The sequence below is a fragment of the uncultured Parasphingorhabdus sp. genome, from assembly GCF_963975735.1.
Taxonomy (GTDB): Bacteria; Pseudomonadota; Alphaproteobacteria; order Sphingomonadales; family Sphingomonadaceae; genus Parasphingorhabdus.
On record NZ_CAXBIA010000004.1, the window covers coordinates 112,933 to 170,101 of the forward strand.

The window sequence follows — 57,169 nt, forward strand, 5'->3', positions numbered from 1 at the left end:
GAGTATGAACAATTGTCGGGAAATGAATTTTCTCAGCAACAAGACGATTATATCGAACTTAGCGCCAGTGCGAGGGCAAGAATAATCAAAAAGGCTCATGACCTCGAATGCTGTTTGGTTGAGATTCATACTCATCCAGGAAACTGGCCAGCACAATTTTCCTACGCCGACAAATGCGGCTTGGAAGAAACAGTGCCCAACATTTTCTGGCGACTTAAGAACCGACCTTATCTGGCCTTGGTGCTTGCCAACACAGGATTTGACGCTTTGGTTTGGTTGAAAGATCCGATGAGGCCTATTGGATTGAAGAAGCTGGTATCCGGTGACCGGACATACATTCCGACAAACAGGACAATAAAATCATGGATATGATGGAACTTGAGCTGCGACATGATCGCAATGCTCGTCTTTTCGGCGCAACCGGACAAAAGCGACTGTATCAGCAGTCTGTCGTTTTGGCCGGCACCGGAGGTCTTGGAAGTGCTGTGGCTCAGCATCTGGCTCTATTGGGTATCAAGAAAATCGTACCGATCGACGACGAGGGATTGAGTGAAACAAATCGCAATCGGTTCGTCGGCGCGCACCACTCTGATCCTGCGCCCGGAACAAGAAAAGTCTCCATCATCGAACGACTAGTGAAGGATATCGATCCCTCAATTGCTGTTGATCCCGTATTCGACAACTTTGTTTCTCCTGCCGGATTTAACGCAATTAGGACGGCGAGTTGGGTTTTTGGTTGCTTTGATGAGGATGGCCCTAGGTCGATACTCAATGATTTATGTGTTGCCTACAATGTACCCCTGATTGATCTGGCGTCGGACGTCCCCGAGGAAGGCATCTATGGCGGACGAGTAACTGTGGTAGCAGCTGGACTTGGCTGCCTGCATTGTCGCGAAATTTTGGACGAAGATGATATTAGACGATTTCTGACCACAGACGAGCAACTGGAGGTGGAGGATAAAGTCTATGGGATAGAAAATAAACATCTTGAAAAAAAGGGACCGGCTGTTTCACCTATAAATGGCGTCATTGCTTCCTTGGCAACAATGGAATTTATGTCAGCGGTCACTGGCTTACGAGACCCTACACCAAACATCTCTTATCTTGGGCATCAATCAAAGGTAACTGTAAATCACGACAAACCCAATCCGGACTGCTTGATTTGTGCTTCCCGTGACACTGGAGCCATTGCTGGAATTGAGAGGTATCTCGAAATTCCTCACATTAGAAATCGTCGCATAAGGAAATTCGCGGAAGATCCGGAATAAGCCAGATCAAAGTCATACTTTGGTCTGAACCCCTCACCCTCCAAAAACCCCTTTCCTACACACGGTCAAATCATTACCCTCCCGCCTCTAAACGAGGCAAAAATGATGAACACTCCTTCTCCCAAACCGAACAACGATCCCCGAAACGCCGACTGCAGAGCCGCTCGAACCGCTGCTCGCGTTTTTTACAAAAGAACCTTATTTCCCAAGTACTTTCCGAACACCAGCGGACACAAAATTTTTTCTTCTATAACAGTGTAAAACTTGTAAAGTTCGGGTCTGGCCCATGTCCATGCCCCGCCAGGCCGGTCGGGTCGCCTAACAGGGATTGAACAGATCTGCGCCCTCGCCTAGTCTCTTTTCCATGAAAGCCAGTGCCGTGAAAATATTGTCCTTGCCGTCCGGTCCTCTTGTTGCGGCGCTGGGCGCGCTGGCGCTGCTTGCCGCGCCGCTGGCGGGCTGCAAGAAGATCGAGGACCCGGACGCCAGCCGCGCCGAAACCGCGCGCGCCTATCCGCCGGCTTCGCGGCCGGTGTCGGAGCTGGCCGGCAACCAATGGTCGACCGAGACCGCGCGCGACAATCGGGGCGAGGCCGAGGAGATCATGACGGCAGCGGGGCTCGAGCAAGGCATGACGGTTGCCGATATCGGGGCGGGCGAAGGCTATTATACCGTGCGGCTGGCCGAGAAGGTCGGCGCGGCGGGGCGGGTGCTGGCGCAGGATATTGACGAGGAGGCGATTTCGCGGCTGGGCGAGCGGGTCAGCCGGGAGAGTCTCGACAATGTCTCGATCAAGCTCGGCGCGCCGGATGATCCGCGGCTGCCAGAGAATAGTTTCGACCGGATCTTTCTGGTCCACATGTATCACGAAGTCCGCGAGCCCTACGCCTTTCTCTCGCGCCTGCGTCCCGCTCTGCTTCAGAAGACCAAGGCGCACGGCGCCGGCGAAGTGATCGTGGTCGACGTCAACCGCGACTTTGCCCAGCATGGTATCCCGCCCAAGCAGCTGTTCTGCGAGTTCGAGGCGGTCGGTTACGAGCTGGTCGGCTTCATGGAGCGGCCCGAGCTGGGCGGCTATTTCGCGCGCTTCCGGGCCAGGGGTCCGGCGATCGAACCGGACCAGATCAGGCCCTGCCCCTATCAGCGGGACGGCGGTTCATGAGCGGCAGCGCTGACCGGCGTAACGGCTAGCCCTCGTCGCCCATTTTCAGCGCGGCGATAAACGCCTCCTGCGGGATGCTGACATTGCCATATTCGCGCATCTTCGCCTTGCCCTTCTTCTGCTTGTCGAGCAGCTTCTTCTTGCGGCTGATATCGCCGCCATAGCATTTGGCGGTCACATCCTTGCGCATCGCCGAGATGGTCTCGCGGGCGATTACCTTGCCGCCGATCGCGGCCTGGATCGGGATCTTGAACAGATGGCGCGGGATCAGGTCCTTGAGCCGCTCGCACATGTGACGGCCGCGGAATTCGGCGGCGTCGCGGTGGACGATCATGCTCAGCGCATCAACCGGATCGCCATTGACCATGATGTTCATCTTGACCAGCTGGCCGGTGCGCAGGCCGATCTGGTGATAGTCGAAACTGGCATAGCCGCGCGAAATGCTCTTCAGCCGGTCGTAAAAGTCGAACACCACTTCGTTGAGCGGCAGTTCGTAGACCACCTGCGCCCGGTCGCCGACATAGGTCAGATTCTTCTGCACCCCGCGCCGGTCCTGGCAGAGTTTCAATATGCCGCCGAGATATTCGTCGGGGCAATAGATGGTCGCCTCGATCCACGGCTCCTCGATCTCGCGGATCTTGACCACGTCGGGCATATCCGCCGGGTTGTGCAGGAACTGCTCGCTGCCGTCGTTCATCTGGATCCGGTAGACCACCGACGGCGCCGTGGTGATCAGGTCGAGATCATATTCCCGCGTCAGCCGTTCCTGGACGATCTCCAAGTGCAGCAGCCCCAGAAAACCGCAGCGGAAGCCCTGCCCCAACGCCGCGCTGGTCTCCATCTCGAAGGTGAAGCTCGCATCGTTGAGCCGCAGCTTGCCGATGCTCTCGCGCAATTTCTCGAAATCCGCCGCGTCGACCGGGAACAGGCCGCAGAAGACCACCGACTGCACTTCCTTGAAGCCCGGCAAAGCCTCGGGCGCAGGGTTCTTCACCGTGGTGATCGTGTCGCCGACGGCGGTCTGGCTGACTTCCTTGATCTGCGCCGTGATAAAGCCGATTTCGCCCGCCGCCAGTTCCGGCAGCTGCTCGATCTTTGGCCGCATGCAGCCGACCCGGTCGACCAGATGCTCGGTGCCCTGGGCCATGAACTTGATCTTCAGCCCCTTGGTCAGCACCCCGTCGATCACCCGCACCAGGATGACCACGCCGAGATAGGGATCATACCAGCTGTCGACCAGCATCGCCTTCAGCGGCTTGTCGCGGTCGCCGCCCGGTGGCGGGATTTTCGCGACAATCTGCTCCAATATATCCTCGATGCCGATGCCCGACTTGGCGCTCGCCAGCACCGCGTCGGATGCATCGATCCCGATAATTTCCTCGATCTCGTGCCGCACCCGCTCCGGTTCGGCGGCGGGCAGATCGATCTTGTTGAGCACCGGAATAATCTCGTGATCATGCTCGATCGACTGATAGACATTGGCCAGAGTCTGCGCCTCGACCCCCTGCGCCGCGTCGACCACCAGCAAAGCGCCCTCGCAAGCCGCCAGGCTCCGCGACACTTCATAGGCAAAGTCGACATGGCCCGGCGTGTCCATCAGGCTGAGCTCGTAATCCTCGCCATTTTTCGCCGTGTAATGCAGCCGCACCGTCTGCGCCTTGATCGTGATCCCGCGCTCGCGCTCGATATCCATATTGTCGAGCACCTGCTCGCTCATCTCGCGCGCTGTCAGCCCCCCGGTCTGCTGGATCAGCCGGTCGGCGAGAGTCGATTTGCCATGATCGATATGGGCGATAATGGAAAAATTGCGGATATGGGACTGTTTATAGGCCCGGGGAGAGGTTGGTTCGGTCATGGCCAGCCGTTAGCAGGGGCGCAGAGCAATGTCAGCAGGAAACGTCCGCCCCGCACCCCACAGATCGGGCCGCGATTTTCTGCGGCGGCGACAATCGAACTTTACACACTTTACACGGTTATGAATTTGAAAAGGTCCGGGGTTTTTCGGGCCTGATTTCGGCAGCATTTCAGGGCTGACATCCGTCGATTCGTTCAGGTTCCGCGCCGCGCAGGTGAACAAGTAGAGAAAGGGCAAGCCGATGACAGCCCGGGAGGTGCCGTTTCCCCTTCCGCCGCAATGTTGGAACAGGATTTAACTTTCAAAGAGCCATTTTGAATATGCCATAAGGCCGGATGTGTAGGAAAGCATTTTACCCCCCATTTTCCTCCCCGTCGCGCAGCGGTGGGGAGGTGGCAGCCGCCGGAGCTTTAGTGAAGGCAGATAACGGAGGCGCGCGAGCCGCGAAGGGGCGCTAAACGGACTTCACATTCCTCCTTGCCGCGCAGCGGCGGGGAGGTGGCATCCGCAGTAGCCTTGGCGAAGGCGGATGACGGAGGGGCAGCCGCGGCAACAACAGCCCTTCGAGGATCGGCATGATCCCCGAGACCAGCGCCAAGCCCAATCGGCCCCTCCACCATCCTGCGGATGGTCCCCCTCCCCACCGCTGCGCGGCAGGGAGGATGATCAGTCGAGCGAAAGATCGATTTCCTTCATGGTGTGTTCACCGAGAAACCATCGCTTCCCCTCTCAAGTGCTATGCAATTGAGGCGTAGATTTGTTACATTAAATGCATATAGTGAAGCATGGCAAAAAAATGGACAGAAGAGGAAACCTTACTCGCTTTGAGTTTGTATCTTCAGACGCCATTTGGAAAAATTCACAGCAGTAATCCTGATATTCTTGCACTAGCGCACGCCCTTGATAGGACGCCTGCTTCCGTCGGGATGAAAATGCTAAATCTCGCTGGATTAAATCCAAAGATATTGTCCAGCGGTCGAGTTGGACTTCAAAACTATTCCAAACTTGATGAATCTGTTTGGACGCGTTTTAGCTCAGACTGGTTCATCTTGGCAGAGCAGACAGAAAAAATTAGCCTGCTCATCCAGAAACACGAGTCTACATCCGCTTTGCGAGAGCCAAAACAAGATTTTAAATTGCGCGATCCTAACGCGAATACGACTGCACAAGCTTTTGTAGAACAACGGCGCGGCCAAGATTTTTTCCGTAAGGCCGTTATGGCAAATTATCAGGACCGATGTTGTATTAGCGGCATTGCCGAACCAAGGCTTTTGGTCGCTAGCCATATAATTCCGTGGAAGGATGATATCGCTAATCGCCTTAATCCTGAGAACGGACTGGCGCTATCCGCCACATTGGACAAAGCGTTCGACAAAGGATTGCTGACGATAAATCGGAACTTAGAAGTCAAAATTTCGAAAGTACTATTGAAACATTCCAATGCTGAAACCCGTGGATATTTTGAACCCTATCACGAACGGAGAATGGCGGAACCAGATCGATTCAATCCAAAACCTGAGTTTATCGATTGGCATAACGATTTCTTCGAAAAGCAGGCGGCGTAGAAATGTATCAAATTCGTATAAGAGAAATTGGTGACCACATGGTCGTTCTCCGAAAGTCGTTGGAAACTGAGGATGACAAGGTGGCGTCTCGTTGCCATTCCGAATTTTGGAATGATCACTGTACCCACACCGATAGATTCCGATCATCACTCCTCAAAAAGGCGAAACAGGATAAACGTTGGAGATTGAAAGAAGTAATTAATTGGTAAAATAATTCACCAGAAAGCCCACCCCATGCGCACCCGCCTCGCCGTCTGCCGCAAGAAAAAGCGCTTTGCCAGCGAGGCGGACGCTATCGCGGCGGCGCAGAGCGCGACCATCGACCTTCGCCCCTATCTTTGTGATCGCTGCTTTCAATATCATCTGACCGGCCGGACCAAGGGCAAGCGCCGTCTGCCTGCTGCCGGTTGAGCTGTGCGGCTTCACCCTTGCCCGGCGACAACGCCGTCCCTCGGCCCCTCCCCACCCGCGCTCTGTCACAAACGTGAAATAAATATGCCATGAAAGGGAAACGCTGCGGTCATAGATCGCTCACTATCATGCAATGTAAAAGCAACGGACAGGCGATTATGAAAAACCATATGCTCAAGACAATAGGCCTGCTGGCCGGGACCGCAGCGATCGGGCTCTATCCCGCGTCCGCGATGGCGCAGTCGATCAGCAGCGAACAGGCAGCGGCGCTGCTGAGCAAGCTGAACCAGCTCGAGCGGGAAGTCGCCGACCTGAAGGCGCAGCTTGGCAATGTGCAGCAGACGCAGCAGGCCTCGACCAGCGCGATTTCCGCGACGGAGGCAAAGATCGCCGCGACCGAGGAAAAGCTGGAACAGCAGAAGCCGGTCAAGATCGCCTTCAAGGGCGCGCCCGAGATCAAGGGCGAGGACGGCTGGAGCTTCAAGCCGCGCGGCCGCATGCTCTATGACTTCGGCACGGTCAACGCGCCCGACAGCATCGTCGACGACGGACTCGGTTTTGCCAATGAAGCGCGGCGGATCCGGCTGGGCGCCTCGGGATCGATCCCGGGCGGTTTCGGCTACAAGCTGGAAGCGGATTTTGCCGGTAACGAGATTGACCTGACCGATGCCTTTTTCACTTATGAAGACGGCGGGCTGACGGTGACGGCGGGCCAGCACAACAATTTCCAGGGGCTGGAAGAATTGTCGAGCAGCAACGACACCAGCTTTATCGAGCGCGCCGCTTATACCGATGCTTTCGGCTTTGAACGGCGGGTCGGGCTTTCGGCGCAATATGGCGTGTCGGACCTGTTGTTTCAGGCCGGTGTGTTCACCGCCAATATTGGTGACCTGAACAATGACGAGAACAACAGCGTCGGTTTCGATCTGCGCGCCGTGGCGATGCCGAAATTCGGCGATGTCCAGACCCATTTCGGGGCGTCTTATCATTATCGCGATCTGGGCGACACGGTCAGCTCGCGCCGCTATCGCCAGCGCCCTGCGGTCCATTTCACCGACACGCGCTTCATCGACACCGGCAATATCGCTGACGCAGAGTCAGAGACCAGCTACGGGCTCGAGGCGGCGGTCATTTCCGGGCGTTTCCACGCGGCGGCAGAGGGCCACTGGCTCAATCTGAACCGCAGCGGCGCACTCGCCGATCCGACCTTCTTCGGTGGTTCGGTCGAGGCAGGTTTCTTCCTGACCGACGACACGCGCGGCTACAAGGAAGGCGTGTTCAAGGGGGTCAAGGTGTCCAACCCCGTCGGCAAGGGCGGCCTCGGCGCTTGGCAGGTCAATGCGCGCTATGACCGGCTCGATCTGGTTGATGCCGGTTTTGTTGGCGGCACACAGGACGCCTATCAGGCCTCGCTGATCTGGACCCCGGTCGACTATGTCCGCTTCCTGCTGAGCTATTCCAAGCTCGACTATAGCAATGCGGCGATCCTGGCGGCGGGCGACGGCGACTATTCGGTCGACAGTGTCGCCGGACGTTTCCAGATAAGCTTCTGATCCTCCTCGCCGCCTGCAGCAATGCTGCGGGCGGGCGGTGGCTGATAATATAAGGGCGGTGATGGTCTGCGGGTTTCCCCGCTGGCCTCACCGCCCTTTTTTGACGCCTGCTTGTTACGGCAGGGTGATCAATCCCCCATCCAACACGGTCTCTCTGTCCAAGACCCACCCGCACGAAAAAGGGGGCCGTTGTTGCCAACAGCCCCCCGCAGGATCGTCCTCACCAAATGTCTAGTTCAGGCGGCGACCCCTTTTTCTTCAAACGCTGGTTAGCGCCTATTTCAGCACGTCTTTTTTAAGCAACGGCAGATTTTTGGTCGCTTCCATCATGGCAACTTGGGTTGCATCAGGCGAAGCGATCAGGCCGGCCTTGACCAGATAGCCGTCGCGGGTTCCCGCCTTGACGAATTCGGTGATAAATTCCTGGATACCCGGGATCACGCCGACATGCTGCTTCTTCACATAGATATAGAGCGGGCGGGCGCCGGGATATTGGCCGGAGGCGATCGCGTCATAAGCGGGTTCGACGCCGGAGATGGCAATCCCGCGCACGGTATCGAGATTTTCCTCGAGGAAGCTGTAGCCGAAGATACCGACCGCTTTCGGGTTGGACTTCAGCTTCTGGACGATCAGATTGTCATTTTCGCCCGCGTCGAGATAGGGACCGTCGGAACGGATATCATGACAGATGGATTCATATGCATCCTTGTCGCTTTCCTTCAGCGCCTTGGTCGCAGCATCGGTCTTGCAGCCAACTTCCATGATCAGCTCGGTCAGCGCATCGCGCGTTCCCGATGTCGAAGGCGGACCGTAGACGCTGATCGCGATAGACGGCAGCGACGCGTCTATATCCGACCAGTTCTTGCTCGTATTTTCCTTGCCGAACGGCTTGGCTGCAATGGCCTTGTAAATCTGTTCGGGGGTCAGCGTGAAGCTCGGCCCTTCCTTCGATTGCGCGATAGCGATTCCGTCGATGCCGATGTTGATTTCGACGATGTCGGTGACACCATTGGTCTGGCACAGTTCAAATTCGGATGCCTTCATCCGGCGCGATGCGTTTTCGATATCGGGCGTGTCCGCGCCAACGCCGGAGCAGAACAGGCTCATGCCCGCGCCGGTACCGGTCGATTCCAGAACCGGAGCCTTGAAGCTGTTCGAGTTGACGAAATTTTCCGATACCGCCTTGGCGAACGGGAATACGGTGGAGGAGCCGACAATCCGGATCTGGTCGCGGCTGCCGCCACCGCCAGCGCCGCCAGCCTGATTTTCACAGCCCGCCAATGTCAGCGAAGCCAGAGCGATTAATGCAATCTTGTTTTTCATCGATAATTCCTTTGCCCGAGGTTGATTTCGCAATGGATATGCCTGCGCAACCTTTCGACTAAGCGATTTAGCGCTGCTCAATGACCGTTGAATTACAGATATATTTCACAATTGTGGCAGCCGCCCACGCACTGGCGGGACGCGGCCCGGAAACTAGCGCGGAAGCCGCTGCATCGCCTCCAGCGGCGGGCTATCGGGTCTCGCGTGAAAGAGCTCGACCCGCTCGAAACCGAGACTGGCGTAGAAGCGCCGGTTCGCCGGATTGCTATTCTCCAGATAGGCTGTGGTGCCGCTGCGGTCGCAGGCTTGCAGCACCGGTTCGACCAGACGCCGGCCCAGCCCCCTGCCCCGTCCGGCGCCGGCGACGCCGACGGTGAACAGATAGGCATGCGGTTCTGTGATATGATGCTTGGCCATGGCGTCACCCGCGGCCTTGCCGCGCTGCAACGCGCCAAGACCGCCGCTGGCGAACAGTCCCCAATAGGTCTGCAACGTGCCGCCCAGCGTCGCGTCGGCCTTGTCACCGGGCATCAGCCACATCGCCGCCGCGCGGCCTTCACCGTCTTCATTGAGTATCTGGCAAAAGCCGTTGGGCGTGTAGATATGGCGCGCGAGATTGGCAAAGGTCCGCTGCATCGGATCAAAGCCTCCAAACAGCCAGCTGTTGAACGGATCGTCACGAAAGGCGTCCGCGGTGATGGCAGCCAGCGCCGGAACACTCTCGCGGCCAACGGTTTCAATGCCTTGCGCGGGCTCGATGTCCGATGCTTTCAGCACCAGCGCCGAGACCCGCTGGCGTTAATAGATGCCGCCTTCGGCCTGCAGGAATTCATCATCATTTTGCGCCGGACCGCGATTGCGATTGGCTTCTGCAGCGCGCGCCTGCGCGGCTGCGCGCTCAGCGATCAGTTGCGCCTTGCGGGCTTCCAGACGGGCCAGAAGCTCGTCCTTGCGGATCGAGCGACGCGGTTCGGTTTCGGGTTTGAAGACGTCCCAGATAACCGCGGATTTCGGGTCATCGGTCGGCCATCCGCCGTAGACCCGCTTGCCGGTCTTGCGGTCGACACGGACCATGCGCACGCCCTTGGGCGCAACGAACGGCGTTTTTGGCATGCCCGCCATCGCTTTCTCGGCAAAGCGGCGGAAAATCGGTGCAGCCAGCGTGCCGCCCTGGGCATAGCCACCCATGTTGCGTGGCTGGTCAAAGCCCAGATAGACACCGGCGACCATGTCGGGCGAACCGCCTACGAACCAGACATTGGTCGGGCCGCTGGTCGTGCCGGTCTTGCCGAACAACGGTCGCTCGAGACTTTTCAGATTTTGCGCGGTACCGCGCGTGATCACGCCCTGCATGATGTCGATCATCTGATAGGCCGTCATCGGGTCCATCAGCTGTTTTCCGGCGGGACGCGGGCGCGGCATCGGTTGTCCGTCCCAGTCGCGCATATTGCAATTTTCGCAGGACCGCTTGTCGGCGCGGAAAATCACCTTGCCGTGGCGATCCTGGACAAAGTCGATAACCGTCGGCTGCAGCTCTCGGCCATGATTGGCAAGCATCGAATAAGCGTTGGTCAGCTTCATCACCGTCGTATCGCCGGCGCCGAGAGCAAAGGCCAGATACGGTTTATAGTCGCCGATCCCCATCGTCTTGATCGTCTTCACGACATTTTCCATACCGGCATCATTGGCCGCGCGTACCGTCATCAGGTTGCGCGACTGTTCGACTCCCCAGCGCAGGGTCTGCTCGCCCGCACCGCGTGAATTGCCGAAATTCTGGAAACATTTGCGACCAAGTGCCGCCGATTGGTAAACACAGAACGGCTCGTCGGCGATCAGGGTCGCCGGGGTCATGCCCTGATCCAGCGCGGTCGCGTAAACAAACGGCTTGATCGTCGAGCCCGGCTGGCGCTCGGCCTGCGTCGCGCGGTTGAACGAACTCATCCGGTCGTCAAAACCGCCCTGCATCGCCCAAACCCTGCCATTGCGTGGATTCTGCACCACCATACCACCGGAAACTTCGGGGACATTTTCAAGCCTGAAATTGCTTCCGCCCAAGGGGCTGACGGCGATAATGTCGCCGGCCTTGAGCGCGCCGGGCACCGAATTGATCCGGCCCGTTGTGCCGTCGCTGAAGCCTATTTCGGCACCACCGCCGGTGGTCCGGATCGCGACAGCAATCTGCCAGTTTTCATAATCGGTGTTGATAAACGTCGAATTCAGCCGCTGGGCCCATTGCTCGTCAATCTCGATCTTGTTGATCGGACCGCTCCACCCCTTGCCGCTGCTGTAACGCAGCAATCCGCTGCGCAGCGCGTCCTTAGTATATTCCTGCAATTCCGGATTGAGCGACGTGCGCACCCATAGGCCACCCGAATAGACGCTATAGGGTCCCGCTTTCTCGTTATCGCCAAATTTTTCGATCAGCTGGCGACGGACTTCCTCGATAAAATAGCCGCCCACCCGTTCGAAACGGGGACCGGAACGGGAAATGGTGCCGAGTGGCTGGGCGACGGCATTTTCATATTGAGTGGATGTAATCCAGCCATTGTCGCGCATTCCGCCCAATACCCAGTTGCGCCGACCGATCGCCCGCTGTTCGTGCGCTTCGGGGCGATAATTGGACGGACCTTTGGGCAGAATCGCCAGATAGGCGATTTCGTGCAGCGCCAGCGCGTCGACATCCTTGCCGAAATAGGCCTGCGCGGCAGCCTGTACGCCATAAGCATTGCGACCGAGGAATATCTGGTTGAGATAAAGTTCGAGGATCTCCTCCTTGGTCAGCACATCCTCGATCCGGTAGGCCAGGATCGCTTCGCGCACTTTCCGGCGATAGGAAACTTCACTGGTCAGGAGAAGGTTTTTCGCCACCTGCTGGGTGATCGTGGAGGCCCCGATCGGCCGTCCGCTGTTGGTGATATTGCTCAGGATCGCCGTGGCGATGCCCGGATAGTCCAGTCCGCCATGTTCGAAAAAGGTGCGGTCTTCAGCAGCCAGATAGGCGCGCACCAGAAGCGCCGGATATTCCGAGAATTCCAGCTGCACCCGCCGTTCACGCGCATAGCTGTGCACCGGTTCGCCATCATAGGCGCGGACCATTGTCGGCAAGGGAGGCTCATAGGTTTGCAGCGCCCTCGCATCGGGCAAATCGCGGGCGAAGATGACCCAGATCAGGAGCCAGCCCAGAACGCACAAGCCGAGAAAAGCTACAAGCAACCGGAACCATTTCTTTTGCCAGAAATTTTCGAGCCGTTCGAAAAAGCTGCCGGTGCTTCGTTCCAGCTTGTAAGCGAGGCTTTCTTCAGCCGTATCTGACGCATCTTTTACCATAGGCTGCGCTATCTAAACCGCCTCGCGCGCATTTTCCAGCGATTATCTTTGAAAAACGCGCACCGCATCACGACGGCGCGACCGGACGGATTTAGACCGACGGAATTATCTAGCGCATCGCCAGTTTACGGGCGAAATGCGACTCGATTGCGCTCCCGACACCGTTGGCAACTTTGGTCCGGCCTTCCCGGGAATTCAGGAAGGCAACATCATCCTTGTTGGTCAGATAGCCGGTCTCGAACAGCACCGACGGCGTGTCGGGTGCCTTGAGCACGACGAAAGACGCATAGCGGTGCGGTATTTTGCGGAAACTCATTTGGCGACTGCTTTCACGGTGCAGCAATTTGGCAAAATCCGCAGAGATGTTCATGGTCTCGCGCTGCGTCAGATCGATCAGGATCGACGAAACGTCCTGCGTCGCACCGCCGAGATTGATGCCATTGATGATATTGGCCCGGTTCTCGCGTGCCGCCAGCTTGGCTGCTTCCCGATCAGAGGCGACTTCGGACAATGTATAGACGGTCGCACCCGATGCCTCTTCGTTTCCGGCTGCGTCGGCATGGATCGACATGAACAGGTCAGCATCGAGCCGTCGTGCTATGCCATAACGTTCCTCGAGCACCAGAAACTCGTCGCTGTCCCGGGTCAGCGCGACCCGAACCCGGCCACCGGCAACCAACCGGTCGCGGATCGCCCGTGCAATTGCGAGCGTGACATTCTTCTCGCGCGCAGATCCGTGGGGAGAGATCGCCCCCGGGTCATGACCGCCATGTCCGGCATCGATGACCACGAGCGGCCTGCTCGGATCATTGGGTCCGTATATTTTCGGCAGACTGACGGAATCGCGCGGCTTGCCCAAAGGCACCTTCACACTGTAGCTTTTTTTCGGCGGCTCGGCGCGGAAAGCCAGCGGCGGCAAAAACGACTTTTTACCAAGGGATATCTGGTTCTGGCCGACCGCTTGCAAGCTCAAGTTCAGGCTTTTGCCATCTTGCGAAAAACTGCCATCGGTGATGACCGCAGGCCGGTCCAGATCAAAAACTATCCGTGCGGTATTAGGATTATACTGTCCCTGCCGTACAGATTTGACAATACCGGACGCATAACCGCCCTGTCCGGCCGTGCCCCCGCGAATATCGATCGCGATACGGTCCGGACCGAGCAAGGAGAAGGTCGAGACGCCTTCTACCAGGTCATCAAAGGAAACGGTAATTTGTGAACCGCGTGCTTCGATCCGGCTCACCGAACCCGCCTGGGCCGGTTGGGTCATCAGCAATGCGGATATAAGGATGGAAGCCAGCGCCATGGCCCGCTTATGCCCCGCAACAGCCTTTTTGGTCCAGTCAAATTTCATCGGTTCCGGGTTCCTGCCTAATTCACAACTTAAAAACTGAGTGAAGAAGCCATTAAGCAAGGTTTCGTAAGGCGCCGTAAAATGACACGGTTAACGGGCCGTTAGCCATGAATTGGCGTGACGCTCTATTTCCGAAGATGTTTCGGGATAGTAACAGTATATGTTGCCGATCAGCGCGAGCGGTGCTAGCAGACTAATCGAACCATTAAGGAATATTCCTGAATCGGTTCGTCTAAATGCCGAAAATCATTCGGCATCTACCAGGTTGACGCAACATGAGGCATGACATTTCCGGCTCTGAAGCTATCCGTATCGGACGCGCTTCTACAGACGGAACGACTTTGGCTACCGGCCAGGGCCATGCAGTTGTTGCAGACGCAATTTTATCTGAAATATTTCAAATCAACCGGATGACGCCGCCCGCCCCTCATCAAAGGACCGCGCGCGAACACCCGTCATCCCTATCATATCGCATGGCCCAAACGGGCTCCGGCCCTCTGTGCCATGCCAGGAGACTATCGAATGACAACGCGCATGCTAATCGACGCGCGCCACCAGGAAGAAACCCGGGTGGCGGTCGTAAAAGGGAACAAAATTGAAGAGTTCGATTTTGAATCTTCCGAACATAAACAGCTTAAAGGCAATATCTATCTAGCGAAAGTAACCCGGGTCGAACCGTCGTTGCAGGCTGCCTTTGTTGACTATGGTGGCAACCGCCACGGATTTCTCGCCTTTTCCGAAATCCACCCAGACTATTACCAGATTCCGAGAGAGGATCGCGAAGCACTTCTCGCCGAGGAAGCCGAACATGCGGCCGAAGAAGCCGCCCTGCGCGCCCAGGAAGAGGAAGAAGATGATTCGCCCGCCGATATGGTGCGCAGCGAAGCCACTGAAGAACTCGACACCGCTTTGGTCGAAGTCGATCAGGATGAAAGCATCGACACGATCGATGTGACCGAAGGCGAAATCCCGCAGGAAAATAACGACGAAGATGATGACGATGACGAGGATGATGAATCAGAGGGCGATTCGTCTGATGAAAATAGCGATGGCAAAGGCAAGAGCGGAGGCCGTCGCGGACGCGGTGGCCGCAACACGCGCGGTCGCGGCAAAGGCAGCATGCCGAAAGCCAGCGACCAGGCCCGCCAGAAGCGTATGGCCCTGCGCAAACGCTACAAGATCCAGGACGTTATCCAGCGCCGGCAGGTTGTTCTCGTTCAGGTCGTCAAGGAAGAACGCGGCAACAAGGGCGCTGCGCTCACCACCTATCTCAGTCTGGCGGGCCGCTATTGCGTGCTCATGCCGAACACCTCGCACGGTGGCGGAATCAGCCGCAAGATCAACAATGCTGGTGATCGCAAACGGTTGAAATCGATCATTTCCGATCTGAAGCTGCCGACCAGCATGGGCTGTATCGTCCGCACCGCCGGACTTTCCCGCACCAAGCCGGAAATCAAGCGCGACTTTGACTATCTCGCCCGTCTCTGGGACGAAATCCGCGAAAAGACGCTGAGCGCAACGGCTCCCAGCCTGATCCACAGCGACAGCGACCTCGTCAAACGCGCGATCCGCGACATTTACAATCGCGAGATCGAGGAAGTGCTGGTCGAAGGTGCAAGCGGCTATACGGCGGCGAAGAATTTCATGAAGCTGCTGATGCCAAGCCACAGCAAGCGGGTGAAGAGCTACGCCGATCCTGTCTCTTTGTTCCAGCGCTATGGCGTCGAGGATCAACTGTCCGCGATGTATTCGCCGGAAGTGCAGCTGAAATCCGGTGGCTATCTCGTCATCAACCCGACCGAAGCTCTGGTGTCGATCGACATCAACTCCGGGCGCTCGACCCGTGAACACGGAATTGAAGCGACCGCGGTCAAGACCAATATGGAAGCAGCCGCCGAAATCGCTCGCCAGTTGCGACTGCGCGACATGGCCGGCCTTGTGGTCATCGATTTCATCGACATGGACCGCAGCGGCAACGTTCGCAAAGTCGAACGGGCGATGCGCGATGCGCTGAAGAATGACCGGGCCCGTATCCAGGTCGGACGGATTTCAAGCTTTGGCCTGATGGAAATGAGCCGTCAGCGCCTGCGCACCGGCGTGCTCGAAGCCTCGACCAAGGTCTGCCCGCATTGCGAAGGCACCGGACTGGTACGGACGGCATCGTCCTCTGCCCTGTCCGCGCTCCGTCTGCTCGAGGAAGAAGCAGCCAAGGGCAAAGCCAGCATGATCAGCCTGCGCACCAGCCAGGAAGCGTGCATTTACGTCCTGAACAGCAAGCGTCACGAAATCGAGGATATCGAGCAACGCTACGGTGTCTCGATCGAAATCGTGCCCGACGGGGAAACCGAAGGCGCACGGATGGAAATCCAGACCTCCGGCAGCCCGCCAAAGAATATGCCCAAGTTCGAGCCCATCATCGATGATGACGATGATGATGATCAGGTCGAAGAGGCGGAAATCGCTGAAACCGAAGAACGGGAAACACGCGGAGAACGGTCCGAACGTGGTGACCGGAACGACGGCGAAGAACGTCCGAAGCGCAAACGGCGTCGGCGCGGCAGACGCAACCGCGGTGGTGATCGTCCTGAATCCGGAAATTCGGAGAATGGCGGCGAGAATAACTCCGGCAACAATGCGGATAACAACAGCGAAACTGCTGCGCAGCCGAACGCGAACGATACGGACGCTGGCGAACAGGCAGAGAAGCCGAAACCCCGCTCACGTCGCAACAATGCCCGCAAAGCGGATGCTGCACCTGTTGCCACATCCGAAAACGGCGGCGACGGCGAGCAACCGCAGGCAGAAGCCAAGCCACGCAGCAGGCGCCGTTCCGCCAAAAGCGATGCCCCTGCTGAACAGCCGGCGGTAAGCGCGCAACCCGACGCCGAAGCGGCTGAAGAAAAGCCGAAGCGCCGCCGCGCACCGCGTAAAGCCAAGCCGGCAGCGGCAGCACCTGCGGCTGAGGCCACCACTGGCGGAAGTGCCGAAGCAGCTGCTGACGCAACCGCCGAGAAAAAGCCGGCGGCAAAACGGGCGCCACGAGCCCGCGCCAAAAAGGCGGATAGCGCCGAAGCGTCTGACAAAGCCGCTCCGGAAGCTGCAAAGGAAAAAGCGCCGGCCAAACCGCGCAAATCCAGAGCGGCAGCCAAGCCCAAAGACGACACGCCCGCCAAGCCGAAAGACGAGGCGGTAGCCAAAACCTCCGACAGCGACGCGACAACGTCGAGCGATGGATCATCCCGGCAGGGCTGGTGGCAGCGCACGTTCGGATAAGTGAAAGATTATCGCCCCCGTCCCGAAACCGGACGGGGGCGATGCTATTTTCATCCGCGGTTCAGGCGCAGGGTGTCAGGAGAGAAAGTTCCAACCGGACTTTCATGCTGAGGACTTAACATGCGCAACAAGCTTGCTGTTTCACGCCCCCGCACCCGTCGGCCCGTCTTCGGCGGCCTGACCCGATTCATGATCGCATTTCTGGCGATGATCTCGATCATCGTGCAACCGGTTGCCGCCCAGTCGATCCTGCGCGACGCCGAAACCGAAGCGCTGTTTACCGACATGGTCTCGCCACTGGTGGCTGTATCGGAACTGGACGCCAACGAGGTTGAAGTCGTCCTGATCAACGACAACCAGGTCAACGCCTTCGTCGCTGGCGGTCAGCGGATATATTTCTATTCCGGTCTCATCGAAACAGCGGACAGCGCCAATGAAGTGCAAGGCGTCATGGCCCACGAACTGGGTCACATCACCGGCGGCCATATCATCCGGTTCAACGAAGGCGTAAAAACCGCCACCGGCATCACCATCCTCAGCCTGGTCTTGGGCGCCGCAGCGATTGCGGCCGGAGCCGGTGACGCCGGCATGGGCATATTGGCCGCGGGCCAGCAGGCCGCCATGGGCAAGTTTCTGGCCTTTAGCCGGGTGCAGGAACGGTCCGCCGATTCCGCCGGCGCCCGCTATCTGTCCGAAGCGGGTATCTCCGGAAGAGGCTCGATCGATTTTTTCAAAAAGCTGCAAAATTATGAATTCCGCCTCGGCATCCCGCAGGAGGACAGCTATGGCCGCACCCATCCGCTCTCCGGGGAACGGGTCAGCCTGCTAAGGGACGTGTACCAGAAAGACCCCGCCTGGGACAAACCGTCCGATCCCGCGATCGAAGCCCGGTTCCGGCGGGTCAAGGCCAAGCTGCTCGGCTTTACCGCCGATCCGGTGGTCACCTTGCGCGAATATCCCGAAAGCGACCAGACCGTCCCCGCCCGCTATGCCCGCGCCTATGCCTGGCACAAGAGCGCCTATCCGGACCGGGCGCTTTACGAAGTCAACAATCTGCTCCAGTCCGATCCGGACGACCCCTATTTTCTCGAGCTGCAGGGCCAGATCCTGCTCGAGTCCGGCAAACCGGACGAAGCGCTGAAATCGCTGCGCCGAGCGGTGCAGCTAACCAATAACCAGCCACTGATCGCGAGCCTCTTTGGTCACGCGCTGATAGCCACCGAAGATCCGCAATATTTTGACGAGGCGACGCAAGTGCTGAAGGCCGCCGTCAACAAGGATAATCGCAATCCTTTTGCCTGGTATCAGCTGGGCGTGGTCTACTCGCAACAGGGCGATATGCCCCGGGCGCAGCTGGCCACCGCAGAAAGCTCGTTGCTCGGCGGCAATTATGCCAGCGCCATCCGCAGTTCGCAAATCGCCATGGCCGGCATAAAGGAAAATACGCCGGACTGGATCCGTGCGCAGGATATTTCATTCATCGCCAAGGCCGAATTCGAAAAAACCAGCAAACGGCGCTAGGGCACGCTCCTCCCCCGCAGACCCCCATTTGGGCTGGACAAGCCGTGCAGCCATGGCCAATGCCATCCTGCAACGAAAGAACCCGATTGTGGATAATGATTTGAAAAGAAAGTTGATGATTATGGCGGGTGGCGGATTGGCCATAGCGGCGGCAGTGGGCGTTTGGTTCTGGCAGACGAGCAGCACCTCCTCGACCGAGGACGTCAGCGCAGCCGTTCTGGCAGCGGGCATCGATGCCAAGGAACAAACGGCCATCGAGGCTATCATACGCGACTATATCCTGAAAAATCCGGAGATCATTCCCGAAGCGGTCGAGATATTGCAAAACCGTCAGAAATCCTCCGCGATCGATGCCGTGCGCGCGCAAGTCGAAAAGCCGTTCGCCGGAAACGCCTTTGCCGGCAATCCCGATGGTGATGTGATTGTCGTCGAATATTCCGACTTCAACTGCCCCTATTGCAAACAGACCGAGCGCGATATCGCCAAGCTGATCGCGGAAGACAAGAATGTGAAGGTCGTGTTCCGCGAACTGCCGATCCTCAGCGAGGCCAGCAATGACGCAGCGTTGATGGCCCTGGCTGCCGCCAAGCAGGGCAAATATTATGCCTTCCACAAAACCATGTTCGCCACCGGTCGCCCGACTCCTTCGACCATAGAGGCCGCGGCAAATGAAATCGGCCTCGACATGGCTGCTGCGCGCGCCTTTATCGCTTCGCCAGAGGCCAAGAAGGAAATCGAGAATAATATCGCAATCGCGCAGCAGATGCGGTTCACCGGCACCCCTGCCTGGGTTGTCGGCAATCAGTCTGAAGTCGGCGCCGTCGGCTATGATGGCCTGAAGGAAATGGTCGCGAACGCGCGAGCCGCCAACTAGGCTTCTTCGGACGGGCCTTCTTCTGACCCGCCTTTAAACCCCTGGGCAATGACATACCATTCGGACGAGCCTTTGCGGCTCGCTGGCGGTTTGGCGTGCTTCACCACCTCGAAATGCTTTTTGAGCAGGGTCAGCAGATCATTGTCGGTTCCGCCGGCCAATACTTTGGCGACGAAATTTCCGCCTTTTTGCAGATTCTCGACCGCAAAATAGGCAGCGGCCTCGACCAGCCCCATCGTCCGCAAATGGTCGGTCTGCTGATGGCCGACCGTATTGGCCGCCATATCGGACAATATCAGATCCGGTTTGCCGCCCAGCGCTTCGATCAACAGATCCGGCGCGGCGTCATCCATGAAATCCATCTTGAAAATGGTGACGCCTTCGATGGCGTCGACTTCCAGCAAATCGATACCGACAACCGCGGCCTTGGGCGCATATTTGCGCATCACCTGGGCCCAGCCCCCTGGCGCGATCCCAAGGTCGACCACGGCCTTGGCGCTGCGCACCAGCTTGAACCGTTCATCCAGTTCCAGCAATTTATAGGCAGCGCGCGAGCGATAGCCCTCGGCCCTCGCCTGTTTGACATAGGGATCGTTGAGCTGCCGTTCCAGCCAGCGCGTCGAGCCGATCTTACGGCCCTTGGCAGTTTTGACCTTTTGTCTGGTTCCTGATCTGCCCCGGCTCATCGTACGGCCCTCCGTTCGTTGGCCGACATCAGCGAGCGCAATATGCCTTCGCGGATGCCGCGATCCGCGACGCCGACGCGCGGCGCCGGCCAGATATCCAGTATCGATTCCAGTATCGCGCAGCCGCCAACCACCAGATCGGCGCGTTCGCGGCCAATGCAGGGGATTTCAGCCCGCTCGTCGGGAGAAACATGCGCCAGCATATGACTGATTTCGCGCATCGATTCGGTCGGAACGATCAGACCATCTATCACCTTGCGGTCATATTGCGGCAATTTCAGGTGCAGGCTGGCCAAGGTGGTCACCGTGCCGCTGGTGCCCAGCAGCCGGTAATCGCATTGCTCGAGCCGCGGCAATCGTGCGGCAAAGCCGGCAAAACTGTCCGCAACCCTTGCCCGCATCGAGACAAAGGCTTCCGCGCGCGCAACCGGATCATCACCATCGAATTTCTCGCTTTCGGTCAACGAAACAACGCCCCAGGGCACGCTCAGCCAGTCGATGATCTCCGGAGCAGAACCGGTCGTGTCGACCAGTACGAGCTCGGTCGATCCTCCGCCAATGTCGAAAATAAGCGCCGGACCTTCGCCCGGTTCAAGCAATATCTGGCAGCCCAGTACTGCCAGACGCGCTTCTTCTTCCGCGGTGATCACATCCAGCGCGATTCCGGTTTCCCGGCGGACACGCTCGATAAACTTGTCACCGTTGCTGGCGCGACGGCAGGCCTCGGTAGCGACCGACCGGGCAAGCGTCACATTGCGACGTCGCAGCTTGTCAGCGCAAATCGACAGGGCGGCGACCGCCCGGTCCATCGCCCGGCTGCTGATCCGGCCGGTTTCGACCAGCCCCTCGCCCAGGCGCACGACGCGCGAAAAGGCATCGGTAACGATGAAGCCGTCTGACGAAGGTTTGGCCACCAGCAACCGGCAGTTGTTTGTGCCCAGATCTATCGCCGCATAGGATCGCAACTTCGGCCAACGCGCCGTGCCGTTAGGGACAGAAGGCGCAGTTTGACTCTGTGCATTATATGTCGCCGCAGGGTTCGGGCGGGATTTCCTTGCGGATGACCCGCCGTTTGCATCTTGCGGCGATGGGGACGCTTGATCCGCCATAACCGTACTCTTATGTTCTCCGGATCGGATAATACCGCCGGTACTTGCCCTCGAAGATAACGATGCGGGGTCTATGACGCAAGGGCCGGTAACCTTGTTCTGCGTAAAACATCAACCGTGATCGCAAATCGGGCCGTAAAAAGCCATAGCGGCCAGAATATCGGGACATGTCGGCAATCGCCCTGCCCCCGTCCCCGGCCGATTTCCAGCGGCACTAGCCACGACTGAAGCAGCGGAAAAATTGTTTGGCCCTGTCCCGATCCATTTACCACCAAAAGGCTTGACCAAAAGCTGCGCGCTGCCTATTGCCCCGCACCGGCACTCCCCTGTCGTATAATGGTAATACCACGGACTCTGACTCCGTTAATTGAGGTTCGAATCCTCACGGGGGATCCAGTTTTTTCTCATATAGATCAATGATTTTAATAGATTTATCTATATGCATGGCGGATTGACCGCACATTATCGCGCCCATTTCTATTGGTCATCAATGCATTCCCGATTGGCGTCACGCGGCGGGGAAAAATATATTTCCGATGGAACATTGGATCGGCGGCGGATTCCCAGACTATAGCTCTAAAGCGCGCACCATTCCCCAATTCGGCAAATCCACCTGCCCTGTCACGGGTGCCGAGATGGACAGCCAGATAATGTGAATGACCGCAACTGGGTAGACAGCAGCCTGTCCATTCATGGAAAGCAAATGCGCGGAATCCGATATTCACATATCTTGGCCGGGATGATGGAAAAGCGCCTGCACGCTGACACTAGCACATAAAAAAGCCCCGCAAGATTGCTCAAGCGGGGCTTCGGAACCAATTTGTCGATTGACGTTTAAGCGTAACTTACTTTTACATTGGCTTTGCGCTGACGACGCATTGCACCGCCAATGGCGCCAAAGCCAAAAATCATGAATGCCCAAGTAGAGGGTTCGGGGACAGCAGCGGAAATACTGCTAAAACGAACATAAATCGTTTCCGGCACGCCCGTGAGGGCTCCATTAACGCCATCCGTCAGACGACCTGCTGCATAATCGTTTAAGTCGACGTGGGTGAAATCGCTCCAATATTCTGACGCAAATCGATAGACAGAATGGTCATTGAAGCTCGCAACTGCAGTAGGTGTCGCAAAACCTGCTCTCGTGAAATCTTGCCAATCGGGTCGTGACGCCCATTCTGACACCGTTGAAACGCGCCATCCTTCAGCGGCACGATAGCTAGCTGGCTGAATGTTGCCGACGCCAAATTCGTTCGGCGCAATTGGCCCGGCATATACCCAGTCGAGACCGGTTCCGTTGAAATTGATAATGACCTCGGAGTCCGGAATAAAGATTGAGGAGTCGAAGACAACTGCATGCGCAGGGCTAGCCATCAACAGACCAGCAAGAGACAAAGGCACCAGATTCAGGGTTCCAGATATGGACTTCAGCATTTTCAACTCTCCTTTTACACTGCAATAAGGCAGTGGCTTCGCGACCCGATTTCACGATGCGGATGATCATGCTTCGACCGCCAATGTAACAGCGATAAAAGCGAATCAGTGACAATACTTAATAACAAATTATTTTTAGCATGAATATTTACCATTTATCAAGAAATGATCTTTCCGGCAATTATTTGAGCAGTCGGCCGGATACGGGACTGCTGCAATAAATGCCGCAGAGAGTACAGGCCCGAATGTCCGGTTCCAAAGCAAATCAAGCAGACCTAATCCGCGGTAATAGAGGCAGAAGCCGACCAGCCACTATATTGGCAGTCCGGCCCGTCAATCGATCGGGATATGCAGCGGTAGCACAGCCAGAACCCACAGAATGCCGAGCCCGACTAGCGCCAGGCTGCGCCGGACAGGCAGCAGCAGAACGGCAATTGAGACGGCTCCGTAGAACCAGATCGCAGAAGCGATCGCCACATCGCTCTCTCAGCGCGGCAGCAGGCTTTTGCCCATCAGTTGCAGATCCACGGCGCGGGCGCACTGGCGGCCTTCGCGGATCGCCCAGACGACCAGGCTCTGGCCGCGGCGCATGTCGCCGCAGGCAAAGATGCCGGGCTTGCTGGTGGCATAGCTTACAACATTGGCCGCGACATTGCCGCGGGCGTCGAGTTCCACATCCGACTGATCGACCAGCCCCATTTTGCGCGGGCCGACAAAGCCCATGGCTAGCAGGATCAAATCGGCCTTGATGACGAACTCGCTGCCGGCGACTTCCTGCATCTGGCCGTCCACCCATTCCAGGCGGATACATTCGAGGCCTTCGACCTCACCGTTGGTGCCGACGACCCGTTTGGCGAGGATCGACCAGTCGCGTTCGCAGCCTTCGAGATGGCTGGACGAGGTGCGCAGCTTCAACGGCCAGTCGGGCCATGAAAAAGTCTTGTCTTCCTTCTCGGGCGGCTTGGGCATGATTTCGATCTGGGTCACCGAAGCGGCGCCCTGGCGATTGGAGGTGCCGACACAATCCGACCCGGTGTCGCCGCCGCCGATGACGATGACATGCTTGCCGGTCGCGGTAATCGTCCCGCGCGGCGCGGCGCGCATCTCGTCGTCGCCCGCATTGCGTTTGTTCTGCTGCGCGAGGAATTCCATTGCCAGACGCACGCCGGCCATTTCATAGCCGGGAATATCGAGCGTGCGCGGTTTTTCCGCGCCGCCGGACATGACCACGGCATCGTAATTTTCCTGCAGCGATTCCACCGAAACGGTCACACCGACTTCGGCGCTGGTGCGGAATTCGACGCCTTCCGCTTCCATTTGCACGAGGCGGCGGTTGATCAGATGCTTTTCCATCTTGAAGTCGGGGATGCCATAGCGAAGCAGGCCGCCCATCCGGTCGTTCTTTTCAAACAGGGTGACATTATGGCCGGCGCGGGCGAGCTGCTGGGCGCACGCCATGCCGGCAGGACCGGAGCCGACGACCGCGACCGATTTTCCGGTTTTTTCTTCGGCAATCTGGGGTGTTATCCAGCCTTCTTCCCACCCACGATCAACAATCGCGCATTCAATGGATTTGATGTTCACCGGTACATCGTCGATGTTCAGCGTGCAGGCGGCTTCGCAAGGCGCTGGACAGATGCGGCCGGTAAACTCGGGGAAATTATTGGTCGACTGCAGCGATTCCAGCGCGTTTTTCCAGTCGTCTTCATAGACCAGATTATTCCAGTCCGGGATGATATTGTTCACCGGGCAGCCGTTGTGGCAATAAGGTATGCCGCAATCCATACAGCGAGCGGCCTGATTCTTGATTTCGGATTCCGGCAGCGGAATCGTGAATTCCTTATAATGCGTCAGCCGTTCCTTTGGATCGGCATAGGTCGCTTCTTTGCGATCAATCTCGAGAAAGCCTGTTACTTTACCCACGGTCTACTCCAATATCTTCAATTATTCTGCAGCAACGATAGCGTCGAGACGCTCGGCTTCGAGCTGTTTCAGCGCCGACGAATAATCGCGCGGCATGACTTTCACGAAACGGCCAAGCGCCTCTTCCCAATTGTCGAGAATTTCGCTGGCTCGCTTGCTGCCGGTATAAAGTTTGTGACGTTCCAGCAATATCCGCAGCCGGGCCGCGTCATGATAGAGCATGTCGCCCATGCCGAAATCATTCACGTCAACCGGAAGCTGCTGCGGCGGCGTGGTGCCCTCGCCATCCCCGTCGTCGTTGATTGTCTCGATATCGACCATCGCCATGTTGCAGCGCTGACGGAACAGACCGTCCTCGTCATAGACATAGGCAACGCCGCCGGACATGCCGGCCGCGAAATTGCGTCCTGTTTTACCGAGCACAGCGATCACGCCGCCGGTCATATATTCGCAGCCATGATCGCCGGTACCTTCGACGACGGCAACCGCGCCGGAGTTGCGAACCGCAAAGCGCTCGCCCGCGACGCCGTTGAAATAGGCTTCACCGGCAACCGCGCCGTAAAGCACGGTATTGCCGACGATGATATTCTCGGTCGGATTGCGATCGACATGGCCTGGCTGTTTGACAACCACGCGGCCACCCGAAAGGCCTTTGCCGACATAGTCATTGGCATCACCGACCAGTTCAGCCGAGATGCCGTGCGCCAGAAACGCGCCAAAGCTTTGCCCGGCAACGCCTTCGAACGATAGCTGGATGGTGTTGTTCGGCAGACCTGCATGGCCATATTTTTTCGCAACTTCGCCCGACAGCATCGCGCCGACCGTCCGGTTGACGTTCTTCACCTTGCGTTCGATCTTGACGGTCTGGCCATTGTCCAGCGCCGGTGCCGCAGCCGCGATCAGGTCCTGGTCGAGTGCTGCTTCAAGCCCGTGATCCTGCGTAATCGTCTGGTGAAGCGACTCCCCTTCGGCGAGAACAACCTGATGCAATATACGCGACAGGTCGACGCCTTCGGCTTTCCAGTGGTGCAGCGCCTTGCTCATGTTGATCCGGTCCACCCGTCCGACCATTTCCTCGATCGTGCGGAAGCCCATATCGGCCATGATCTGGCGCAGCTCTTCGGCGACGAAGAAGAAATAGTTGATCACATATTCCGGCTGCCCGGTGAATTTCTTGCGCAGTTCGGGATTTTGCGTCGCGACGCCGACGGGGCAAGTGTTGAGATGGCATTTGCGCATCATGATGCAACCGGCGGCGATCAGCGGTGCCGTGGCAAAGCCGAATTCGTCGGCACCCAAAAGAGCGCCAATGGCAACATCGCGGCCGGTACGCAGGCCGCCATCGACCTGCACCGATATTCTCGAGCGCAATCCGTTGAGCAACAAAGTCTGCTGCGTCTCGGCCAGACCGATTTCCCACGGCGAACCGGCATGGGTCAGCGAGGTCAGAGGCGAAGCGCCGGTGCCGCCGTCATAGCCGGAAATGGTGAGATGATCGGCGCGTGCTTTTGACACGCCCGCGGCAACCGTGCCGACGCCGACTTCGGAAACCAGCTTCACCGAGATGCGTGCACCGGTGTTCACATTTTTCAGATCATGGATCAGCTGGGCCAGATCCTCGATCGAGTAGATGTCATGATGGGGTGGCGGCGAAATCAGACCGACGCCCGGGGTCGAGTGGCGAACCTTGCCGATATTCTTGTCGACCTTGCTGCCAGGCAGCTGTCCGCCTTCGCCGGGCTTGGCACCCTGCGCCATCTTGATCTGGATATCGTCGGCATTGACCAGATATTCGGCGGTCACACCGAAACGGCCACTGGCGACCTGCTTGATCGCAGAGCGCATGCTATCGCCATTTGCCATAGGGACAAAACGATCCGGTTCTTCCCCGCCCTCACCGGTATTGGACTTTCCGCCAATCCGGTTCATCGCAATCGCCAGCGTCGTATGCGCCTCGCGGCTGATCGAGCCAAAGCTCATCGCGCCGGTGGCAAAGCGTTTCACGATCTCGGTCGCAGGCTCTACTTCGCTGATTTCGAGCGGTTCACTGGCCTTGGTCAGTTCCATCAAACCGCGGATGGTCAGCAGACGTTCGCTCTGCTCGTTGATCGAGTCCGCAAATTCGGCGTAATTTTTCGGATCATTGCCGCGCACCGCATGCTGCAGATTCGCGACATTGGCGGGGGTCCAGGCATGTTCCTCGCCGCGGATCCGGTAGCCGTAGATGCCGCCGACATCGAGCATATTCTTGTAGATCGGATTGTCGCCATAGGCTTCCGAATGCCGTTTCACGGTTTCTTCCGCGACCTCGGCCAGCCCGACGCCCTCGATCATCGTCGCGGTGCCGGTGAAATATTTCTCGATAAATTCACTGGAAAGACCGACGGCATCGAAAATCTGCGCACCGCAATAGCTTTGATAGGTCGAGATGCCCATCTTCGACATGACTTTCAAAATGCCCTTGCCGATGGCCTTGATATAATTTTGCTCGACCTGCTGCGTGGTCAGCGGCAATTCGCGGCGAACGCGGATATCCTCGAGCGTTTCAAACGCCAGATAGGGATTGACCGCTTCCGCGCCATAGCCTGCCAGCACGCAGAAATGGTGCACTTCGCGGGCTTCACCGGTTTCGACCACAAGACCGGTCTGCATCCGCAGGCCCTGTCGAACCAGATGATGGTGGACAGCTGCGGTTGCCAGCAGGGCCGGCATCGCGATCCGTTCCGGGCCCTTGGCGCGGTCGGAAAGAATGAGAATATTGCGGTCGGCGAGCACCGCTTCGGTCGCCGCCCAGCACATTTCCTTGAGCGCCATTTCGAGACCGGCCGCGCCAGTCTCGGCCTCCCAGGTAATATCGATGGTTTCGGTCCGGAAAGCGCCGTCCAGAGCATCTTCAACCGAACGGATTTTCAGCAGGTCTGCGTTGGTCAGAACCGGCTGGTCCACCTCTAGCCTTTTGTGGGTACCGGCATCATGGCCGAGAAGATTGGGACGCGGCCCGATCATCGAGACCAGAGACATCACCAGTTCCTCGCGGATAGGATCGATCGGTGGGTTGGTCACTTGGGCGAAATTCTGTTTGAAATAATCGTACAGCAAGCGCGGCTTGCCGGACAGAACAGCAATCGGTGTGTCGGTGCCCATCGATCCGATCGGATCGAGACCGTCACTGGCCATAGGCTCGAGGAATTTTGTAATATCTTCCTGGGTGAAGCCGAATGCCTGCTGGCGGTCCAGCAGTGCCGCAGGACTGTCCAGCCCATTCGCCTTTGGTGCATCGACATCGTCAAGATCGTCGAGATCGAGATCTTTCAGATTATATTGCGTGGATTCCAGCCATTTCGCATAGGGTTTGGCTTTGGCGAGATCCGCCTTGATCTCTTCATCTTCGATGATCCGGCCCTGCTCCATGTCGATCAGCAGCATCTTGCCGGGCTGCAACCGCCATTTGCGGACAATATTGTCTTCCTTGACCGGCAGCACGCCGGATTCCGACGCCATGATCACATGGCCGTCGTCCGTAACGCAAAAACGTGCGGGACGCAGACCGTTGCGGTCCAGTGTCGCGCCGACTTGCCGTCCATCGGTAAAGGCGACCGCTGCCGGACCATCCCATGGCTCCATCAGGGCGGCGTGATATTCGTAAAAGGCTCTGCGATCGGCATCCATCGTCGGATCGCCGGCCCATGCTTCGGGGATCAGCATCATCACCGCATGGGGCAGCGAATAGCCGCCGGCGATCAGCAGTTCGAGGGCATTGTCGAGACAGGCGGTATCGGATTGGCCGTGCGGGATCAGCGGCCACATCTTGTCGAGATCGGCTCCCAGAAGGTCGGATTCCATCGTCCGGCGACGGGCGTTCATCCAGTTGACATTGCCCCGAACCGTATTGATCTCGCCATTATGCGCGATGAAACGATAGGGATGCGCGAGTTTCCACGACGGGAATGTATTGGTCGAAAAGCGCTGATGGACCATCGCCACGGCTGAGGTGGTCAGCGGGTTGTTGAGATCCTTGTAGAAGGATCCGACCTGATCGGCGAGCAGCAGCCCCTTGTAGACAATCGTTCTGGTCGAGAAAGACGGCATATAAAATTCGGACAGGCCCGGCATGCCCATTTTTTCGGCAAGGCCATCAAGCGGATTATGCGCCTGTTTGCGGATCGCGAGGATTTTGCGTTCGAACGCATCCTGATCGGCGATCGATTCGCCTTTGCCGACGATCATCTGGCGAATCAGTGGCATCTGGTCGAGCACGGCTTTGCCGATGCCGGTTGTGTCGATCGGCACGTCGCGCCAGCCGATCAGGACCTGCCCTTCCTTGGCGATGAACCGTTCGAAATGGGTCGTCGCAAATTCCGCTTCTGCCGGATCGGATGGAATGAAACACATTGCAACGGCATAGTCACCGACAGCCGGAAGGGTCAGCCCTTCGGTTTCCGCCCAATTCCGCAGCAGAGCGTCGGGAATCTGCAATAATATCCCGGCACCGTCACCCAGAAGCGGGTCGGCACCAACCGCACCGCGGTGATCGATATTGACCAGAATCTCGAGGCCACGCTTGACCGTGAGATGCGATTTCTCACCTTCAATATTCGCGACAAAACCGACGCCACATGCGTCATGTTCGTTGTTTGAATCGTACAGGCCTTGCCGTGGCGGGAAACTCATATTCCGTCCTTACATTTCGATAAGATTTTTGTAATTAATGTGCTTCTAGATGGAAATCGGCGTATTTTGAAGTCAAGAATTGCGCAAGTGCGAAAAGTATTATTGCGCCGCTGCCCCGTGCCGTTCGCAAACGCTTACCCTGATTTGGCGAAAACGGGGAGAAATTGTGGGCCTGTAACCATGGCATGGAACCAGCAGGAGGCAGAGTTGAATTCCAGTCTCTTCCGGCAAAAATCATCCAGCGTCAATGCTTTGCGCGACCAGAAAGACTCCCCCCATTGCGCGCAGGACGCTGCCGTCCCGGACGTTATTTCCCTGCCCGTCAGCCCTTATTCTGCTTCGGCATTCTGGTCATATTTGAGTTCCAGATAGCGGCCGCGGATCGACAGATTGTCGATATCGCCCTTGGCGATCTGCTGGGTGACGCCGGCGATTTCCTTCTCGATCAACGAGAGACCGCCAATCAACTGCTCGTCGGGCGATTTTCCGCTGTCATTGGCTTTGCTGCGCATCGACGCGGGGATCGCTCGATAGCCGTTGATCAGTTCCGGCAGATGTTCGCCGACCAGCTTGCGCACCTCATAGGCAGCGGCATCGCCTTCGTTGAGCTTGTTCAGCTGCGGTGACAGCATATCCAGTTGCACGCCGATGCCGTTGACGATCTGGACCGCTGGCGCCGGCAGAGCCGGACGCTGGTTTTCCAGCCAGATTTCGGTTTTTCCCGCCAGTGATTTCAGATCGGACTTCATGATCGTCTCGGGCGTCGGCATTTTCATTTTCGGAAATTTCATCGCCGCCCAGATACCGCCGCCGATCAATCCGGCAGAAATCATCACACCCCAGAAACCGATGCCGCTCAAAATGCCGCCGACAATACTGGCTCCGACGAGCACGCCGACCGTCCACATGGCAGCGCGGCCCAGTTTCTTGACGAAATGACCGCGCTTCAACTGATGCGAGCGATTGCCGATCGAGCGACGGAACTGGGAGTCGCGAAGCGCCCGCGCCGCGCTGTCAAAGACTTGCTGGTTGGACTCGGACACCAGGCTCTATTCCTCCAGCGCCGAAAGAGGATTTTCGGACGGCGCTTCGAGCTGGGCCTTCGCCTGCCCTTCGGACCGCGCAATATAGCCTTTCGATTTTTCGATTTCGCCGGACAGAGAATTTACCGTCGCCTTCATATTCTCCAGCGCCTTCAGCTTGAACGTGTCGATATTGTCCATCGTGTCATAGACATTCTGGAAGGCCCGTTGCAGCGTTTCCAGCGGAATGGTCGACGAAGCGGCCTGCTCGTGAATCTGGCCGGTCTGGTTCTTCAGCATCTCGCTGGTGCTGTCGATCACACCTGCCGTCGTGGTGTTGAGCGCGGTGATCTGGTCGAGAACCAGTTTCTGGTTGGTCAGCGCCTGAGCGACAGTAACACCGGTGCGCAGAGCGCCCACGGTAGTCGTGCTTGCCCGGTCGACGCCTTTGACCAGTTCGACATTATTGCGCTTGACCAGATCGAGCGCGAGATAGCCTTGCACGGTGACTGCCATCTGGGTGAGCAAATCCTGCGTCCGCTGACGAACGTAGAAAAGCGCGCTTTCGCGGATCGCCTTGGCCTTGCCCGGATCGGTGGCGTCCAGTTCGGCCGCCTTGTCTTCCAGCCTCTGGTCCATGACCTTGGAAACATGGATCATCTGCTCCAGCCGGCCCATTGCCGCCCAGAGATTCTTGCGTTCAACATCAATAGCCGCATTGTCCATCAGCAGTTCGTCCTTGCCGGAACGGAGCCGGTCAAGGATCGAGCCGATATGGCCCTGCGCGCTTTTATAGCCGTCGAAATAATTGCGCATCTTGTTGCCGAAGGGAATGATTCCGAAAATCTTCCTCTTGGCGGTCAGATTGCCGCGTTTGCCCGGATCGAGGTCCTCGACAGTGCGGCGCAGCTCGGCGAGATCGGAACCAATGCCGCTTTCTTCATCCATCGACCGGATCGGGCGATCGAGAAAGCGATTTGACTGGCCCGCCGCTTCGGCAATTTCCTTGCGGCCCATATTGGTAATCTGGTCCACTTTTTTCCCGAATTCGGGACTATTTTGATCCTGAGCGATCAAATCGTCGATAAAAGTGTCAACTTTTTCCTCAAGCTTGGTCTTTACCTCGTCGCCAATGGACACAAGGCCTCCGGCCTTTTCGGGCGCAACGGCAACCACCGGATCTGGCGGGGTCAGTTTCAGGTCGTCGGTCGCGGTGATTGTTTCGGTCGCCATGCTGTTCAGCCTCCCTGCCCCGGCACCAGTGCGGGGCTTTCTCTATAAATGGATGCAAATGCCCCGCTTTTCAAGCGTTTCAACTGCTGTATTAGCAAAATAATACAGTTTTTGCAGAACTGTGCAACATGCTTCCAAATCTTCCAATTTCCAACAAGGCTCAGCCTTCCAGCAATTCCGCCACCTGCGGCGCGATCTTGCCGACGATGATATCAATGCCCTCGGCAGTAGGATGCAGACCGTCGGGCAGGAACAGATCCGGATTCCCCACCACCCCGTCCATGAAAAACGGATAAAGCGCGACATCATATTTCTTGGCCAATGCCGGATAGATGATGTTGAACTCGTCGCTGAATTTCGCTCCCAGATTGGGCGGAGCGAGCATGCCCGTCAGCATCACCGGGATATCGCGATCCTGCAGCTTCTTGACCATCGCTTCCAAATTGGCGCGGCTGTCCGCGGGTTTCAGCCCGCGCAGCAGATCATTGCCTCCCAGCCCCAGGATTACCAGATCCGGCTTGCGTGACAGGCTGTCGAGCACGAAGTCCATCCGTCGCAATCCGGCAGCCGTGGTGTCACCCGACACGCCGGCATTGTGCACCCGGACGTCCTTGCCCGCTGCCGTCAGGGCGGCCTGCAGTTCCGGCGCAAAGCCCTCTTTCTGGTCCAGACCATAGCCGGCGTAGAGACTGTCGCCAAAAGCGACAATCAGGATTTCGGCTTCTTTGCCTTCCGCCACCTGGTCGCCGTCAGCTTCCGTCGCGACCGTTTCTACGTCCTTGAGAACAGCTTGTTCCTCGTCCGGCGCGGGACCACAAGCGATCAAAAGTTGCAGAAACGACAGTGTGAACCCATATAAGACAAAATTCTTCAACATCGGATATCCTTACCCTCATGATCCAGAAAAACGCCGCATCGAGCGACGCCGCCGCAGTTGAATCCCATATCGCCATTGCAGCCCGGAATGTCACCCTGTCTTTGGGGGAAGGGAAAGCACGCGTCGATATTTTGCGCGGTATTGATCTGCAGATCGAAGAAGGAACGACGGTTGCATTGCTCGGACCGTCGGGTTCGGGAAAATCATCGCTGATGGCGATCCTGTCCGGTCTCGAACGGGCAAGCGGCGGGGAAGTGAATATCGCCGGGGCCGACTTCGGCACGATGAACGAGGATCAGCTGGCGGTTGCGCGGCGCGGTCGGGTCGGAATTGTATTGCAGGCCTTTCACCTGCTCCCGACAATGACCGCTCTGGAAAATGTTGCGGTACCACTGGAGCTGGACGGCCAGGCCGATCCGTTTGGAATCGCTGCGAAGGAATTGACCTCGGTTGGCCTGGGCGACCGTCTCGGCCATTATCCGACCCAGCTTTCCGGCGGTGAACAGCAACGCGTGGCCATTGCCCGGGCGATGGCATCACGCCCCACGATCATCTTCGCTGACGAACCCACCGGCAATCTCGACGGCACCACCGGCGAGAAAGTAATCGCCCTATTGTTCGATCGCCAGAAAGCCACGGCGGCAACGCTCCTCATCATCACCCATGACCCGGAACTGGCCAAACGCTGCGACCGGATCATCGAGCTTCGCGACGGCCTGATCGAACGGGACAGCGCCGCGTGAGCGCTGAACTGGGCAAAGCATGGACGATTGCCCGCCGCGATCTGCGCGGACGGTTTGTCGGGCTCCGGCTGCTGATCGTCTGTCTGTTCCTTGGCGTGGCCACTTTGGCCGCCATCGGCAGCCTGACCGACGCGATCACCGAAGAACTGGCCAATCGCGGTCAGGCGATTTTGGGCGGTGATCTGGAGATTGCGGTTGCACAGCGCGAGGCCACCATCGCAGAACTCGCAGCCCTCAAGCAGTCTGGCACGTTGTCCGAAACGCTGCGCATGCAGGCTATGGCACGCTTGCCCGATGGCAGCGACACGCAACTGGTCGAACTGAAGGGCGTTGATGGCGCCTACCCGCTTTATGGCAATTTCACGCTCGAGAATGGCCAGAGAGTCTCAGCACCCGGCCCTCAGGAAATCTATGTCACCCCTGCCCTGATGCAGCGACTGGCACTGACAAGCGGAGACCAGATAGACTTTGGCGAGGCCCGTTTCACTGTCTCGGGGATCATCGCCGAAGAGCCCGACCGGCTTAGCGAAGGCCTGTCGCTCGGTCCCGTCGCGATCACCTCGCTCGAAGGCCTGCGCGCTACAAAATTGATTCAGCCCGGCAGCCTGTTTGAAAGCAAATATCGGCTCAAGCTGCCTGAAACAGCGGTTCCGCGCGAAACCGGCGGCCGGCTTTCCGAACAATTTCCCAACGCATCGTGGGAGGTCAAGACCCGCGACGACGGCGCGCCAAGCACCCGCCGCTTTATCGAGCGGATGGGCCAGTTTCTGACCCTGGTCGGCCTCGCATCGCTAGTCATCGCCGGCATCGGTGTCGGCAACGGCGTCGCCTCTTATTTGCGCGGCAAACAGGGCGCGATTGCGACGCTCAAGATACTCGGCGCAGATAGCGCGATGATTTTCCGCATCTATTTGTTCCAGATCATGACGGTGGCGCTGGGCGCGGTTGCCTTGGGTCTCGTGATCGGCGCCTTGGCTCCGCTGGCGATCATCCAGATCGCCGGCGACGTTCTGCCGATCAAGCCGGAATTTGCCGTCTATCCGCTGCCATTGCTGGTCAGCGCGCTTTATGGGTTGCTGATAGCGGTGATCTTCGCCCTGCCCCCATTGTCGCGGGCAAAGACAATCCCTGCCGCGGGCATCATCCGCGGAGAGGGTAAATCCTGGCGTCAGATTGACCGGCAAAGCTGGATCGGCGTCGGCTTGGCGATTGCCGCGATCATCGCGCTGGCGCTCGGCACAGCCAATGAGCCATTATTTTCGGCCTCCTTCATCGGTGCGGCCGCCGCGATATTGCTGTTGCTTACGGCCTTGGGCGCGCTGATCCGCTGGCTAGCGAGCAAGGCTCCAAGGCCGAAACAGCCGCTGCTGCGTCTCGCCCTGACCAGCCTTCACCGTCCCGGTGCCCAGACCGGGCAACTGGTTGTGGCATTGGGACTGGGTCTTACCCTGTTCGCTACGCTTGCCGCGATCCAGACCAGCCTGACCAATGAAATCCGTTCCACCGTTCCGCGCGATGCTCCGAGCTTCTTCGTACTCGATATCCCGGTCGAGCGGGCGGACGAGTTCCGTTCCAAGGTTGCAGAGACTTCCAAAGCCGCGGAAGTGAATATCGTGCCGACGCTGCGCGGTACCATCACCGAATTTCGCGGTCAGCGCGTGTCCGAACTGGAAACCCTCCCCGAAGGCGCTTGGGTGCTCCGCGGCGACCGCGGCCTCACCTATAGTGCGATCATTCCCGAAGGCAGCGAAATTGTTGAAGGCGAGTGGTGGCCGAAAGGCTATGACGGCCCGCCTCTCGTTTCGGTCGACGAAGAACAAGGTGCGGCCATGGGATTGAAGATCGGCGACAGTCTGACCGTCAGCCTGCTCGGCGTCGAAATACCGGCCAAGGTTGCCTCCTTCCGCAAGGTCAACTGGCGCAATTTCGGTTTCAACTATGTATTGGTATTCCCGCCCAGCGTCCTCGCCAATGTCCCGCATAATGTCGCTGCCACGATCCAGCTGGAAACGGCCAAAGAAGACAGTCTGCTCTCCACATTGCCGAAGGAATTTCCGTCCATTTCGATGGTCAAGGTCAAGGAAATCGCGTCCCAGATCGGCGACATCCTCGACCAGATGGCCACCGCGATTGCCGCTGCCGCCTCAATCGCGATCTTCTCCGGGATTGCCGTGCTGATCGGCGCGATCGCCGCGTCGCGTCAGGCCCGGGTCTATGACAGCGTGATCCTGAAACTGCTCGGAGCCACGCGGACCCAGATATTGACGGTTCAGGCGATTGAATATGCGCTGCTGGCATTTCTGTTGTCGGCGGTGGCCTTGGGGCTGGGCCTGTTTGCCGGATGGTTTGTAATCACCCAGATTTTCGAGTTCACCTGGCAGCCCGACTGGGGGATTGTCCTGCTCACGCTTGGCATCGGTGCGGTTGCAACGCTGGGAATTGGCTTGCTGGGTTCCATCCCCGTATTGTCCGCCAAGCCAGCAAGGGCACTAAGAGAGCTTTAGACTTTACCGTTCGCGCTAAGCTTGTCGAAGTGTGCCTATTGTCTTGAGATGTCCTTCGACAGGCTCAGGACGAACGGATGATGTCCGCTAACCCTCATCCCCGGCCAGTCGCACCGCAATTGGTGCCGACAGGAACAATTGCGCCAGATGATAGAAAATCAGCGGCAATATCACTAGCCCAGCGCGCTCGGGTGCAAAAATGATCGCCGCCAGCGGAGCGCCAATCGCAACGCTTTTCTGCGCGCCGGAGAACAGCAACGTCTTGCGGTCGCCGCGGGCAAAACCCATCAGGCCGCCGAGCAACCAAGTCCCGCCAAAGGCCAGCCCCAGCCAAAGCAGCAAGGCAGCAGCCAGCCAGACAAATTCGGTGCCGCTGACCCGGCTCCACATTCCGGCGATAATCGCAGCGGAGAATGACACATAGACCGCCAGCGCAATCGCCCCCCGGTCGATCCAGCCTGTAATATCCTTGTGCGACATCACCCACGGCCGCAGCCATTTCTGGAAGGACTGGCCTAGAACAAATGGCAATAGCAATATCGCGGCAAGCTTGATGATTGTGTCGGACGTGATCTCAACTCCGGCTGCGCTTGCCAGCAGAGCGAAGAGTAGCGGCGATAAAAATACACCGACTAGGTTGATGAAGGCGCTGGCAACAACCGACGCTGCGACATTGCCTTTGGCGATCGCGCAATAGCTGGTCGCGGATTGCACCGTAGAGGGCAACACCCCCAGGAACAGAAATCCGAGCACTATGTCGGCAGGCAGAAGCTGATCGACCGCCTTCGACAATATTAGCCCGATCCCCAGCATCACGCCAAATACCCAGACGAATATCGTCCCCTGCAGGCGGATATTGCCGAGCCCTGCCTTCACTTCATGCCGCTCCAAACGGATGCCGTGAAGCAGAAATACCGCAAAAATCCCGGCGTTGAATAAAATCCCTGCAATATCTTTTACCAGACCCTGTACGGGCAGCAAAGTCGCCAACAGCACCGCTCCGCTGAGCAGCCAGATGAATTTATCGGTGAGGATGAGACGAAGGGTTTGCATGGTGTTAGCGCCAAATGGATCGCTAAGAACGATTTAGCAAGCTTTCTGATGTTGCGGTGCAGCACCAAACAGGCTAAGGGCGCGACGATAGCGGGGCTGTGCTTATGGCCGCCCCTTCCTCAATCATACGGTAGAATCTATATATGTCCCTTCGCAATATCGCAATCATTGCGCACGTTGATCACGGCAAAACAACTCTGGTTGACCAGCTTTTCCGCCAATCCGGCACTTTCCGCGACAATGAACGTGTCGAGGAACGGGCGATGGATTCGAACGATCTTGAAAAAGAACGCGGCATTACGATTCTCGCAAAATGCACCAGTGTCGAATGGAAAGGCACACGGATCAATATTGTCGATACCCCGGGCCATGCCGACTTTGGTGGCGAAGTGGAACGCATCCTGTCGATGGTCGACGGCGTGATCCTTCTGGTCGACAGTGCCGAAGGCGCGATGCCACAAACAAAATTCGTGACCGGCAAGGCATTGGCCCTTGGGTTGAAGCCGATTGTCGTCGTCAACAAGATTGACCGTCCCGACGGTCGCGCGGAAGAAGTCCTCGACGAAGTGTTCGACCTCTTCGTCAACCTTGACGCCAATGACGAGCAGCTAGATTTCCCGTCGCTCTTCGCCAGCGGTCGCAACGGTTATGCCGGTGAAACCCCGGACGTACGCGATGGCGACCTTTCGGCACTTTTCGACAAGATTATCGAACATGTGCCGGAGCCTGATGTCGATCCGGATGCCGAATTCAAGTTTCTCGTTACGTTGCTCGACCGCGACAATTTCGTTGGCCGCATTTTGACCGGCAAGGTCGAAAGCGGAAGAATCGACATCAACATGCCGATCCACGCAATCGATATGGATGGCAAGGTGGTTGAAGCCGGCCGCGCGACAAAGATCATGGCCTTTAACGGTCTCGAGCGCGTTCCCGTAGAAAGCGCCAAGGCGGGCGACATTATCTCTCTTGCCGGCCTTACAAAAGCGACTGTTTCCAACACGATTTGCGATATATCAGTCACCGAACCGATCGCAGCCCAACCGATCGATCCACCAACGCTGTCGATGCGTTTTGCGGTAAACGACAGTCCCGTCGCTGGTCGCGAAGGCGACAAGGTCACCAGCCGGGTGATCCGCGAACGCCTGTTCCGCGAAGCCGAATCCAATGTTGCGATCAAGGTAACCGAGAGCGACGACAAGGACAGCTTTGACGTCGCAGGTCGTGGCGAATTGCAATTGGGCGTTCTCATCGAAACGATGCGCCGCGAAGGCTTTGAACTTGGCATTTCGCGTCCCCGCGTTCTTTATCGCGAAGAAGGCGGCAAACGCGAGGAACCCTATGAAACCGTGGTTATCGACGTTGACGAGGAATATTCCAGCACGGTCGTTTCCAAGATGCAGCGCCGCAAAGCGGAACTGACCGAACAGCGCCCCTCCGGCGCCGGCAAGACCCGCCTGACCTTCTCCGCACCGTCACGCGGTTTGATCGGTTATCATGGTGAATTTCTGTCCGACACGCGCGGCACCGGCCTGATGAACCGTCTGTTCGAAAAATATGGCGAATATAAAGGCGTTATCGAAGGGCGCCCGGTTGGCGTTCTGGTTTCGAACGGCACCGGCAACACTGCTGCTTATGCCTTGAACATGCTCGAAGAACGCGGCGTATTGTTCATCGGCGCGCAAACGCCGGTTTACGAAGGCATGATCATCGGCGAAAATGCCAAGCCCGGCGATCTCGATGTCAATCCGATGAAATCCAAGGCGCTGACCAACTTCCGCGTTTCGGGCAAGGAAGACGCCATACGCCTGACCACACCGAAGGTGATGACGCTGGAACAGGCAATCGCCTATATCGACAATGATGAACTGGTCGAGGTCACGCCAAAGAACATCCGTCTGCGCAAACGCTATCTCGATCCGAACGATCGCAAGAAAGCTTCACGGCAGGCAGCGGCGGCTTAAAACAGCAGCAGTTAAAAAAAAAGGCGGCCGATGAGGCCGCCTTTTTCTTGTCCTGTTACGATTGCGATCAGAAGCGGAGTGCCGCTGTCAGCCGGATGCTGTGCTGATCGAAATTCGGATCGCTTCGTTTCATATCGGTTCCGCCGGAGGCCAAAAGAAACGGGTTTGTTGCGCCCGCAGTTCCCGGCCCGACATTCACTACATAGTCGTCGTCAGTATATTGGGTGTACAGATATTCGAGACCCATGGTGATGTTGTTGGTCACCTTGGCTTCTGCACCGCCGCCTGCAGTCCATCCGAAGCTTTCGGTTTTTCCGTTATCGGTAAAACTGTTGGCACCGTTGGTAGTGGTGAAACTATTGTCGATTTTGGCATAGGAGACACCGCCGGTTGCGTAAAACAGCACGCCACCTGGAGTGTAACCGACCCGACCACGAGCGCCGAGTGCATAGTCAAGCTGGCGTGTGAACGTATATGAGGCAGGCGTGGTACTGAACGCGGTCACGCTATCTGTGGACTCACTACGGCCGGCATCGACCAGAAAACCGACGACGAAATTGCCATATTGCTTGTCCGCTCCGGCCCGGATGTAATAATCCATATCATCCTTGTCATTCCGGCAGCCCGCAGTTGGCGCATTGCCGTTCGCAGCCCCGTTGCAGAAGCCCGGCGAGAATGCATCGGCACCGGATACGGTGCGGACAACATTATCAAAGCTGCCATCGCGGTCGGTATCAAATGTGACGCCTTCATCCCTGTCATTGGATTGCGCACCCAATCCGAACGAACCGCCGACATAGAAGCCGTCGAATTCCTTGTTATCAATTTCCTGAGCTTGCGCAGGAACAGCAATCATCGCTGTCAGCACTGTGGCCACGCTAAGTGCGCGTTTGGTGGGGGACATAATATACTCCTCTTTTTACTCTAACAATTAAGAGACCCATCAAGCGCGTGGCAGCGCGTTTGGTTCCATCGCGAAAAGGAATATGCGGCAGTGTGATATTAAAGACACGGGAGCCGGATTTGCGGCACTCGAATGCCGGATTTTCAACGATATAAATGCCCTCCTCGTCCAAACGGTTGCATCATATTCCTATCTCTTCGGACGCGACTTGATAATGTGGCTCATTCCCGTAAGCTCGGACCTGTTGCGGCCTTGGAGTAAAAGACATGGAATGGATGCTTTTGCCGCTGAAACGCTATGCGGATTTCTCCGGACGCTCACGGAGAAAGGAATATTGGATGTTCTTTCTGTTCCAGTTCCTCGTGAACATCGCTTTTTTCGCTCTGATGGTCATGGTTGCGATGATCGGACCTGACGAAATAGTTTCCGCCGGTGACACAATTCCGAAGATAGATGGAACAGACTATCTGATTCCGCTTCTTGTCATATTGGCATTGTGGGGCTTGTTCTGGCTCGGCATGCTGATCCCCAACGCGGCCGTCATAGTCAGGCGCTTTCACGACCAGAATATTTCCGGCATCGTGGGAATATTGCTATATGTCGGGACCCTGATCCTCACCCTGCCCGGCATCGTAATTTTGATCTTCATGTGCATCGAAGGCAAAAAGGGCGACAATCAATATGGCAGGGATCCCAAGATGGCGAGAAATGTTGGTGACGTCTTTCGCTAGCCGGTCTCATACCGACGCTCTCCTGACAACATCTGTTTGATTTTTGCGATGATTATGGCAAAGCGCCCCCAACATCAGAAAACGAGTATCGATCATGACCGAAGACAAACAATCCGAACCCGCCAACAGCGCCGCATCCGGCAAGGACGTTCCACCGGACCATCTGGCCATCAACCCGCGCAGCCCGCATTATGGCGGCGAGTTGCTCTCACGCGGCATCGGGATCAATTTTCGCGGTGATCGCAAGCATAATATCGAAGAATATAGCGTTTCCGAGGGCTGGGTTAAGGTTCAGGCGGGCAAGACCATGGATCGCAAGGGCAATCCCCTGCTGATCAAGCTCAACGGCGAGGTTGAAGCCTGGTTCGAAGACCTTGGTGACGATGCACCGAAGTTGAGCAAAAGCGCTTAAACAGCAGGAATAGCCCATGACACCGAAGCGCATACAGTTTTTCATTGCGCTGGTGTTCTTCCTGCTTGGCGGGTGGGCGACATTCTTCCCACAACATGTAATTGATACGGTGTTCCTCGCGGAATATCGCGATGGTGGGCGCCTGCTCCCCTTCTCAATCGCCTGTTTCGGCGCGCAGGCTTTGTTATCAGGGCTGTTCGCGGCCTTCTCGCGCTTCTCTTCGCTGACCTTTCTGGTCTACGGAATCGCCCTGCTGCCCTTTTTCGCCTTCAATTATTATTTCACCTTCCACGATCCGGTATTCACCAGCGTTGGCCTACTCGACGCAGTGGGCAATATTATCATGCTGGCATTATGTTATGTTGGCTGGAAGAAATCCAAAGCGATAGAACAGGGAGTCTTCTCATGACATTTGCCGATAAAACCGTCTGGATCACCGGGGCATCATCCGGAATTGGCGAAGCACTTGCAAAGGCCTTTGCCGAAGCGGGCGCCCACATAATCCTTTCCGGACGCCGGACCGATGCGCTGGAGCAGGTGGCTGCTGATATCGCGACCGACACGCTGATTCTCCCATTTGAAACGACCGATTACGCCGCTCTGCCCACAAAGGTCGAGGAAGCGCGGAGCTGGAAAGGCAAGGTCGACATTCTCGTCAACAATGCCGGGATCAGCCAGCGCAGTCTGGCGCTCGACACCCATCCCGAGGTCCACAGCACGATCATCAACGTTGACCTGCTGGCACCGATCTGGCTGACCCAGCTGTTGCTGCCGCACATGATCGCGGCGGGCGGCGGTCATATTGTCGGGATCAGCTCTGTAGCCGGGCGTGTCGGCGTGCCCCTGCGCACCGCCTATTGCGCCGCCAAGCATGGACTGATCGGCTATATGGATGCTCTGCGGGCCGAGGTCGAAAAACTGCACAATATCCACGTTACCAATATCCTGCCGGGATCGATCCGCACAAATGTATCGCGCAATGCGCTGACCAGAGAGGGCGAACGCCGCGGCAAGTCCGATGCCGCTATCGACAACGGCATGGAACCGGCTGAATGTGCGCGTCAGATTCTGGATGCTGTCGCCAATAATGTTCCAGAACTTCTCATCGCCGAAGGAATGGAACAACAAATCGCACTGTTGCGACAGAGTGACCCTGAACAGGCTTTCGCGATGACCGCGGCAATGGGCGCGCAGATCGCCGGGAAATATGAAGCGGGAGATGACGACTGATGACCTTGGTATTGCTGGACAAAGTAGATGGTGTCGCAACCATCACCCTCAACCGACCGGAGGCGATGAACGCGCTGTCCAAGGCATTGCGCGTGGAATTATGTGCCGCCTGTAAGGACGTGAGAAACGATAACAGCGTCCATGCTCTGATCGTTACCGGATCGGGAGAACGCGCGTTTACCGCTGGCCTTGATCTAAAGGAACTGGGCGAATCCGGCCTTGGTCCGGCCAATGATCGCGATGAGAGTAGCAATCCGGTTTTTGCTCTGACCGAAATGCCGATACCGGTGATCGGCGCGATCAACGGGGTTGCTATCACCGGTGGTTTCGAACTGGCGCTGGCGTGCGATATCCGTATCGCGTCGACTAACGCACGCTTCGCCGACACCCACGCGCGGGTCGGCATCACGCCAGGATGGGGCCTGTCGCAGAAACTGTCGCGTTTCATCGGTTTGTCCCGCGCCTGTGAACTTAGTTTCACCGGACAGTTTCTCGACGCTCAGACCGCTTGCGATTGGGGCCTCGTCAATCACGTCTATCAGCCGGACGAACTGATGCCGGCCGCATTGACTCTGGCACGCGACATGACGACCATCGACCGCAACTTCCTGAAGGTTTACAAGGATCTGATCATGACCGGCTTTGACCGCAACCTTAAGGACGGCATGGCTTATGAGCACGAAATATCGGTACCCTATAACGCCGGGGTCTCGATGGACGAAGTCGAGAACCGGCGGCTTGCCATCATCGAACGAGGCCGCAAGTTGAAGGGATAGAATGAAACTCAACGCACTCGATCATGTGAATATCATCACCGACGATCTGGAAGGGACCGTGCGCTTCTTTGTCGAGTTGTTCGATCTCGATGTGCGAGACGGCCCTGAACCACTGCCACCCGAACATGTCCAGTGGCTTCATGACGATAGTGGTCGCGCGATTTTTCATATCAATTCCAAAGAGATGCGGCAGGCCTATCGCCGTGAAACAGAGACCGGGCCGACGACCGGCGCGATCCATCATGTGGCTCTGGATTGCAGCGACCATCAGGCGTTCAGCGCTCGGCTCGAGGCCCACGGGGTCGACTATCGGCTCAACGACATCCCGTCGATCCAGCTGAAACAGCTGTTTTTCACCGAGCCCAATGGCGTACTTCTCGAACTAAACTTTCGGGGCGAGTAGGAATTCGACAATCTCGCCCAAAGCCGTTTTCGCTTCCGGAATGGGCAACAGCATCCAGACATGCTGCATGCGATCATAGATTTTCAGTTCAACCTCCGCGCCGTTTTCATCAGCTTTTCGTTTCAGCCGCAAAGAGTCCGCAAGCAACATTTCATCGCTTCCGGCAAAAACCAGCATCGGCGGCAATCGATCAACCGTCTCGAACAACGGGCTAGCGGGAAACATCGCCGGGTCTTCACCCTCGCGCATCCACCAGCTACCGAGGCGACGTACACCTTCAATAGAAATCAGAACGTCGGTCTTTTCCAGTTCTTCCTGCGCCGGATCAGCAGCAGTTTGATCCAGATAGGGACTGAGCAGCACCAGTTTGCCGGGCAAAGGCTTGTTCGCATTGCGCAGCATCTGCGACAGTCCAAGCGCAAAGCCGCCGCCCGCGCTGTCGCCCATTACCACTATATTCTCTGCACCGTGTCGGGAAACAGCCTGTTCAAATGCCTCCATCACCATGGCATAGCTTCTGTCCCACTTGTTTTCCGGCGATAGCGGGTAGATCGGGACCGTGACGCTTGCTCCGGTTTTGCGGACCAACTTTTTGATAAAATGCCAGTGAAGCGAAACTATGTTGAACGCATAGCCGCCGCCATGCAGATAGAATATATGCAGCGAACTGCCACTTTTCTTCGGGCCCAGATGATATAACGGCTGCCCGTTGATTTCGGATTTCTCTATATCGCAATGTTTGCGCAACCAGCGAACGGGCAATGCCGGACCGCGCGCATGATCTCGTGCAACATATTTCTCCGCGTTGCCGGGTTTGAGTAGATAGTTTTTCAATCCCGAAATGCGGATAATGAAAAACAGGAAGCGCGCCCGTAAACTGATCATATTATCCCCCGAAATCGTAACCTCAAATGGTTAGCGAAAAAAGCAGTTGGTGCCCGAATAGAGGCTCTCGACGGTCGCATTCTTGCTTTCGTCCGAGAGAAAGCCGGCGATAAATCCGTTTTCCCCGGAACCGGAAAAAAATTCGATACCGAGCGTACTGTCGGTTTGCATTTCTATCGGAAGAGCGGCTTCAAGATCGGAGCGGGTCGATCCGACGGTGATATCTTGAGCCGTACGTGCCAATTTCCCGTCACCATCGAAGAACCAGCCAACCAGCTGACCTTCCTGAAAATTGAGCGTCAGTCCAGTTGCTGAAGAGGAGACAAAATCCATCGGCCCGGCGCCGCATTCCTCATTGTTACTCTGGTCAACCCGACCGAAACGTTCCAGCATAGCGATCACTTCTGACTTTTTTGTGCCATAGGGAAGATCAAAGCCCTCCCCCTGAGCGATGCCATCCGCCTGAAGGATGACCGGTGAAGGCTGCGAGCTGGCTTCCGCTTCATCCGAATCGCCCTGCCCAGTGGAATCAACACAGCCGGCGAGCATCGTGAAGGTTATAATCGCCGCGGCTATTTTCTGCGTCATCATCATCCGGGATTGCCTTCCATCTGCGGGACTTTCGGATCAATCTCGACCCACGATTGTTTGCTGCCCGTCCAGAAATGGATTTGCGGATGCAGCACGCTTGTATCGTCCAGCGTTCCCGCTTTGATGTAAGTCATGCCAGGCTGGGTCGGCAGCGAAGTTTTCACTGGCGTACCACAGGTACCGCAGAAATGGCGATGGACGACATTGCCGCTCTCGGCATGATCGTCATAGGTGGTGAGGTCGCCGATGATCTCGATCTGTTCGTCTGCCACCGCGAAAAGTACGGAATAGGAACTGCCCGCTTGCCGCTGGCAGTTTTTGCAATGACAGACCCCGCACATCTGGAGGTCTCCCTCGATCGAGTAGCTTACCCCGCCGCATAGGCACTGGCCTGTCATCGTCATGTTACATCACCCTGATCACGCAACCTTGCGCACAAAAACCGTTCCCGCTGAATAGCCTGCGCCGAACGAACAGATCAGTCCGATGTCGCCGTCGGCCAGATCTTCACTGTGCTTGTGAAAGGCGATGATCGATCCGGCCGACGATGTATTTGCATATGTATCGAGGACAGTCGGGCTTTCGTCATCGCTGGCCTCATGACCGAGTACCCGCTGGGCGATCAGGCGGTTCATACCGGCATTGGCCTGATGCAGCCAGAGACGGCGCAGGGCGCTCGTTTCGATACCGAGCCGTTCGGTCTGCTCGGTGATCATCCTGGCAACCATCGGCACCACTTCCTTGAAAACCTTTCGCCCTTCCTGGACAAAAAGCTTGTCCTTGTCGTCGCGACTTTCCGGACTGGCGCGATTGAGGAAACCGAAATTGTTGCGGATATTGTTGGAAAACTGGGTTTTGAGTTTCGTGCCGACTATTTCCCAATGCTGCGCCGGAGCAATATCTTTGGACTCGATGAGGATTGCAGTAGCAACGTCGCCAAAGATGAAATGGCTGTCCCGATCTCGCCAGTTGAGATGGCCGGAACAGATTTCCGGATTGATCACCAGCACCGATTTAGCGCTCCCCGAACGGATATAGTCAGCCGCCGTCTGGATACCGAAAGTCGCGGAGGAACAGGCGACATTCATATCGAAACCGAAGCCATCCTCCATTCCCAGTGCGGCCTGTATTTCGACAGCGATCGCGGGATAGGCTCGCTGCATGTTCGAGCAGGCGCAGAGTACCGCATCAACATCTTCCGGCTTGCGCCCTACCCGCTCCAGCGCCTGCAGTGCTGCTTTCACGCCAATTTCGGCAAGAACCGAGATTTCCTCATTGGGCCGTTCCGGAAAGCGGGGACACATCACCTCCGGATCCAGGATCGGATCCTTGGACAGCACGAAGCGCGACTTGATGCCCGACGCTTTCTCGATAAACTCCACTGAACTGTGCGCCAATTCTTCCATTTCGCCCGCAGCGATAGCTTTCGCATTTTCACGATTGGCCATATCGACATAAGCGTTGAAACTGGCGACCAGCTCTTCATTGCTGATGCTATCTGTTGGCGTGAAAAGGCCGGTTGCAGAGATAACGGGAATATTGCGGTCGGTCATGGGAAGAGCTTTTCCTTCTGCGTTTGCGCTTTCTAATGGCGCTTGGACGCGATGGTAATCTCCCTAGGCGAAACTGGCAAGCGGGGTTGATCCTGCTTTGCCTATCGAGTGGGCATTGCTATCAGCATGATATGGATGACCGCGTGAAACTGGACGACAGCTGGAAAGAACCTCTCGCCGGAGAATTTGCCAGCGACTATATGACTGCCTTGAGTGAATTTCTGCTGCACCAAAAAGCCGCAGGAAAAGAAATTTACCCAAAGAGCGAGGAATATTATCGTGCGCTCAACCTCACTGCCCTCGACCAGGTACGCGTCGTAATCTTGGGGCAAGACCCCTATCACGGTCCCGGACAGGCCCACGGCCTGTGTTTCAGTGTGCAACCCGGCGTTCGCCCGCCCCCTTCGCTGGTCAATATCTACAAAGAGCTGGAAAGCGATCTCGGCCTGCCCCGCCCTGCCCACGGTTTTCTCGAACATTGGGCGCAGCAGGGCGTGCTGCTGCTTAACAGCGTATTGACCGTCGAAATGGCCAATGCGGCCTCCCACCGCGGCAAAGGCTGGGAGCAGTTTACCGACGCGGTCATACGCCTGATTGCCGCGAAGCCTGAACCTGTCGTGTTTTTGCTATGGGGAAGCTATGCGCAAAAAAAGGCAGCTTTCGTCAAAAGCATCGAACAGGGTGGGCATCATCTGGTGCTAAAAGCCCCTCACCCGTCGCCTCTGTCGGCCTATCACGGGTTTTTCGGATGCAAGCATTTCAGCAAGGCCAACGGTTTTCTCGAGCGGAATGGACTGGCCCCGATCGACTGGAGCCTTCCGGATATCAATCTGCCGATGAATGCTTACTGGAATGAATAGCAAGAAACCGGCGTCACTCCTCGCTCAACGCGACCGATTCTGTCGCTAATCCTTCAATCCACCCATCGATATCCCGAGCGACCTGCTCGGGCGTTTCCTCCATCGGAAGATGCCCGGCATCGGCATAAGTGATCAACTTGCTGCCAGGGATCGCTTCAGCGAAGGCACGTCCGTGGGCGAGAGGGATAACTTTGTCTTTCTCTCCCCAGAGCAGCAGCACCGGCATTTTTAACGTGCCAACATCTCCCCATTTTTCCGGTTGTCGTGGCGTCGTCGCTCGATCCACTGCCGCTTTGCGATTGCCGGGAAAGCGCAACAATTCCCAATAGCGGTCGACCAGTTCTTCGGTCAGCCGTTCAGGCTGTGCAAAATTTTCCTCCAGTGAGGATTTGACCAGAAAGCGCGGTGTGATTTCCGGTAGCAGCATTTGTCCGACCGCTGAGCGGGCCAGTCTGGCGCCCAGATAAGGCTGTCCCTTTTGCTGGACCTGCGCTCCAGCAGCGTCAATCATAACGAGTCCCAAGATACGCTCCGGTACCGATAAACCGGCACGCCAGGTCACCCAGCCGCCCATGCTGTTCCCTACCCAATAGGCTTTATCGACGCCCACTTTATCGAGCACCCGAACCGCCGCCGCTATATTGGAGTCAGCATCATAAGCGCCATTCGGATTGGGACCGGTCAGGCCATGTCCGTAAAGGTCGAGTGAAATCAGGTGATATTTGTCACCGAGCAGCCCCACCAGCGGCTCCCATGTCTGCAACAAGCTGTTCGAGCCGTGGATCAGGAGAAGCGCCGGACCGTCCTTGTTGCCTTCATCGCGATAGTGGACTTTGGTGCCATGGCCGTCGTCGACGAAGCGGGAAGCTTCGTTGCCATATTTGGCGATCATCTCTGCGCGATCGGTGTCGGGGGTCCGGAAAATGAAAAAAGCCGCCCCCAGCAAAACCAGCAGCAGCAGAATGATACGGATCGTTTTTTTCATATTTTAGCCCCTCTCTCGATCGTCTTGTCTATCGAAAATCCGGGCGAGCGCATACCGCCTATTCGTCGGCCCGCCATTGTCCGGGCTGCAAACCCTCAAGATTCCAGTCGCCAATGCTCCAGCGCACCAGTCGCAACGTGGGGTGACCGGCCGCCGCTGTCATTCGGCGTACCTGCCGGTTCCGGCCTTCACTGATGGTCAGTTTGAGCCAGCAATCGGGTATGCTCTTGCGCACCCGGATCGGAGGATCGCGCGGCCAAAGGTCCGGTTCTTCGAGACGTTCCACTTCAGCAGGCCGAGTCAAACCATCCTTCAATTCAACGCCTTTTTGCAACATGGCGAGACTTTCATCGCTGACCTCCCCCTCGACCTGCACAAGATAGGCTTTCGGCATTTTATATTTGGGGTCCGAAATCCGTGCCTGCAATTTACCATCGCCGGTAAGCATCATCAGTCCTTCGCTATCCCGATCAAGCCGGCCAGCCGGGTAAACGCCTGGCAGGTCGATATAGTCCGACAGAGTCGCACGCTTGGTTTCGCTCCCGCGATCGGTGAATTGCGGCAACACACCGAACGGTTTATTGAAGAGGATCAGTTTTGTCATATGCCTCTTTGGCAGCCCGAAGCAGAATGAGCAACGCAACAAAGCCGGAGCCGGCAAAGATGCGCGCTTACCAATAGTTTTTAGCGGTATCACTACCGTTCCAGCCCGAGATTGTGTAGCGGATACAGATGCAATTCAATAATTTCGATACCACCGCTTTCCTGCGCGATTACTGGCAGAAACGACCGCTGCTGATTAAAAATCCCTGGCAATCATGGCGCAATCCGCTGTCACCCGACGAGCTTGCCGGCCTGGCATGTGAGGATCATGTAGAGTCGCGGCTGATCACGCAATCGAGCGATGACTGGAACGCCGAACATGGCCCTTTGCCCGAGACCCGTTTTGGCGAGTTGGGCAAGTCTCCCTGGACCTTGCTGGTTCAGGCGGTCGATCAGCATGTGGCCGATGTGGCGGCGCTGATTGAGCCGTTTCGCTTCATCCCGAACTGGCGGATCGATGATGTTATGGTCAGCTTTGCCAGCGATGGCGGCGGAGTGGGTCCGCATTTTGATCATTATGATGTGTTCCTGATACAGGGCCTCGGCCGGCGCCGATGGCAAATCGGCGGCATGTGCGACGACCAAACTGCCCTGCGTTCGCACGAAGACTTGCTGTTGCTCGCCGAGTTTGAGACGGCGGAAGAATGGATTCTCGATCCCGGAGACATGCTCTATATCCCGCCCGGGATCGCCCACAACGGAGTGGCGGTTGGCAAGAATTGCATGACCTACAGCATCGGGTTTCGATCGCCATCGAGAAAGGAATTGATTGGCAGCTGGTGCGACGACCTGCTGCCAGAAATGACCGATGATGACCGCTATTGCGATCCGGATTTGGCGCACCAGTCAAATCCTGGAGAAATACCCGCCACCGCTATCGACCGGCTGCACGCCATGGTCACCGAGAAACTTGCCGATCGCAACGACTTTGCAAAATGGTTTGGTGAATATAGCAGCACGCCGAAATATCCGGAAACCGACTGGCGTCCCGAAGAACCGATCGAGACAGACCATCTGCGCGGCTTATTGAATGCCGACCATCCCCTGCTCCGCAATCCCGCCAGCCGCTTTTCCTTCATCCGTGAAAGTGCGGACAAGCTGTTGCTATTTGTCGACGGGGAATCTTTTCCATGTACCGGGGACGAGATCCCGTTGGCGGAGATGCTTTGCGCGCAAGACCAATTTGTTATCGATTCGGCATGGCTAGAATCGGATGAGATAGTGGTGCTACTCGCCGGACTGTATAATCGTGGCAGCCTTGCGTTCGACTGGAGCTAGGCGAGCAGCCTTTTTATGACAAAAAAAGGGCGGGAGTGCCGTGCACTCCCGCCCTTTCCCGTATTCGGTGTTAGGCTTAAGCCTGCTGCAAGTTTACAGCGGCTTTCTTGCCGTTATTTCCGGTTTCAACATCATATGTCAAACGCTGTTCTTTTTCGAGCGACTGCATTCCGGCAGCCTGAACTGCTGTGATGTGCACGAAGCTGTCATCGCCACCATCTTCAGGAGCGATGAAACCATAGCCCTTGTCGGTGTTGAAAAATTTTACGGTGCCTGTAGGCATAGTCTTATTCCTATTCATAACTTAATTATGCCCGATCTAGCAAAATGCAGAACCGGACGGGATTGGCCAACTTCGAGAAATGGGAAAAAGAGTATGCGACCTTAGGGGTTGCGAAACCATGATTTCGTCGTAACGCGATTTATTAGCTTTCGTGCCTATAGCATCCTATTACATAATAAGCAATCAGATGAATTTCGATGGTTTCACGGCCCGCAGAAATTGTGTAGCAATAGCTTCCATGAACAAATCAATTCTGGCCTGCACAGCAGCAATTCTTCTCTGTATCCCGCTCGCATCCTGCGATTCATCGCCGGACGGGCCGCCGGAACCATCTCCGCAGGACCTGTTTTTCGAACGAATGAGTCTGCTCTGTGGCAAGGCATATGCCGGGATATTGGTATCCGAGCAAGAACCCGACGCCGATATGGTAGGCAAGCCGATGATCATGCATGCGGCGTCCTGCGATCTGAACGAGATCCAGATCCCTTTCCATATCGCCGAGGGTCCTAAAACATGGGACCGTTCGCGGACATGGTTTATCACCCGCACTGAACAGGGATTGCGCCTGAAGCACCGCCACCGGCATGAAGACGGCAGTCTCGACGATGTTACCAACTATGGCGGAGATACCGCCAGCGACGGCACAGCGGACCGGCAGGAATTCCCGGTGGACGCCGAATCGATCGCTTCGTTCAAGGCCAATGGGCTCGATCAGTCGGTAAAAAATGTCTGGGCCGTCGAAATCAGCCCGCCGGGCCAGACCGATGCCAAATTCGCATACGAGCTTCGCCGTCCGGAAACCGTCGACGGGCGCCATTTCAGGGTCGAATTTGACCTGTCTTCCCCTGTTCCCGTTCCGCCGGCACCGTGGGGAAGCTAGCACCACATGTTCGCTGAACTGGCCGTCGGCGGATTCATGGTTCTGTTGACCGTGCTTATCCACGGCGTCGGCATCTTCGGCCTCGGGCGTTTTCTCCGGATAGAAGCACGCGAAGAGGCAGCCGAGCATATTCATCCAATGTCGCCGCACGGGATTGTCGTTACCCTTGCCTTGGTATTCGGTCTTTTCATACTCCATGGCATCGAAATCTGGGCATATGCAATCGTCTACCGGATAGTGGATGCCATTCCCACTTTCGAACAAGCCATTTATTTTTCCACCATCACCTATTCGACCACTGGCTATAATAGTGAAGGCCTGGACGTCAAATGGCAGATGATTGCCGCTGTAGAAGGTCTCAATGGGTTTATTCTGCTGGGCTGGTCCACGGCTTTCTTCGTCACTGTGGTCGCCCGGATGGGCCGCCGATAAGTGGTACAAGCCAATCGAAAAAGTGGGCGGGCGAAGCGCTTTTTCCGGATCCTGCTGGCACTGATCTACCTGTTCGCGGGAATCATGCATATCCGCTCCCCCGTCGGATTTCTCCAGATAACCCCGGATTGGGTACCCTATCCCGAACAGGTCATCCTGTGGACCGGGATCGCGGAAATCGCAGGCGCGATCGGGCTACTGATCCCGCCCCGCATGATCCCGCACATTCGCCATGCAGCAGGCATCGGCCTCGCACTGTACGCGCTGTGCGTCTATCCGGCGAACATCAACCATGCGGTGAACAATATCGCAATCGGCGGGGAGACAGCGAGCTGGCTCTACCACGCCCCACGCCTTGCGTTTCAGCCGATATTTATCTGGTGGGCACTAATAGCCGGCGACGTTATCAACTGGCCCTTTCGATCAAAGCAGCCGTAGGCCTGCCCAAAGGCCGGTATTTATGCTATCATGACTTTTGCTATTTTGCGGACAGTGAAGGAGCATATCATGGAACGGCATGGCGATCAGATCGAAGTTACCGAGCGTGAGGCAAGCAACATACCGCGAGCGACTCATAATGTCAGGATTGTTCTGGCAGCCTCTTTGCTGCTTGCGATTGTTGTGATGTCATTGGCATGGATTATACCGGCACTGAGCTAAACCTCGCTGAGCGCTCGAAGAATCGTCCAGAGTGAAGACGGCGAATATATCAGCATGTGGAACCGATAGCGTTTATCGCGCTGGGGAATGCCTGTAATATATGGCCGCATGATCTTGATATCGTCCAAGCGGCTAAGCGCGAACATTGGCTACAATTACAGATACAGTTGTTCATTCACTTGAACATGTAAATAAATTTACATATTTACATAAAAACGTCCGGTTTTTCAGACATCACGACTCATAATATGACAATAGTTTCTGGCGTATTCCCATATAATCAGCCAAATGTCTTCTTAGACGCTGAAAATATTTTTACAGCATAATGTATAACCGCCTCCCCAGTTTAAGGAAGAATATCATGTCCTATCAAGATTTCAAAAGTTCCGCCAACAACCTGATCAACAACCAGAACGGCACATGGACCGGCATTGATGCCGAATCCGTTGCCCGTATGCAGTTGCAAAACCGGTTCAAGACCGGCCTCGACATTGCCAAATATACTGCGGCGATCATGCGCGAAGATATGGCGGCCTATGATGCCGACAGTTCCAAATATACCCAGTCTCTGGGTTGCTGGCACGGTTTCATCGCGCAGCAGAAGATGATTTCGATCAAGAAGCATTTCGGCAGCACCAAACGCCGTTACCTGTATCTGTCCGGCTGGATGGTCGCAGCATTGCGCAGCGAGTTCGGTCCTCTGCCCGACCAGTCGATGCACGAAAAAACTTCGGTGCCAGCGCTGATCGAAGAACTTTACACCTTCTTGCGTCAAGCAGATGCTCGTGAGTTGAACCTGTTGTTCCGCGACATTGATGCGGCGCGCGACGCCGGTGACAGCGCAGCTGAAAAAGCGGCCATGGACAAGGTCGAGAATTTCCAGACCCATGTTGTTCCGATCATCGCCGACATCGATGCCGGTTTCGGTAACGCCGAAGCAACCTATTTGCTCGCCAAGAAAATGATCGAAGCGGGCGCCTGTGCTTTGCAGATCGAAAATCAGGTTTCCGACGAAAAGCAATGCGGTCACCAGGACGGCAAGGTTACCGTGCCACATGAAGATTTCATCGCGAAAATCCGTGCCTGCCGCTATGCCTTCCTCGAACTGGGCGTAACCGACGGCATCATCGTCACCCGCACCGACTCGCTCGGCGCTGGCCTGACCAAGCAGATTGCGGTTTCCAACGAACCCGGCGATCTCGGCGACCAGTATAACAGCTTCCTCGATTGCGAAGAAATTGATCCGGCCACCGCGAAGAACGGCGACGTCATCATCAACCGCGATGGCAAGCTGATGCGTCCGAAACGTCTGCCATCCAACCTGTTCCAGTTCAAACCAGGCACCGGCGAAGACCGCTGCGTTCTCGACAGCATCACATCGCTGCAAAACGGCGCCGATCTGCTCTGGATCGAGACCGAAAAACCTCACGTCGAGCAGATTGCCGGCATGATGGACCGGGTGCGCGAAGTCGTTCCGAATGCGAAGCTGGTTTACAACAATTCGCCTTCGTTCAACTGGACGCTGAACTTCCGCCAGCAGGTCTATGATGCAATGAAGGCCGAAGGACTGGACGTGTCGGAATATGACCGCGACGATCTGATGGACGCGAAATATGATGACACCGAACTGGGCGAAGCGGCTGACAAGCGTATCCGCACTTTCCAGGCCGATGGATCGAAACGCGCTGGTATCTTCCATCACCTGATCACTTTGCCGACCTATCACACAGCCGCTCTGTCGACCGATAATCTGGCCAAGGAATATTTCGGCGACGCTGGCATGCTGGGCTACGTTCTCGGCGTGCAGCGCAAGGAAATCCGCGAAGGTATCGCTTGTGTCAAACACCAGAATATGTCGGGCAGCGACATTGGTGATGACCACAAGGAATATTTCGCTGGTGACGCAGCGCTGAAAGCCGGTGGTGCGCACAACACGATGAACCAGTTCGGTTAAATCACTCAGAGATCAGGTGTCCCTCTGACCCCTCGGCGGGCACCTGATCCAACAAGTTTTCCTGGGGAGGAAAAAACTATCCGTCGGCAGCAATGTCGGCGGATTTTTTCTGTGTGGACAATTGTCGCCAAGGCAATCAGGGTTGCGCCTGTCGGGTTCTGATTGTCGGACCCGATTTTCGTCCAGTCTGGCGAAGGGGGCAGCATGGCATTGCGGAAATCCGGTTCGATATTGGCTCTGGCAGCACTGCTCTCCTCCTGTGGAGGTGGCGGTGGTAGCAGCAACACGGTCAGTCTGCCTTCGGGGGGTGGCGGGTCCACACCGACACCAACGCCGGGCAGCACGACCTGCTCCCTGCAAAACCGTCAGAACTGGGCGTTTGACCAGATCAACGAATGGTATCTCTTCCCCGAGACCCTGCCCGCCAGCCTGAGCCCGGCGCCTTATGGCTCCGTGCAAAGCTATATCGACGCCCTTACCGCCACCGCGCGCGGTCAGGGACGGGACCGCTATTTCACCTATATCACCTCGATCGCCGAGGAGGATGCCTTCTACGCTTCCGGCGCGACCGCCGGTTTCGGCATCCGCCTGAGCTACGACAGCCCGTCGTCCCGTGTCTTCGTTCTCGACGCCTATGAAGGCGCGCCTGCCCTCGCCGCCGGACTGGATCGCGGCACCGAGCTACTGGCGATCGGCACCAGCAGCGCCAATCTGCAGACCGTCACCGCGCTCTTTGCCCAGGGCGGCGCTGCGGCGGTCAGCGACGCGCTCGGGCCGTCGACAGCGGGCACCAGCCGGGTGCTGCGCTTCCGCAACGCAGCGGGCGTCGAGACCACGACCACGGTCAGCAAGGCCGACTATGACATCCAGCCGGTCTCGCCGCGCTATGGCGTGCAGATCATCGACAATGGCGGAACCATGACCGGCTATGTCAACCTGCGCACCTTCATCGACAGCGCCGAGCCGCAGTTGCGTGCCGCGTTCCTGCAGTTCCGCAACGCCGGCGTGACCGAGCTGGTCATCGACCTGCGATATAACGGCGGCGGACTGGTACGCACCGCCCAGCTGTTCGCCGATCTGCTCGGCCGCGACCGTTTTACCAACCAGGTCCAGGGCGTTACCCGCTTCCGCACCAGCAAGGCGGCGAACAACGAGACCCGCAATTTCCAGACCCAGGCCCAGTCGATCGCCCCGACCCGCATCGCCTTCATCACCACCGGCGGCTCGGCTTCGGCCAGCGAGCTGGTGATCAACGCGATGATCCCCTATCACGACGCCAATATGGCGCTGGTCGGCAGCAACACCTACGGTAAGCCGGTCGGCCAGATCGGCCTCGACCGCAGCGCCTGCGACGACCGGATCCGGATCATCGCCTTTGCCACCGAGAATGCCGACGGCAATGCCAATTATTTCAGTGGTCTGGCCAGCTCTCTTACCAATAGCTGTCAGGCCGCCGACGATATCACCCTGCCGCTCGGCGATCCCGCCGAAGCGTCGATGGCCCGCGCCCTCGGCTTTCTCTCCGGCGCAGCCTGCACCCCGATCAGCAGCGCGGGAGCCGGTACGATTGCCGGACAGCGCGAAGCCGCGTCCCTGACCCTGCCCCGCGAGCTGCTGATGCCGGCGCAACCGACCCCGGCCCAGCGCGAGCTTCCCGGATCATTCTGATCCGTAGAAGAGCGGATGGAAGGCGACCACGCTGTCTGGCCTGGCCACCTGCAAGGGCAATATCTGATAATAAGCGGCGGGCTCGCCATCGGGGCAGAGATCGGGAAACAGACGGAAGCCGAAGCGGCTGTAATAGGCGGGGTCGCCGGTCAGCACGCAGCCTGCGGCGTTACGTTCGCGCAGCATGGCGATGCCCGCTTCGATCAGCTGGCTGCCGATATGCTGCCCCTGCAAATCCGGCTCCACGGCCACCGGGCCGAGCGTGTACCAGCCCGGCGAGCCGTCAGCGGCAAAGGCTTTGGTAAAAGTCACCTGCCCCACCACGACCCCGTCCCGCTCGGCCACCAGAGAGATGGCCAGCGCCCCGGCATCGCGGAACCGCTCGATCAGATCCTGCTCGTCGCCGCCGGCATATTCCATCGGCGCAAAGGCGCGTTTGGTGATGTCGTGGATCTCGCCCTGATCGGCGGGCCGTTCGGGGCGGATGACAATGGTCATCGTACGGCAATCGCACTGATCAGCAGCACCAGCGAGGCGGTGCAGCTCAGCGTCCGGACGTGGTTCCACGGCAGCCAGCGCTGCATATAGCGGCGCCACATCGGCCCGGCGTCCGGCCCGGCGGCGTCCGTCGCCTCCAGCGCATTGTTGAGCGGGACATTGGCGGCCGCCGTCACCACCAGCATCCCGACCAGATAGAGCGCCCCGCCGGTCACCATCTGCCATGCGCCCGGCGAGCCCCACTGCATCACTCCGAAGACCGCGAGCAACAGGCAGGCGAGACTGCTAGCGAAGAATAAAGGCAGGAACAGGGATTTCAGGATGATCCGGTTGATCGACTGCATCGCCGCCATGCCGACCGGTCGCCCCGCCGCGTCGAGCGCCTGCAGCACGAAGGCCGAGAAGGTGAAATAAACCCCTGCCATGATGCCGACCGAAATGGCGGCGAACCAGAGCGTCGCGGTAATCACTTCCTGCAAAAACCTGCCTCCTGCTATTATCCCTTGCTCTGGATCACCAGATCGTCCGTGTCAGCCTTTGGCATCAGCAGGGTCAGCACCACCGCGACCAGCAACAGCGCCGGAACGTCGCCGAGCATATGGCCGATATGTTCCGCATCCTGCATCGACTGCACCGCCATGATCGCGGCGTGGACCAGGCTCGACCAGATGGTGAACCAGATCAGCGAGCGATGGGCCGCGGGATTGGCGGCGGCGCGGATCAGGAATATGCCGAGCGTCGCGTAAACCCCGACGATCATCATATAATATTGCGAAGCGGCGGGCGGCCCTTCGTGCCATTTCCAGCCTGCCGGCCAGACCAGCGCCAGCGGATAGACAAGACAGAATATCACTCCGAACAAAACCAGGGCGACTTGCAAAAAG

Annotated in this window: 52 protein-coding genes and 1 tRNA gene (2 of these 53 running past the window's edge); 27 read left to right on the forward strand and 26 right to left on the reverse strand. The window is 57.2% G+C overall.

Annotated features, from left to right (window positions below; all coding sequences use genetic code 11):
* From AACZ86_RS07710 to AACZ86_RS07720, 3 genes are all read left to right on the forward strand, one after another.
* Positions 1–372, forward strand: partial view of a hypothetical protein gene (locus AACZ86_RS07710; protein ID WP_339691028.1) — the 3' portion only. The gene continues 141 nt to the left of window position 1, outside the view; only the last 372 of its 513 coding nucleotides appear in the window; its start codon lies off the left edge, out of view; the stop codon is at positions 370–372.
* Positions 363–1,268, forward strand: a complete 906-nt coding sequence (locus tag AACZ86_RS07715) for a ThiF family adenylyltransferase (protein WP_339691029.1) — start codon at positions 363–365, stop codon at positions 1,266–1,268. The genes AACZ86_RS07710 and AACZ86_RS07715 overlap by 10 nt, the downstream gene beginning before the upstream one ends.
* 364 nt (positions 1,269–1,632) lie before the next feature.
* A complete protein-coding gene (locus AACZ86_RS07720; RefSeq protein ID WP_339691031.1) occupies positions 1,633–2,430 on the forward strand; it encodes a class I SAM-dependent methyltransferase in 798 nt (265 codons plus the stop codon).
* A 25-nt stretch (positions 2,431–2,455) separates the two neighbouring features.
* Here AACZ86_RS07720 and lepA read toward each other — a convergent pair whose 3' ends face one another.
* Positions 2,456–4,285 carry a translation elongation factor 4 gene (lepA, locus tag AACZ86_RS07725; RefSeq protein WP_339691033.1) on the reverse strand — a complete coding sequence of 610 codons (1,830 nt, stop codon included), beginning with the start codon at positions 4,283–4,285 and terminating at the stop codon, positions 2,456–2,458.
* A 785-nt stretch (positions 4,286–5,070) separates the two neighbouring features.
* Between lepA and AACZ86_RS07730 the strand changes: the two genes are divergently transcribed.
* From AACZ86_RS07730 to AACZ86_RS07740, 3 genes are all read left to right on the forward strand, one after another.
* The gene (locus tag AACZ86_RS07730; RefSeq protein WP_339691034.1) at positions 5,071–5,850 is read left to right on the forward strand and encodes an HNH endonuclease; all 780 of its coding nucleotides are present in this window, start codon (positions 5,071–5,073) and stop codon (positions 5,848–5,850) included.
* 234 nt (positions 5,851–6,084) lie between these two features.
* Complete coding sequence (locus AACZ86_RS07735) at positions 6,085–6,261, forward strand: hypothetical protein (RefSeq protein ID WP_339691036.1); 177 nt, start codon at positions 6,085–6,087, stop codon at positions 6,259–6,261.
* 158 nt (positions 6,262–6,419) lie between these two features.
* Positions 6,420–7,814, forward strand: a complete 1,395-nt coding sequence (locus AACZ86_RS07740; protein WP_339691039.1) for a porin — start codon at positions 6,420–6,422, stop codon at positions 7,812–7,814.
* Between the two features lie 276 nt (positions 7,815–8,090).
* On the opposite strand, the gene AACZ86_RS07745 is transcribed toward AACZ86_RS07740, so the two are convergent.
* From AACZ86_RS07745 to AACZ86_RS07760, 4 genes are all read right to left on the reverse strand, one after another.
* Complete coding sequence (locus AACZ86_RS07745) at positions 8,091–9,137, reverse strand: substrate-binding domain-containing protein (protein WP_339691041.1); 1,047 nt, start codon at positions 9,135–9,137, stop codon at positions 8,091–8,093.
* Between the two features lie 153 nt (positions 9,138–9,290).
* The gene (locus AACZ86_RS07750) at positions 9,291–9,914 is read right to left on the reverse strand and encodes a GNAT family N-acetyltransferase (protein ID WP_339691043.1); all 624 of its coding nucleotides are present in this window, start codon (positions 9,912–9,914) and stop codon (positions 9,291–9,293) included.
* A 21-nt stretch (positions 9,915–9,935) separates the two neighbouring features.
* Positions 9,936–12,464, reverse strand: a complete 2,529-nt coding sequence (locus AACZ86_RS07755) for a PBP1A family penicillin-binding protein (RefSeq protein WP_339691044.1) — start codon at positions 12,462–12,464, stop codon at positions 9,936–9,938.
* 109 nt (positions 12,465–12,573) lie between these two features.
* On the reverse strand, positions 12,574–13,818 hold the full coding sequence (locus AACZ86_RS07760) for an N-acetylmuramoyl-L-alanine amidase (RefSeq protein WP_339691046.1): 1,245 nt from the start codon (positions 13,816–13,818) through the stop codon (positions 12,574–12,576).
* 522 nt (positions 13,819–14,340) lie between these two features.
* On the opposite strand from AACZ86_RS07760, the gene AACZ86_RS07765 reads away from it, so the two are divergent.
* From AACZ86_RS07765 to AACZ86_RS07775, 3 genes are all read left to right on the forward strand, one after another.
* Positions 14,341–17,091, forward strand: a complete 2,751-nt coding sequence (locus tag AACZ86_RS07765; RefSeq protein WP_339691049.1) for a ribonuclease E/G — start codon at positions 14,341–14,343, stop codon at positions 17,089–17,091.
* Between the two features lie 189 nt (positions 17,092–17,280).
* A complete protein-coding gene (locus AACZ86_RS07770) occupies positions 17,281–18,612 on the forward strand; it encodes a M48 family metalloprotease (RefSeq protein ID WP_339691170.1) in 1,332 nt (443 codons plus the stop codon).
* A 115-nt stretch (positions 18,613–18,727) separates the two neighbouring features.
* On the forward strand, positions 18,728–19,486 hold the full coding sequence (locus AACZ86_RS07775) for a DsbA family protein (protein ID WP_339691052.1): 759 nt from the start codon (positions 18,728–18,730) through the stop codon (positions 19,484–19,486).
* On the opposite strand, the gene AACZ86_RS07780 is transcribed toward AACZ86_RS07775, so the two are convergent.
* Both AACZ86_RS07780 and AACZ86_RS07785 read right to left on the reverse strand, forming a co-directional pair.
* A complete protein-coding gene (locus AACZ86_RS07780; RefSeq protein WP_339691055.1) occupies positions 19,483–20,172 on the reverse strand; it encodes an RlmE family RNA methyltransferase in 690 nt (229 codons plus the stop codon). The two genes, AACZ86_RS07775 and AACZ86_RS07780, sit on opposite strands and share 4 nt — an antisense overlap.
* Positions 20,169–21,281, reverse strand: coding sequence for a Ppx/GppA phosphatase family protein (locus tag AACZ86_RS07785; RefSeq protein WP_339691058.1), 1,113 nt, complete (start codon positions 21,279–21,281; stop codon positions 20,169–20,171). The genes AACZ86_RS07780 and AACZ86_RS07785 overlap by 4 nt, the downstream gene beginning before the upstream one ends.
* Before the next feature lie 322 nt (positions 21,282–21,603).
* Between AACZ86_RS07785 and AACZ86_RS07790 the strand changes: the two genes are divergently transcribed.
* Positions 21,604–21,677, forward strand: a tRNA-Gln gene (locus AACZ86_RS07790).
* Between the two features lie 438 nt (positions 21,678–22,115).
* On the opposite strand, the gene AACZ86_RS07795 is transcribed toward AACZ86_RS07790, so the two are convergent.
* The 7 genes from AACZ86_RS07795 to AACZ86_RS07825 form a co-directional block, all read right to left on the reverse strand.
* Positions 22,116–22,712 (reverse strand): PEPxxWA-CTERM sorting domain-containing protein, encoded by a 597-nt coding sequence (locus AACZ86_RS07795; protein ID WP_339691061.1) that lies wholly within the window; start codon positions 22,710–22,712, stop codon positions 22,116–22,118.
* 333 nt (positions 22,713–23,045) lie between these two features.
* A complete protein-coding gene (locus AACZ86_RS07800) occupies positions 23,046–23,189 on the reverse strand; it encodes a hypothetical protein (RefSeq protein ID WP_339691064.1) in 144 nt (47 codons plus the stop codon).
* Between the two features lie 9 nt (positions 23,190–23,198).
* Complete coding sequence (locus AACZ86_RS07805) at positions 23,199–24,635, reverse strand: glutamate synthase subunit beta (RefSeq protein WP_339691067.1); 1,437 nt, start codon at positions 24,633–24,635, stop codon at positions 23,199–23,201.
* Positions 24,636–24,656: 21 nt separating this feature from the next.
* A complete protein-coding gene (gltB, locus tag AACZ86_RS07810) occupies positions 24,657–29,306 on the reverse strand; it encodes a glutamate synthase large subunit (protein ID WP_339691070.1) in 4,650 nt (1,549 codons plus the stop codon).
* 329 nt (positions 29,307–29,635) lie between these two features.
* On the reverse strand, positions 29,636–30,349 hold the full coding sequence (locus tag AACZ86_RS07815) for a hypothetical protein (protein WP_339691073.1): 714 nt from the start codon (positions 30,347–30,349) through the stop codon (positions 29,636–29,638).
* A gap of 6 nt (positions 30,350–30,355) precedes the next feature.
* A complete protein-coding gene (locus AACZ86_RS07820) occupies positions 30,356–31,561 on the reverse strand; it encodes a toxic anion resistance protein (RefSeq protein WP_339691076.1) in 1,206 nt (401 codons plus the stop codon).
* 160 nt (positions 31,562–31,721) lie between these two features.
* Positions 31,722–32,438, reverse strand: coding sequence for an arylesterase (locus AACZ86_RS07825; protein WP_339691078.1), 717 nt, complete (start codon positions 32,436–32,438; stop codon positions 31,722–31,724).
* Between the two features lie 17 nt (positions 32,439–32,455).
* Between AACZ86_RS07825 and AACZ86_RS07830 the strand changes: the two genes are divergently transcribed.
* A complete protein-coding gene (locus AACZ86_RS07830; protein WP_339691081.1) occupies positions 32,456–33,181 on the forward strand; it encodes an ATP-binding cassette domain-containing protein in 726 nt (241 codons plus the stop codon).
* On the forward strand, positions 33,178–35,685 hold the full coding sequence (locus AACZ86_RS07835) for an FtsX-like permease family protein (RefSeq protein ID WP_339691083.1): 2,508 nt from the start codon (positions 33,178–33,180) through the stop codon (positions 35,683–35,685). The genes AACZ86_RS07830 and AACZ86_RS07835 overlap by 4 nt, the downstream gene beginning before the upstream one ends.
* A gap of 87 nt (positions 35,686–35,772) precedes the next feature.
* Here AACZ86_RS07835 and AACZ86_RS07840 read toward each other — a convergent pair whose 3' ends face one another.
* On the reverse strand, positions 35,773–36,738 hold the full coding sequence (locus AACZ86_RS07840) for a bile acid:sodium symporter family protein (RefSeq protein WP_339691086.1): 966 nt from the start codon (positions 36,736–36,738) through the stop codon (positions 35,773–35,775).
* 143 nt (positions 36,739–36,881) lie between these two features.
* Here AACZ86_RS07840 and typA point away from each other — a divergent pair, with 143 nt between their 5' ends.
* A complete protein-coding gene (gene typA / locus AACZ86_RS07845; protein ID WP_339691088.1) occupies positions 36,882–38,699 on the forward strand; it encodes a translational GTPase TypA in 1,818 nt (605 codons plus the stop codon).
* 67 nt (positions 38,700–38,766) lie between these two features.
* On the opposite strand, the gene AACZ86_RS07850 is transcribed toward typA, so the two are convergent.
* The gene (locus AACZ86_RS07850; RefSeq protein ID WP_339691090.1) at positions 38,767–39,603 is read right to left on the reverse strand and encodes an outer membrane beta-barrel protein; all 837 of its coding nucleotides are present in this window, start codon (positions 39,601–39,603) and stop codon (positions 38,767–38,769) included.
* Between the two features lie 266 nt (positions 39,604–39,869).
* Between AACZ86_RS07850 and AACZ86_RS07855 the strand changes: the two genes are divergently transcribed.
* The 6 genes from AACZ86_RS07855 (at position 39,870) to AACZ86_RS07880 (ending at position 43,155) form a co-directional block, all read left to right on the forward strand.
* On the forward strand, positions 39,870–40,334 hold the full coding sequence (locus tag AACZ86_RS07855; protein WP_339691092.1) for a DUF805 domain-containing protein: 465 nt from the start codon (positions 39,870–39,872) through the stop codon (positions 40,332–40,334).
* A 94-nt stretch (positions 40,335–40,428) separates the two neighbouring features.
* Positions 40,429–40,746 (forward strand): DUF3297 family protein, encoded by a 318-nt coding sequence (locus AACZ86_RS07860; RefSeq protein ID WP_339691093.1) that lies wholly within the window; start codon positions 40,429–40,431, stop codon positions 40,744–40,746.
* Between the two features lie 16 nt (positions 40,747–40,762).
* Positions 40,763–41,155, forward strand: coding sequence for a hypothetical protein (locus AACZ86_RS07865; RefSeq protein WP_339691095.1), 393 nt, complete (start codon positions 40,763–40,765; stop codon positions 41,153–41,155).
* Positions 41,152–41,976, forward strand: coding sequence for an SDR family NAD(P)-dependent oxidoreductase (locus AACZ86_RS07870; protein ID WP_339691098.1), 825 nt, complete (start codon positions 41,152–41,154; stop codon positions 41,974–41,976). The genes AACZ86_RS07865 and AACZ86_RS07870 overlap by 4 nt, the downstream gene beginning before the upstream one ends.
* A complete protein-coding gene (locus tag AACZ86_RS07875; protein ID WP_339691100.1) occupies positions 41,976–42,752 on the forward strand; it encodes an enoyl-CoA hydratase in 777 nt (258 codons plus the stop codon). The genes AACZ86_RS07870 and AACZ86_RS07875 overlap by 1 nt, the downstream gene beginning before the upstream one ends.
* Before the next feature lies 1 nt (position 42,753).
* Positions 42,754–43,155, forward strand: a complete 402-nt coding sequence (locus AACZ86_RS07880) for a VOC family protein (protein WP_339691102.1) — start codon at positions 42,754–42,756, stop codon at positions 43,153–43,155.
* On the opposite strand, the gene AACZ86_RS07885 is transcribed toward AACZ86_RS07880, so the two are convergent.
* The 4 genes from AACZ86_RS07885 to AACZ86_RS07900 are packed head-to-tail and all read right to left on the reverse strand — an operon-like array spanning position 43,135 to position 46,184.
* Positions 43,135–44,040: an alpha/beta hydrolase gene (locus AACZ86_RS07885; RefSeq protein WP_339691104.1), complete on the reverse strand. Its 906-nt coding sequence runs from the start codon at positions 44,038–44,040 to the stop codon at positions 43,135–43,137. The genes AACZ86_RS07880 and AACZ86_RS07885 overlap by 21 nt on opposite strands.
* A 30-nt stretch (positions 44,041–44,070) precedes the next feature.
* Entirely contained in the window at positions 44,071–44,634 is a 564-nt protein-coding gene (locus AACZ86_RS07890) for an aspartate-semialdehyde dehydrogenase (protein WP_339691106.1), read from the reverse strand.
* Positions 44,631–45,035, reverse strand: a complete 405-nt coding sequence (locus tag AACZ86_RS07895; RefSeq protein ID WP_339691109.1) for a GFA family protein — start codon at positions 45,033–45,035, stop codon at positions 44,631–44,633. The genes AACZ86_RS07890 and AACZ86_RS07895 overlap by 4 nt, the downstream gene beginning before the upstream one ends.
* Positions 45,036–45,050: 15 nt before the next feature.
* On the reverse strand, positions 45,051–46,184 hold the full coding sequence (locus AACZ86_RS07900; RefSeq protein ID WP_339691111.1) for a beta-ketoacyl-ACP synthase III: 1,134 nt from the start codon (positions 46,182–46,184) through the stop codon (positions 45,051–45,053).
* A gap of 131 nt (positions 46,185–46,315) precedes the next feature.
* Here AACZ86_RS07900 and ung point away from each other — a divergent pair, with 131 nt between their 5' ends.
* Positions 46,316–47,044, forward strand: a complete 729-nt coding sequence (gene ung / locus AACZ86_RS07905; protein WP_339691113.1) for a uracil-DNA glycosylase — start codon at positions 46,316–46,318, stop codon at positions 47,042–47,044.
* A 13-nt stretch (positions 47,045–47,057) separates the two neighbouring features.
* Here ung and AACZ86_RS07910 read toward each other — a convergent pair whose 3' ends face one another.
* The gene (locus AACZ86_RS07910; RefSeq protein WP_339691114.1) at positions 47,058–48,029 is read right to left on the reverse strand and encodes an alpha/beta hydrolase; all 972 of its coding nucleotides are present in this window, start codon (positions 48,027–48,029) and stop codon (positions 47,058–47,060) included.
* A 58-nt stretch (positions 48,030–48,087) separates the two neighbouring features.
* Positions 48,088–48,633: a pseudouridine synthase gene (locus AACZ86_RS07915; protein WP_339691117.1), complete on the reverse strand. Its 546-nt coding sequence runs from the start codon at positions 48,631–48,633 to the stop codon at positions 48,088–48,090.
* A 128-nt stretch (positions 48,634–48,761) separates the two neighbouring features.
* Between AACZ86_RS07915 and AACZ86_RS07920 the strand changes: the two genes are divergently transcribed.
* The gene (locus tag AACZ86_RS07920) at positions 48,762–49,910 is read left to right on the forward strand and encodes a cupin domain-containing protein (protein WP_339691119.1); all 1,149 of its coding nucleotides are present in this window, start codon (positions 48,762–48,764) and stop codon (positions 49,908–49,910) included.
* Between the two features lie 76 nt (positions 49,911–49,986).
* Here the strand turns inward: AACZ86_RS07920 and AACZ86_RS07925 are convergent, their stop codons facing one another.
* Positions 49,987–50,193 carry a cold-shock protein gene (locus AACZ86_RS07925; protein WP_067200226.1) on the reverse strand — a complete coding sequence of 69 codons (207 nt, stop codon included), beginning with the start codon at positions 50,191–50,193 and terminating at the stop codon, positions 49,987–49,989.
* 238 nt (positions 50,194–50,431) lie between these two features.
* Here AACZ86_RS07925 and AACZ86_RS07930 point away from each other — a divergent pair, with 238 nt between their 5' ends.
* The 6 genes from AACZ86_RS07930 (at position 50,432) to AACZ86_RS07955 (ending at position 55,787) form a co-directional block, all read left to right on the forward strand.
* Positions 50,432–51,073 (forward strand): hypothetical protein, encoded by a 642-nt coding sequence (locus AACZ86_RS07930; protein ID WP_339691129.1) that lies wholly within the window; start codon positions 50,432–50,434, stop codon positions 51,071–51,073.
* Between the two features lie 6 nt (positions 51,074–51,079).
* Complete coding sequence (locus tag AACZ86_RS07935) at positions 51,080–51,505, forward strand: ion channel (protein ID WP_339691131.1); 426 nt, start codon at positions 51,080–51,082, stop codon at positions 51,503–51,505.
* Positions 51,506–51,943, forward strand: a complete 438-nt coding sequence (locus AACZ86_RS07940; RefSeq protein WP_339691133.1) for a DoxX family protein — start codon at positions 51,506–51,508, stop codon at positions 51,941–51,943.
* 30 nt (positions 51,944–51,973) lie between these two features.
* The gene (locus tag AACZ86_RS07945) at positions 51,974–52,165 is read left to right on the forward strand and encodes a hypothetical protein (protein ID WP_339691136.1); all 192 of its coding nucleotides are present in this window, start codon (positions 51,974–51,976) and stop codon (positions 52,163–52,165) included.
* A gap of 361 nt (positions 52,166–52,526) precedes the next feature.
* Positions 52,527–54,119 (forward strand): isocitrate lyase, encoded by a 1,593-nt coding sequence (locus AACZ86_RS07950; protein ID WP_339691138.1) that lies wholly within the window; start codon positions 52,527–52,529, stop codon positions 54,117–54,119.
* Between the two features lie 204 nt (positions 54,120–54,323).
* A complete protein-coding gene (locus tag AACZ86_RS07955) occupies positions 54,324–55,787 on the forward strand; it encodes a S41 family peptidase (RefSeq protein WP_339691140.1) in 1,464 nt (487 codons plus the stop codon).
* Here the strand turns inward: AACZ86_RS07955 and AACZ86_RS07960 are convergent.
* From AACZ86_RS07960 to AACZ86_RS07970, 3 genes are all read right to left on the reverse strand, one after another.
* Positions 55,779–56,285, reverse strand: a complete 507-nt coding sequence (locus AACZ86_RS07960) for an N-acetyltransferase (RefSeq protein ID WP_339691143.1) — start codon at positions 56,283–56,285, stop codon at positions 55,779–55,781. The two genes, AACZ86_RS07955 and AACZ86_RS07960, sit on opposite strands and share 9 nt — an antisense overlap.
* Positions 56,282–56,710, reverse strand: coding sequence for an anthrone oxygenase family protein (locus tag AACZ86_RS07965; RefSeq protein ID WP_339691145.1), 429 nt, complete (start codon positions 56,708–56,710; stop codon positions 56,282–56,284). The genes AACZ86_RS07960 and AACZ86_RS07965 overlap by 4 nt, the downstream gene beginning before the upstream one ends.
* Positions 56,711–56,781: 71 nt before the next feature.
* Positions 56,782–57,169, reverse strand: the 3' portion of a protein-coding gene (locus tag AACZ86_RS07970) for a DUF6632 domain-containing protein (protein WP_339691148.1). 17 nt of this gene lie beyond the right edge of the window; 388 of the gene's 405 nt are visible here — the last part of the coding sequence; its start codon lies off the right edge, out of view; it ends in the stop codon at positions 56,782–56,784.

What these genes read in the sequence shown, in the direction of transcription:
- AACZ86_RS07715 (WP_339691029.1), top strand. Translation starts at nt 363, where the DNA reads ATGGATATGATGGAACTTGAGCTGCGACATGATCGCAATGCTCGTCTT.
- AACZ86_RS07720 (WP_339691031.1), top strand. Translation starts at nt 1,633, where the DNA reads ATGAAAGCCAGTGCCGTGAAAATATTGTCCTTGCCGTCCGGTCCTCTT.
- lepA (WP_339691033.1), bottom strand. Translation starts at nt 4,285, where the DNA reads ATGACCGAACCAACCTCTCCCCGGGCCTATAAACAGTCCCATATCCGC.
- AACZ86_RS07730 (WP_339691034.1), top strand. Translation starts at nt 5,071, where the DNA reads ATGGCAAAAAAATGGACAGAAGAGGAAACCTTACTCGCTTTGAGTTTG.
- AACZ86_RS07735 (WP_339691036.1), top strand. Translation starts at nt 6,085, where the DNA reads ATGCGCACCCGCCTCGCCGTCTGCCGCAAGAAAAAGCGCTTTGCCAGC.
- AACZ86_RS07740 (WP_339691039.1), top strand. Translation starts at nt 6,420, where the DNA reads ATGAAAAACCATATGCTCAAGACAATAGGCCTGCTGGCCGGGACCGCA.
- AACZ86_RS07745 (WP_339691041.1), bottom strand. Translation starts at nt 9,137, where the DNA reads ATGAAAAACAAGATTGCATTAATCGCTCTGGCTTCGCTGACATTGGCG.
- AACZ86_RS07755 (WP_339691044.1), bottom strand. Translation starts at nt 12,464, where the DNA reads ATGGTAAAAGATGCGTCAGATACGGCTGAAGAAAGCCTCGCTTACAAG.
- AACZ86_RS07760 (WP_339691046.1), bottom strand. Translation starts at nt 13,818, where the DNA reads ATGAAATTTGACTGGACCAAAAAGGCTGTTGCGGGGCATAAGCGGGCC.
- AACZ86_RS07765 (WP_339691049.1), top strand. Translation starts at nt 14,341, where the DNA reads ATGACAACGCGCATGCTAATCGACGCGCGCCACCAGGAAGAAACCCGG.
- AACZ86_RS07770 (WP_339691170.1), top strand. Translation starts at nt 17,281, where the DNA reads ATGATCGCATTTCTGGCGATGATCTCGATCATCGTGCAACCGGTTGCC.
- AACZ86_RS07775 (WP_339691052.1), top strand. Translation starts at nt 18,728, where the DNA reads ATGATTATGGCGGGTGGCGGATTGGCCATAGCGGCGGCAGTGGGCGTT.
- AACZ86_RS07780 (WP_339691055.1), bottom strand. Translation starts at nt 20,172, where the DNA reads ATGAGCCGGGGCAGATCAGGAACCAGACAAAAGGTCAAAACTGCCAAG.
- AACZ86_RS07785 (WP_339691058.1), bottom strand. Translation starts at nt 21,281, where the DNA reads ATGGCGGATCAAGCGTCCCCATCGCCGCAAGATGCAAACGGCGGGTCA.
- AACZ86_RS07795 (WP_339691061.1), bottom strand. Translation starts at nt 22,712, where the DNA reads ATGCTGAAGTCCATATCTGGAACCCTGAATCTGGTGCCTTTGTCTCTT.
- gltB (WP_339691070.1), bottom strand. Translation starts at nt 29,306, where the DNA reads ATGAGTTTCCCGCCACGGCAAGGCCTGTACGATTCAAACAACGAACAT.
- AACZ86_RS07820 (WP_339691076.1), bottom strand. Translation starts at nt 31,561, where the DNA reads ATGGCGACCGAAACAATCACCGCGACCGACGACCTGAAACTGACCCCG.
- AACZ86_RS07825 (WP_339691078.1), bottom strand. Translation starts at nt 32,438, where the DNA reads ATGTTGAAGAATTTTGTCTTATATGGGTTCACACTGTCGTTTCTGCAA.
- AACZ86_RS07830 (WP_339691081.1), top strand. Translation starts at nt 32,456, where the DNA reads ATGATCCAGAAAAACGCCGCATCGAGCGACGCCGCCGCAGTTGAATCC.
- AACZ86_RS07840 (WP_339691086.1), bottom strand. Translation starts at nt 36,738, where the DNA reads ATGCAAACCCTTCGTCTCATCCTCACCGATAAATTCATCTGGCTGCTC.
- typA (WP_339691088.1), top strand. Translation starts at nt 36,882, where the DNA reads ATGTCCCTTCGCAATATCGCAATCATTGCGCACGTTGATCACGGCAAA.
- AACZ86_RS07850 (WP_339691090.1), bottom strand. Translation starts at nt 39,603, where the DNA reads ATGTCCCCCACCAAACGCGCACTTAGCGTGGCCACAGTGCTGACAGCG.
- AACZ86_RS07855 (WP_339691092.1), top strand. Translation starts at nt 39,870, where the DNA reads ATGGAATGGATGCTTTTGCCGCTGAAACGCTATGCGGATTTCTCCGGA.
- AACZ86_RS07860 (WP_339691093.1), top strand. Translation starts at nt 40,429, where the DNA reads ATGACCGAAGACAAACAATCCGAACCCGCCAACAGCGCCGCATCCGGC.
- AACZ86_RS07865 (WP_339691095.1), top strand. Translation starts at nt 40,763, where the DNA reads ATGACACCGAAGCGCATACAGTTTTTCATTGCGCTGGTGTTCTTCCTG.
- AACZ86_RS07870 (WP_339691098.1), top strand. Translation starts at nt 41,152, where the DNA reads ATGACATTTGCCGATAAAACCGTCTGGATCACCGGGGCATCATCCGGA.
- AACZ86_RS07875 (WP_339691100.1), top strand. Translation starts at nt 41,976, where the DNA reads ATGACCTTGGTATTGCTGGACAAAGTAGATGGTGTCGCAACCATCACC.
- AACZ86_RS07880 (WP_339691102.1), top strand. Translation starts at nt 42,754, where the DNA reads ATGAAACTCAACGCACTCGATCATGTGAATATCATCACCGACGATCTG.
- AACZ86_RS07885 (WP_339691104.1), bottom strand. Translation starts at nt 44,040, where the DNA reads ATGATCAGTTTACGGGCGCGCTTCCTGTTTTTCATTATCCGCATTTCG.
- AACZ86_RS07890 (WP_339691106.1), bottom strand. Translation starts at nt 44,634, where the DNA reads ATGATGATGACGCAGAAAATAGCCGCGGCGATTATAACCTTCACGATG.
- AACZ86_RS07895 (WP_339691109.1), bottom strand. Translation starts at nt 45,035, where the DNA reads ATGACGATGACAGGCCAGTGCCTATGCGGCGGGGTAAGCTACTCGATC.
- AACZ86_RS07900 (WP_339691111.1), bottom strand. Translation starts at nt 46,184, where the DNA reads ATGACCGACCGCAATATTCCCGTTATCTCTGCAACCGGCCTTTTCACG.
- ung (WP_339691113.1), top strand. Translation starts at nt 46,316, where the DNA reads ATGGATGACCGCGTGAAACTGGACGACAGCTGGAAAGAACCTCTCGCC.
- AACZ86_RS07910 (WP_339691114.1), bottom strand. Translation starts at nt 48,029, where the DNA reads ATGAAAAAAACGATCCGTATCATTCTGCTGCTGCTGGTTTTGCTGGGG.
- AACZ86_RS07915 (WP_339691117.1), bottom strand. Translation starts at nt 48,633, where the DNA reads ATGACAAAACTGATCCTCTTCAATAAACCGTTCGGTGTGTTGCCGCAA.
- AACZ86_RS07920 (WP_339691119.1), top strand. Translation starts at nt 48,762, where the DNA reads ATGCAATTCAATAATTTCGATACCACCGCTTTCCTGCGCGATTACTGG.
- AACZ86_RS07925 (WP_067200226.1), bottom strand. Translation starts at nt 50,193, where the DNA reads ATGCCTACAGGCACCGTAAAATTTTTCAACACCGACAAGGGCTATGGT.
- AACZ86_RS07930 (WP_339691129.1), top strand. Translation starts at nt 50,432, where the DNA reads ATGAACAAATCAATTCTGGCCTGCACAGCAGCAATTCTTCTCTGTATC.
- AACZ86_RS07935 (WP_339691131.1), top strand. Translation starts at nt 51,080, where the DNA reads ATGTTCGCTGAACTGGCCGTCGGCGGATTCATGGTTCTGTTGACCGTG.
- AACZ86_RS07945 (WP_339691136.1), top strand. Translation starts at nt 51,974, where the DNA reads ATGACTTTTGCTATTTTGCGGACAGTGAAGGAGCATATCATGGAACGG.
- AACZ86_RS07950 (WP_339691138.1), top strand. Translation starts at nt 52,527, where the DNA reads ATGTCCTATCAAGATTTCAAAAGTTCCGCCAACAACCTGATCAACAAC.
- AACZ86_RS07955 (WP_339691140.1), top strand. Translation starts at nt 54,324, where the DNA reads ATGGCATTGCGGAAATCCGGTTCGATATTGGCTCTGGCAGCACTGCTC.
- AACZ86_RS07960 (WP_339691143.1), bottom strand. Translation starts at nt 56,285, where the DNA reads ATGACCATTGTCATCCGCCCCGAACGGCCCGCCGATCAGGGCGAGATC.
- AACZ86_RS07965 (WP_339691145.1), bottom strand. Translation starts at nt 56,710, where the DNA reads ATGGCAGGGGTTTATTTCACCTTCTCGGCCTTCGTGCTGCAGGCGCTC.